Genomic DNA, 57,671 nt, shown 5'->3' with positions numbered 1-57,671 from the left:
GCGAGCGCGGCGGCGATGGTGGTGAAAGCGGCGACGTCGAGCGCTTCACCGTCGATGAAGATGCGGACGGTTTCAGCCATCTGGACGATCTTGTAAGAGCGCGAGCGGACCCGGCGCTTCGCCGTCGATTGCGCCACGCCCGGCAGCAATCGTCGAGGCATTCCTGCTTGCAAGCTTGGAAAGCCAAAGCGGCCACGCAAGCGGCAGGCGCGCAATCTCAACCATCGACCGGCTCCCGCGCAAACCGCTGCGGCGAAAACGCAGCCGCGTAAGGCGCTTGCATCGCGCCGAGAATCTGATCCGCCAGCAACGCGGCAGTGCCGAGCGAAGTCGTGACGCCCAACCCTTCATGCCCGGCCGCAAGCCACAACCGATCGCCCGCATACCGCGCCGGGCCGATCAGCGGCATGCCGTCCGGCGTCGCCGCGCGCAAACCGGTCCACGCGCGAATCGCGTTGAGCGCGCCGATGCCCGGCAAAAACCGCGACGCGCGTCTGAGCATGAGCGCGAGCACGCGGGCATCGATGGCCGGATCGACATTGCCGAACTGCCGCGAAGAGCCGATCAAAATCTGTCCCGTCGGCCGCGGCTGCGCGTTGAACGCCACCGACACGCCGCGCGCGTGATGCGCGCTCTTGATATACCCGAGTTCCGCCACCTGATGCCTGATCGTGCCCGGATAACGATCCGTGATCAGCAGATGCCCCTTCTTGGCTTCGAGTGACACGCCATCGACCAACTCCGCCGCCGCGATCCCGTTGGCGACGACCACATGCGCCGCGTGACACCGCTCGCCGCCGCGAAGCGTGATGCTCGCAGCGCTGTCGGTCGCGGCGACGCCAGCGACCGCGCAGCCGGTGACGACGCGAATGCGCGCGGCGCCTTCGGAGCGCGTCAGCAGCCATTGCGCGGCTGCAGGCGCATAGACGATGGCGTCGTCATCGACGAGAACGCCGCCTCGCAGCGCGTGACTCAGCGATGGCTCCGCCTCGCGCAAGCCGGTCGCATCGAGCAAATGCGCGCGCACGCCGCCTGCCGCGAAGGCGTCGCGCATGGTTTGCGCCGCGTCGAGTTCCTCGTCGTCTTCGGCGGCCCAGACGGTGCCGCATCGCACGAAGGCGTCGCGTTCGCGCAAATGCGGCGCGAGCGCCAGCCACAAGTCGCGCGACGCGCGGGTCAGCGCGAATTCGGCGGCGGAATCGTTCATCACGACGATATGCCCCATGCCCGCCGCCGTCGCGCCGCCGCCGATACCCCGCGCATCCACGACATCGACCACAAGCCCGCGCGCAGCCAGTTCCGCCGCGCACGCCGCGCCGACGATGCCCGCGCCGACGACGATCACATCCGCCGACATGTGCGTCACGCGGCAACGCTCGCCGGAATGCCGCGCGCGAACGGATCGCGCTCGTCGAACACGAGCCGCCCTTCGCCCATGACGTGCGCAAAGCCGGTGATCGTCGGCACGATCTCGCCTTGCGCGTGCTCGTAACTCGCCTCGAACACGCTGCCGATGATGCTTTCCTGCCGCCAGATTTCGCCCGGCGCGAGCAATCCGTCCGCCGCGAGACACGCGAGCTTCGCGCTCGTGCCGGTGCCGCACGGCGACCGGTCGTACGCGCTGCCTGGGCACAGCACGAAGCTGCGGCTGTCGATGCCCGTCGAAGGCGAATCCGCGAACAGTTCGATATGGTCGATGTACGCTCCCGCCGCGCCCGTTATGCCCTGCGCCTGCAGCGCTTCGCGAATCGCATCGGAAAATGCCGTCAACTCCGCGATACGCGCGCCGTCGAGCGTGCGTCCGTGGTCCGCGACGAGGAAAAACCAGTTGCCGCCCCACGCGACATCGCCCGTGAGCGGACCGTAGCCGGGCACATCCACCGTCACCGCGCGCCGATGCCGGTATGCCGGCACATTGCGCACGCTGACGCTGCCGTTCGGATTGAGCGTGGCATCGACGGGACCGACGGGCGTATCGATACGATGCCGCCCCGCCGCTATCCGTCCCGCATGCGCCAGCGACGCCACGAGCCCGATGGTCCCGTGCCCGCACATGCCGAGATAGCCGACGTTGTTGAAGAAGACGACGCCCGCAGTCGCGGTGGGGTCGTCGGGCGCGCAAAGAAGCGCGCCGACCATGACGTCGGAGCCGCGCGGCTCGGTGACGATGGCGCGGCGCCAGTCGTCGAAACGCGTGCGAAACGTCTCCAGCCGTTGCGCGAGTGTGCCGTCGCCCAAGTCCGGACCGCCCGCGGTGACGAGGCGGGTCGGCTCGCCGCCCGTATGCGAATCGATGATGTCGATGGTTTTCATGCCGCCTATCCTAAAAATGCGCGCGGCAGGCGTCTTGGAGCGGCTACGCGATTTCGATGACGATATCGGCATAACCCGCCCTCGCCCGATGACGCTCGCCGGAGCCCGCGCGCGCTGTGCCGAAATCGGCACGCGCCGCGCGCGAAACGCGCAAGACGCCTTGTTTTGCCGTGCTTAAACTGCACAGCGTTCAAACATTTTCGGAGAGCCGCCGTGTCGCATATCTGGGAAGGCGTGATGCCCGCCGTCACCACCAAGTTCAACGCCGATTTCAGCATAGACCGCGCGTGGACGAAGAAGAACATCGAAGCGCAGATCGAGGCTGGCGTGGACGGCATCATCGTGTGCGGCTCGCTCGGCGAAGCTTCGACGCTTTCGCTCGACGAAAAGCTCGACGTGCTCGATATCGCCGTGGACGCGGCGCGCGAACGCGTGCCGGTACTGCTGACCATCGCGGAAAACAGCACGCTCGACGGCTGCCGCCAGGCGGCGCGCGCGGCGAGCCGGGGCGCGAAAGGCTACATGGTGCTGCCGGGTCTGCGTTACATGTCGGATCGGCGCGAGACGCTCAACCATTTCCGCATGGTCGCGGATGCAAGTCCGCTGCCGATCATGGTCTACAACAATCCGCTCGCGTATGGCGTCGATGTCACACCGCGCATGTTCGCGGAACTGGCCGAAGACAGCAAATTCGCGGCGATCAAGGAATCCAGCGGCGACGTACGGCGCATTACCGACCTGATCAACGAAGTCGGCGACCGCTATGCGCTCTTTTGCGGCGTCGACAATCTGGCGATGGAAGCCATGCTGATGGGCGCACACGGTTGGGTGGCTGGCCTCGTGTGCGCGTTTCCGCGCGAGACCGTGGCGATCTACAAGCTTTTGCAGGCGGGACGCATGGAGGAAGCGCGCGCAATTTACCGCTGGTTCGCGCCACTGCTCGCGCTTGACGTGTCGCACAAGCTCGTGCAGAACATCAAGCTCGCGGAAACGATCGTCGGCCTTGGCACGGAGCCGGTACGCCCGCCGCGACTTCCGCTTGCCGGCGACGAACGCAAGGAGATCGAAGCGCTGATCCGGCGAAGTATCGAAACGCGGCCTGAATTGCCGCGGTTCTGATTTCGCCGATCACAGCGATGCCGTCTCGCGACGGAATCCATATGTGAAAGCGTGAGTCTTTCAAGGCAAACGCAAAAATGCCGTCTCGCGACGGCATTTTTACTTGGTGCTTTTAGGCAGCAATACGGGCATGCTCGGGTTCGACGCGCTCGTCGCCGGTTTCCTCGCCATCGCCATACAGATGCAACAGGCGATAACCACTCTTGTACACCGGCTGCAGTCGGAAGTGATTGACCGGCTCGATTTCCAGCGCCAGACGCAGACGCGACACGTGACTGTCGATAGTGCGCGTGGTTTCGCGGAACTCGCGACCCCAGACCATCGCGAAAATATGATCGCGCGACAGCACGCGACCGATATTCGAGAAGAACAACTGGGCGAGGCGGAATTGCGTGCCGCTCAACTGCACCGGACGGCCGCGCACCGTGACGGCTTGCTGACGCGAGTCGAAGCGATACGGCCCGACTTCGAGGCAAGCGCTCGACGTGGTTGGATACGCCCGGCGGATCAGCGCTTCGATGCGCGCGCCGAATTCGCCCGGGCGCACCGGATAAACGACGTAATCGTCCGCGCCTGCCGTCAACGCGCAAACGACGTTGTGTTCGGCGCCGTCGGGCGTGGCGAACATGACCGGCACGCGCTCGCCGAAACTGGAGCGCACGGATTTGAGCAGGTCGAGACCGCACAGACCGGATGAATTCCAGTCGAGAATGAGCAAATCGACCGTGGAACGCGAGAGCGCCTTGGACAACTGGAGGCCGTCGCCAAAGGTCACGCACGCGTGACCAAGCCGCTTGACGACGTCGCTGATGAGATTTCTATAACTTGGGTCGGTTTGCAAAACGGCGACGCGCATAGGGTCTGGCCTGATGAGTCTGAGGGGCAATAAGCAGATGCCTTGTCGAACGGGCACCGCAGGACGTCTCGTTACAGGCTGAGACGGTTAAATACAGGCGGCATTCTGGGCAGACCTGTTTCCCTTTCCCATCGGACTCATCCGAATTTGTCAACGCATGTGACGATTTCGACACCGTGTCGCACGCACAACCATCTCGAAAATAGATCGGCCGTTCTGCCGGAGGTGGCCTTTCATCCTGTAACATCGCGCGTCTGGCTTGAACGTCCCCGTTTGCGAGCTCTTACCGATGCCTCGCAAAGGAACGCTGCCGCGCGACTCCGAGTCGTTCGCGCAGCGCGGCCGCCGGGCGCGATACGACAATGCGTCCGTCGGGCTCATCATCCGGTCCTTGATTCGCGCTCACCCGGCGCGTCTTGAAAAGCCGCAGGACAACGCCTCTTCTTGCGCGGCACGTCCCGACACGTGCGCGGCTCTTTTCATTTACGGGTTCTTTTTTCGATGCACGCAACACCTCTGCCCGGCGCCTCGGACACCACGAGCGCCGCGGGCCGCCGTCTCACGCGCGGCGACTATAAAACGCTCACCCTCGCCGCACTTGGCGGCGCTCTCGAGTTCTACGACTTCATCATTTTCGTGTTCTTCGCGCCGGTGATCGGCCAGCTGTTCTTTCCCGCCACGATTCCTGACTGGCTGCGGCAACTGCAGACTTTCGGCATCTTCGCGGCGGGTTATCTTGCCCGGCCGCTGGGCGGTATCGTCATGGCGCATTTCGGCGATCTGCTCGGCCGCAAACGTATGTTCACGCTCTCCGTGCTGCTGATGTCGGTGCCGACGCTCCTGATGGGCCTGCTGCCCACTTACGCTTCGATTGGCATGATGGCGCCCGTTCTGCTGCTCCTCTTTCGCGTGATGCAAGGCGCGGCCGTCGGCGGCGAAGTGCCTGGCGCGTGGGTTTTCGTGTCGGAGCACGTGCCGAGTCGTCATGTCGGCTACGCGTGCGGCACGCTCACAGCGGGACTGACGGCCGGCATTCTGCTCGGTTCGCTGGTCGCGACCGCGATCAACAAGAGCTTCGTGCCGGCGCAAGTCGCGGACTTCGCGTGGCGTCTGCCGTTCCTGCTCGGCGGATTATTCGGGCTGTGCTCGGTGTATCTGCGACGCTGGCTGCATGAAACGCCCGTGTTCGCCGAACTGCAAAAGCGCAAGTCGCTTGCCGCCGAGATTCCGCTCAAAGCCGTGCTGCGCGATCATGGCCGCGCCGTGATCGTGTCGATGCTGCTCACGTGGATGCTTTCCGCGGCTATCGTCGTGGTCATTCTGATGACGCCGACGCTTCTGCAGAAGCAATTCCACATCGCGCCGGCGACCGTGCTCGCGGCCAATTGCGTGGCGACGCTGTTCTTGACCATCGGTTGCGTGCTGGCGGGCGCGATTGCGGGGCGCATCGGCGCGGGCAGGACGATTTTCATCGGCGCGATTGCGCTCGGCGTGTCGTATTACCTGCTGTTCCGGCAAGTCTCGCTCGATACGTCCGTGCTCTTGCCGTGGTACGCGTGCGCGGGCTTCACGGTTGGCGTGATCGGCGCGATTCCGTTCGTCATGGTGAAAGCGTTTCCGCCCGCCATTCGCTTTTCGGGCATCTCGTTTTCGTACAACGTCGCATATGCCGTTTTCGGCGGACTCACGCCGATCGTCGTTTCGCTGATGATGAAATCCAGTCCGATGGCGCCCGTGATCTACGTCTGCGCGCTGTGCGCGGTGGGCGCGGTGACTACGCTGTTTATCCGGGAAGCGGCGGTCGAGGCCTGAACGGCGGGCCTGATCCGATCACGCAACGCGCACTCCCCGTGAGTGCGCTTTTTTCGCCTTGAACGCCACGTTTCACCCGTGCCTGAAACATCGAGCGTGCGCCGCGTCTAGCATTGAGGGCATGAACTCGAACCTCGATCTCGATCCCAAAACGGCGCGCCTGAGCGCGCGTCACGTGCTCATCGTTGCCGCCACCAGCGTCGGCTTCGTCGTCTCGCAACTCGATGTATCCATCGTCAATGTGGCGCTGGCGAGCATCGGTCACGACCTGCGCGCGAACGTCGCGAGTCTGCAATGGACCATCGACAGCTACGCGCTCGCCTTTTCCGCGCTGATGCTTTCCGCCGGCTCGCTCGGCGATCGCATCGGCGCGCGGCGGCTTTTCGCGGGCGGGCTCGCCTTGTTCGCGCTGGCGTCGCTCGCCTGCGCGTTCTCGCGCGATGCCCCGCAGTTGATCACGGCCCGCGCGCTGCAAGGAATCGGCGCGGCGGCGATGCTGCCCAATTCGCTCGCGCTGCTCAACGCAGCCTGCGGTCACGATCCGCGTTTGCGGGCGCGCGCGGTGGGTCTGTGGACGGCTGCAGGCTCGATTTCGATCGCGGCCGGGCCGATCGTTGGCGGTGTGCTGATCGCGGCGTTCGGCTGGCGCAGCATCTTCTGGGTCAACGTGCCGATCTGTGCGGCGGGCATAGCGGCGACGCTCGCGTGGGTCCGCGAAACACCCGCGCAACCTGGAAGCGGTCGCGGCGCGCGCGGTATCGACCTGCCCGGTCAGGCGCTTGCCGTGATCGCGCTCACGGCGCTCGTCGGCGCGGTCATCGAGATGCGGCCGCTCGGACTCACGCATCCGCTAGTGCTCGGCGGGGTTGCGCTGGCGTTGCTGGCGGGCGCGTCGTTCGTCGTGATCGAAGGCCGCACACGCTCGCCGATGCTTCCGCTCGCGCTCTTCAAGGAGCGCACCTTCAGCGCGGCGGTGGTGTTCGGTATCGGCGTGAATCTTACCTACTATGGGATGGTGTTCGTGCTGAGTCTGTACTTGCAGCGCGTGCTCGGACATACGCCGTTGCAGACCGGTCTCGCTTTTCTGCCGCTGACGGGCGGCTTTCTGCTGTCGAATCTGGCGAGCGGACCGGTCGTCGCGCGTTTCGGCTCGCGTGCGCCGATGATCGCCGGCGCGCTCATCGACGCCGCCGGTTTCGCGGCGCTCGTTTTCGTCGATGCCCACACGCCCACGCTCGCGCTCATCGTGCCGTTCCTCCTGATTCCAACCGGCATGGGCGTCGCGGTTCCGGCAATGACCACCGCGCTTCTCGGCACGGTCGGTCAGGAGCGCGCGGGCACGGCGTCCGCAGTACTGAATACGGCGCGGCAGGCGGCGGGAGCAATCGGCGTGGCGGCATTCGGCGCGCTCGCGGGACATGGCGAAGGCGGCGCGGCAACGGCGCAGATCGTCGATGCGGTGCGCTGGTCGGCGGGCATATCCGTCGCGCTCCTAGTCTGCGCTTGCTTCAGCGGGTTTCTCGTGCGCGATGCGCGTGGCAATCGCCCGATGAGCGCGGCACGGCAGGCGACGGAATAATGCGACGAGACTCGGGAACGCGCGTTGCAGACGCATGAAGGACGCCCGGCATCGACGAAACCGTGCCGGTCACACACGAACTGCATACTCTGGAGAACACCTGATCATGTCGACGATGCCCCGCTCACCCGAAGAGCCGATGGAACCGGACCCGGACAAGCTGCTCGACCCCGACGCGGCGCCGAACCCCGACGATCCGGACATGCCCGATGGCCCGGATTCAGCGACGCCACTCGTTCCCGCCGATCCGAGGAATGGGCAGCCGCGCCTTTGAAGGCGCGCGTTGTTCGATCCGCGCTGCTTTCGTGAAATGGATCGCGCGACTCCGCTGAATGCCGGCGCCGGTCGAGGTCACGCCTAACTGACCGCAGAGACGGCAGGCCGAGAGCCTAAGCAGCGCGTTATGTGGCTCGCACTATCATCCAAACACAGAAAGCACAACGCCCGCGCGACCGAAGATCGCCGCGCGGGCGTTGTTGCCGTCTAAACCAGAATTACAAATTCGTAGTTTGCACGGCACCCGTCTGCAGGGCGCGCTCGATCAAGCCTTCCTCCTGCGCCCGCTTCACGGCATCCGCGACGAACGTATCCGGCGCCTCGACTTCCGCTTTGATGGCACCGATAATGCCGCCCGCCTCCACGATCACGAGCGATTCCGCCGAATCCGCCCGGCTGATGATGACGCGCCGGGGACCGCCGCCGTCCGCGATACTCGCGCAGAACTGCATGCTTTGCCCGCCGATTACTTGTTCGAATGTTTGAATCATCGCTGTCTTCCGCGTTGGTTGGACAAAAGCCATGGTTAGCCGCTTCGCTAAAACGCCGCGTGCTCATTCATTGATTCGCGCCGCGTCGTCAGGTTCAATTTTGTAAGCTGATGGCCGTGAGCGCAACGACATCTCCGCGAGCGCGGTAGCCGTAAATTCGTCGGCGGGAAAAAAGGCCTCGATCGCCAACTCGGATAGCGTGATGTCCACCGGCGTGCCGAATACCGTCGTCGTGCTCAGAAACGACAGTGTGCCGTGCGGCGTCAAAAGGCGCAGCGGCACGACCACGGGATCGAGTTCGGCACTCCTCGCCTTGCCGGCATGCGGCGGCGTTGGATACGCCTCGAGTTCCACGAGCAGCGCGGCGAGCGCGGCGTCTCCGGAAACCTCGATCTGCCGACGCACACGCGCCAGTAGATGCGAGCGCCATTCGTGCCAGTTCTCGATTGCGTGAGCCAAGCCTTGCGGATGCAGCGACAAGCGCAGCACGTTCACGGGCGGCGCGAGTAGCGACGCATCCGCCGCGAGCGCAACCAGCGCCGACACGGCGGCGTTGCCAGCGATCATCGTCCAGTGACGATCGACGGCCAACGCCGGATACGGCTCGTGTCCCTTGAGCACGAGTTCGACGGCACGGCGCGCGGCATCGAGTTGCGGATCGGCGAACGGGCGTTCGCGATATAGCGGCGCATAACCCGCCGCCATCAGGAGCGTATTGCGCTCGCGCAGCGGCACGTCGAGTTGCTCGGCCAGGCGCATGAGCATCTCGCGGCTCGGCAACGATCGCCCTGATTCGATGAAGCTCAGATGACGCGTCGATACCTCAGCGTCGCCGGCCAGGTCGAGCTGGCTCATGCGCCGTTTCTGGCGCCATTCACGCAAGAGCGCGCCGACCGTCGCGGGCGGCGCGACACTCGATGCAACGAACGCAAAAGTCGAATTCATGCCGCCGATGTTAGTCGATTCGTCCATCCGCGATCCATTACCTGACGCGTAATGACCGGTCAAAGTTGCGTCGATTGCCGTCGTAACATTTACCTCGCAAACCATTGCGCAGAAATCTTTGCGCGCGTAACCCTAAATCTCGGGTGGTCCGCGCCGTTAAAAGCCATCAACAAGCCAATAAAGTTTCGCGTGCCGTGCGTGTCTCATGTCGAGCTCGCAGTGCTCGCGACGCCCTGACTTCTTGCGGAGAGATCATGTTTGTCATTATCGGTTGGGTAGTGGTCATCGGTTCGGTGATCGGGAGTTTTATCGGCGTCGGCGGGCATCTGGCGGCGCTGGTTCAGCCGTTCGAGTTGCTGTGTATTTTCGGGGCGGCAATCGGCGCGTTCGTCGTGTCCAATCCGACCGCAACGCTCAAGAAGACCTTGCAAGGTCTGCCGAAGGCCTTTAAGGGCGGCGCCTACACGAAAGAGAAATACCTTGCGCTGATCGCGCTGCTCTATGAGCTGCTGCAAAAGGCCCGCAAGGAAGGGATGATGGCGCTCGAAGCCGACGTCGATGCTCCCGAAGCCAGCCCCGTGTTCCAGAAGTACGAACACGTGATGAACGATCATCATCTGCTCGAATTCATCGTCGACTATCTGCGCATGATGTCCGCAGGCAACGTCAACGCGATGGAAATGCAGGACCTGATGGACGAAGAACTCGAAACGCATCACACCGAAAGCGCGATTGCCGGTAACGCAATTCAGAAGATGGCGGACGGCTTGCCGGCGTTCGGTATCGTCGCGGCGGTTATGGGCGTGGTGCACACCATGGGCTCGGTCGGCGCCGCGCCCGCCGTGCTCGGCGAGATGATCGCGGGTGCGCTCGTCGGAACCTTCCTCGGCATTCTGCTCGCATACGGTTTCTTCGGACCGCTCGCTGACTTGCTCAACGCAAAGGGCGCGGCCGAAGCCAAGCCGTTCCAGTGCGTGAAGTCCGTGTTGCTCGCGTCGATGAACGGCTACGCGCCGACCATCGCCGTCGAGTTCGGCCGCAAGGTGCTCTTCACGGCGGACCGTCCGAGTTTCAAGGAACTGGACGACGCCGTGCGCGCCACCAAGATGCCAAAGTCCGCTTAAAGCCGCTCGCGCTCATTACCGGAAAACACGTTCATGGCTGAGAAACCTTCACGCGATCCGCTGCAATCCGTGCTCGCGCCGACCATCATCGTGCGCCGCAAGAAGAAGGCGCACGGACACGGTCATCATGGCGGCGCATGGAAGATTGCTTACGCCGACTTCGTCACCGCGATGATGGCCTTCTTTCTCTTGATGTGGCTGCTCGGCTCCACGTCGAAGTACGACAAGGAAGGCATCGAGGACTACTTCAACACACCGCTCTCCGCGCTCTTCGGCAACGACGGCGGCGCATCCGCGCACACGAGCGTGATTCCAGGCGGCGGACGCGATTTGTCGAGCACGCGTCCCGGCGAAGGCAAGAAGAGCCAGACGCAGCCAGTGCCGCCGCAAATCGCGCGTGCCGCTGTCGCCGCGGACGACATGCAGCGCCTGCAGCAACTGAAGCAGAAGCTGCAAGCGCTGATCGAACAGACGCCTGCATTGAAAGCGTTCAAGGATCAGATTCGGATCGCGATCACGAGCGAAGGCTTGCGTATCGAGATTGTCGATTCGCTCAAGCGGCCCATGTTCGCGTCGGGCAGCTTCAAGCTCGAAAGCTACGTGACGACGATTCTCACGAATATCGGCGCGTCGTTGAATGACGTCGATAACCGCGTGTCTATCGCCGGTCACACGGACGCCGTGCCCTACTCCGGCAATCAGACGGGCTACTCGAACTGGGAGCTGTCGAGCGAGCGTGCCAACTCCGCGCGCCGGGCGCTGGTCAGCGGCGGCATGAAGGAAAGCAAGATTCTTCAGGTGCGCGGTCTCGCCGATGCACTGCCGCTCAATAAGGACGTTGCCGACGAACCGACCAACCGCCGTATCAGTATTCTCGTGCTGAACAAGGCTGCGGAACAGGCATTCTTCCGCGATGGCGGCCGCACGACGGTGGATCAGACCTTGCCTCCCGAAACCGCGATTCCGGCGGCCGTGGCGGCGAAATCGACCGCGCCGGCAGCGGTGGTCAAGTAACCTCCAGGCTACATCGACAGATGCGCCATGCACGAATCACGCGTGCATGGCGCTTTCTTTCATGCGCTCAGGAAAGCCAGTCGCTCACGGTCTGCACGACGAGCCACACATTCGCCACGCTGATCACGACGAACAAGAGCCACGCCAGCAGCTTCGTGGTCATGGCATTGGCGAACTCGCCCATCAGCGTCCGATCGCTCGTCATGCGAATGAGCGGCCACAATGCAAACGGCAATTGCAGGCTCAGCACGACCTGACTCGCGACCAGCAGCTTGCCGACCGCGCCGTTGCCCATCGCATACACGCCGATCAGCGCGGGCACGAGCGCGAGCGCACGCGTGATGAAACGCCGCTGATAGCACGGAATCTTCAAGTGCAGGAAGCCTTCCATGATGACTTGGCCTGCGATGGTGCCGGTAAACGTCGAGCTTTGTCCCGAAGCGAATAGCGTCACCGCGAAGAGAACCGCGGCCAGCCCGGTGCCGACGATAGGCGCCAGCAGCTTGTAGGCATCTTCGATCTCGGTGACTTGCGTATGCCCTGTCGCATGAAACGCCGATGCCGCGAGAATCAGAATTGCCGCATTGATGAGCAACGCAAGCACGAGCGCGACGATAGTGTCGATGCGCGACAAGCCGATGGCCGACGCCAGGCTCTTCTTATCGCGCTGAACCACGCGCGTTTGCACGATCGACGAATGCAGATAGAGGTTATGCGGCATCACGGTTGCGCCGAGAATGCCGATGGCGAGATACAGCGGCTCGCGCTGCGAGAAGAGGCTGATCGAAGGCACGAGACCTGCGGCGACCGAAGCCCAATGCGGCTTCACGAGCACGAGTTCGACAATATAACCAAGCCCGATGGTCGCAATCAAACCCAGCATGATGGCTTCGAGATCGCGAAAGTTCTTGCCCTTGAGACCGAGCACGATGAGCGTATCGAACGCGGTGAAGATCACGCCCCACATCAGCGAGCAGCCGAATAGCAAGTGAAACGCGAGCGCACCGCCGAGCACTTCGGCGAGATCGCACGCGATGATCGAGAGTTCGGCGAGCGCCCATTGCGCATGAGCGACGGGCTTTGCGTAGCGTTCGCGTGATAGCTGCGCGAGATCGCGTCCGGTGACAATGCCGAGGCGCATCGACAGACATTGCAGCACCATCGCCGCAAGGCTCGAAAGCACGACCACGAAAAGCAGGTCGTAGCCATAGCGCGATCCGGCTTCGATATCGGTGGCCCAATTCCCCGGGTCCATATAACCGATGGAGATGAGCAGCCCCGGCCCCGCGAACTGCAGCAGCTTTTTCCAGAACGACGCGCTTGGCGCGACGGCGACGGAGCCTTTGACTTCAGATGGACAGAATGGCGCGGTGGCCGTGGTCGGCAGCTTGAACGGCAATTGACGGTCCCGGTGTCGATGTTTGAACGAAAGATGTTTGAACGAAAGCGAGCGTCACTGAAACGAACCATGCCTTTGTCTTACAGGACGCTCGAAGCTCGCGAGTCTATCATCGGGCGCTTGCCGCCACAGGCGAAAACGTTTGCGACAGCGCCCGCTTCAATCTGACCAAAGCGCCATTTGACCGCCAGCATCTCGTCACGGTGCGAGACATAGAATCGGTGCCGTGGCGGTGGTGGGTGTAACGAGCTTCATGACGCTCGAAACCACGAAACCGCACGCCGCGAATCGTCCTTAACTTTTCAGGGAGTTCGCCATGAAACTACTCGCTCGCATCGCTATCGTTACGTTGGCCGCAGCGCCACTTGCCGCCTTTGCTCAAAGCGAAGGACTCACCCGTGCACAGGTCAGACAGGATCTCGTCAAGGTCGAACAAGCCGGCTACAACCCGTCGGAGCGCGATGCGTTTTACCCGAACGATATCCAGGCCGCCGAACAGAAGGTCTCGAACCCGTCGTATGGCGCATCGTCGGAAGGCTCGTCCGCGTCGGGACAACCGACCATGACGACCACGCCGCTCGGCCAGACTCCGCAATAACGTCATTCAACAGTCACGCCATTCCGAACGAGGCCAGCGCGGCTTCCGCTGAATTGAAGCGATCCCGCGCCGTCTCACTGCGGTACTCGCATTGCCTTTCGCGCGATGCATCGACGTACTTTCCGATTACGTTCACCTTCCATTGCGCGCTGCCGGCTTTCCTTTCGAGCGCTTAGGATTACACACGCCTTTCATTTCACGCAAGATGACGAAATCGCCATTTTCGCGTCATTATCTCGTTGGTACGTTGCCACTACCATAGGGCACCGAAGGCGACTCACCGACTCGCCTTCGAGACTCGTCCCGCGCGTGAAAGCACCTGCGTCCCTCCCTCGCTCTTCCGAACGCCTCAATGTGGATTGTCAACGTAGCGCTGAAGCGGCCTTATACGTTCATCGTAATGGCCATCATGATCCTGCTGGCCACGCCATTCGTCATTCTAACGACGCCGGTGGACGTACTTCCGGAGATCAACATTCCGGTTGTCAGCATCATCTGGACGTACACGGGCCTCTCGTCCGAGGACATGGCCAACCGCATCACGTCCGTGAACGAACGCAGTCTCACGACCACCGTCAACAACATCGAGCATATCGAGTCGCAGTCGTTGCCGGGTATCGCCATCATCAAGCTGTTTTTGCAGCCGACCGCGAACATTCAGACGGCGATCGCGCAGACGGTGGCCGTCGAACAGGCGCAGCTCAAGCAGATGCCGCCCGGCGCAACGCCGCCGCTCGTCATCAGTTATTCGGCGTCGAGCATTCCGGTGATCCAGCTTGGATTGTCGAGTCCCAAGGAGTCGGAGCAATCGCTCAACGATACGGCGCTCAACTTCCTGCGCCCGCAGCTCGTGACCATTCCGGGCGCATCGGTGCCGTATCCGTATGGCGGGAAGTCGCGTCTCATCTCCATCGACCTCGACACACGCGCACTGCTCGCCAAAGGCCTGACGCCAACCGATGTGGTCAGCGCCGTCAACGCGCAGAACCTGATTCTGCCGACCGGCACGGCGAAGATCGGGCCGAAAGAATTCACCATCAACATGAACGGTTCACCGACCACCGTGGAAGGCCTCAACGACCTGCCCGTGCGAACCGTGAACGGCGCGACGACTTATCTGCGTGAAGTGGCGCACGTGCGCGATGGCTTCTCGCCGCAGACCAACGTCGTGCGTCAGGATGGCCGGCGCGGCGTGCTGATCTCGGTGCTGAAGAACGGCGATTCATCGACGCTCTCTATCGTCAACACGTTGAAGGGTCTCCTGCCGCAAGCGCGTTCGTCGTTGTCGGAAGACATCAAGATCACCGCGCTCTTCGATCAATCGGTGTTCGTGAAAGCCGCCGTGCAGGGCGTGGTGCGCGAAGCGCTGATCGCCGCCGCGCTCACGGCCGCCATGATCCTGCTCTTCCTCGGCAACTGGCGCAGCACCTGCATCATCGCGATCTCGATTCCGTTGTCCATTCTCTCGTCGTTGATCGTGCTGCATGCGCTCGGGCAAACCATCAACATCATGACGTTGGGCGGGCTCGCGCTCGCGGTGGGCATTCTCGTCGACGACGCCACCGTCACCATCGAGAACATCGAACGCCATCTGCACATGGGCACCGATCTGCACGAAGCGATTCTCGAAGGCGCGGGCGAAATTGCCGTGCCCGCGCTCGTCTCGACGCTGTGTATTTGTATTGTGTTCGTGCCGATGTTCTTCCTGACCGGCGTGGCGAAGTTCCTGTTCGTGCCGCTCGCGGAAGCCGTGGTGTTCGCCATGATCGCGTCGTACATTCTTTCTCGGACGCTCGTGCCGACGCTCGCCATGCTGCTGATGGGCCACGCGCATGCACCCGATGCCAAGAAGAAGCCGAATCTCTTCATGCGGCTGCATCGCCGGTTCGATCACGGCTTCGAGCGCATGCGCGCCGCATACATCGTGATTTTGAGCAGCCTGCTCGTGAAGCGGCGGCTCTACGGTTCGCTCTTTCTCGGCTTCTGTCTCATCTCCACCGCGCTGGTGTTCGTGCTCGGCCAGGACTTCTTTCCCACGGTCGATGCCGGCGACATCCGCATGCACATGCGTGCTCCAACGGGCACGCGTATCGAGGAAACCGCGCGCCTCGCCGATGAAGTCGAGAAGGTCGTGCGTCAGGTCGTGCCCGCCGATGAGCTCGATACCATCCTCGACAATCTCGGCCTGCCCTATAGCGGTATCAATCTCTCGTACAGCAACTCGGGCACCATCGGTACGCTCGACGGCGAGATACAGGTGGCGTTGAAGGAAGATCACGCGCCGACCGAAAAATATATCGACGAACTGCGCGCGCTCTTGCCGCAGAAATTCCCCGGCGTGGAGTTCTTCTTTCAGCCCGCGGATATCGTCACGCAGATTCTGAACTTCGGCTTGCCCGCCGCCGTAGACGTGCAGATTCAAGGCCAGAATCAGCAAGCTAACTTTCAGGTCGCGGCCAAGCTGATGAAGCAGATCCGCATGATTCCCGGCAACGTGGATACGCACATTCAGCAGAAGCTCGACGAACCCGTCATCAACCTGACGATGGACCGCACGCGTCTGCAGCAGCTCAATCTCTCGGCAAGCAATGTCGCGCAGAACGTGCTCGTTTCACTATCGGGCAGCTCGCAAACGTCGCCGGGATTCTGGTTCAACCCGAAGAATGGCGTGGAATACAACCTCGCGGTACAGACGCCGCAATATCAGGTTTCATCGGTCGACGAACTCTTGCGCACGCCTGTGTCTGCCTCGCTCACGGGACCGACGCAATTGCTCGGCAACCTCGTGCGTGTCTCGCCGCAGAATCAGTTCGCGGAAGTCTCGCACTACAACATCCGTCCCGTGATCGATCTCTTCGTAAGCGTGGAAGGAAACGATCTCGGCAGCGTGGCGCGTCAGGTGAATCATCTCGTCGATGAAGCGCGCCGCACGCTTCCGCGCGGCACGCAGATCAACGTGCGTGGTCAGGTCGAGACCATGCGTACATCGTTCTTCGGGCTGGGCGTTGGCGTGGCCATGGCGATCGTGCTGGTGTATTTGCTTATCGTCGTCAACTTCCAGTCGTGGGTCGATCCGCTCATCATCGTGAGCGCGTTGCCGGCGGCGCTCGCGGGTATCGTCTGGATGCTATTTCTCACCGGCACGCATCTGTCCGTGCCCGCACTCACGGGCGCGATCATGACGATGGGCGTCGCCACCGCCAACAGTATCTTGATGGTGTCGTTCGCGCGGCAACGTCTGACAGCGGGCGTGCCGCCGCTCGCCTCCGCGCTCGAAGCAGGCGCAAGCCGTATTCGCCCGGTGCTGATGACGGCCTTCGCGATGATCATCGGCATGATTCCGATGGCGCTCGGTCTCGGCGAAGGCGCCGAACAGAACGCGCCGCTCGGCCGCGCGGTGATCGGCGGCTTGCTGTTTGCCACGGTTTCCACGTTGTTCTTCGTGCCGCTCGTCTTCGCGGGTATTCACGCGCGCCTTGCTAAACGCGCGGAACGCAAAGGCCATAAACCGCACGGCGAAGCGCAGTCCGACGACACGAACACGCAGCACTGAATTCAATCCAGGCACTCCGACGAACATGACTGAAAAGAACCACGCCTCGCTCGCGATTCCCGCGCGTGATCCGAATGAAGGACCCGCGCTGCCACCGCGCCATGTCGAATGGAAACGCGCGAAGATCGCGCTCGTGATCGTGCTTGCGCTGCTCGCGCTCGGCGCGGCGCGCACCGTGATCAGCGACATGATCCACAACCGCTCGGTCGTCACGCGCACGCAACAGAACGCCCAGCAATACGTCAACGTGGTCGCGCCGACGCAGACCGATGGCGGCGGCAACACGACCTTGCCGGGTACGCTGCGCGGCTTCGTCGAATCGCCGATTTATGCGCGCGCGACGGGTTATCTGCTGCACTGGTACGCGGATATCGGCACACGCGTGAAGCAAGGCCAGTTGCTCGCCGATCTCGATACCCCTGAAATCGATCAGGAGCTCGCGCAGGCGGTCGCGCAACGCGATCAGACAGCATCGAGCCTGGGCCTTGCGAAAAGCTCGCTGCAACGCTGGCAACAACTGCGTCAGCGCGATGCCGTCTCGCAGCAGGAACTCGACGAACGTCAGAGCACGTATAACCAGGACGTGGCCAATCTCGCCGCCGCGGACGCCAACGTGAAGCGTCTGCGTCAGCTCGAATCGTTCAAGCGCATCGTCGCGCCGTTTGCAGGCGTGGTCACGCAGCGCAACGTCGATGTCGGCGATCTCATCGACGCGGGCAGTGGCGCGAGCCGCGCGCTCTTTGCGCTCGCGCAGTCGGACCCGCTGCGCGTGTTCGTGCAGTTGCCGCAGGCGTATGCGCAGAACGTGTCGGTCGGTCAGTCGGTGGTCGTGATGCAGGCCGAGCTTCCCGGTCAGCAGTTCCACGGCAAGATCACGCATATCTCCGGCGCGATCGACGTGCCCACGCGTTCGCTGCAAGTCGAAGTCACGCTGCCCAACGCCGATCAGCGCCTGCGTCCCGGCGCCTATGTGCAGGTCGCCGTGCCAGCCGTCGTCCATGCACGCCTGCTCGTGCCGGGCAATGCGTTGCTCTTCCGTGCGGAAGGACCGCGTGTCGCGGTGGTCGACTCGAACGGCCATGTGCATCTGAACAAGATCGTGATCGCGCAGGATCTCGGGCAGTCGCTCGAAATCGAGAGCGGTATCGAGCCGACCGACAAGATCATCATCAATCCGAGCGATTCCATTGCGGACGGCGATCATGTCGTGATCCAGCCGCAGAAGCAGCAGAATCAGCACGATCCGCAGACTCCGAATCAAAAGGCCGCGTCATGAGAGGCATCGTTGCCATCGGCATGTTGACGATGCTCGCGGCGTGCACCGTCGGCCCCGATTACAAGCGCCCCGTCGCCGAGACGCCGCCCGACTGGCAAACCGACTCGTACTGGCGAGTCGGCGAACCTTCGCACGCGCCGCTCGCGCTCGACTGGTGGACGAGCTATGACGACGCCACGCTGAACACGCTGGAGACGCAAGCACTCGCGCAGAATCAGACGCTCGCGGCCGCCGTCGCGCATTACGAACAGGCCCGCGCAACGCTCGCGCAAACCTCATCGCTCGCGCTGCCCGAGGTGGATCTCGGCGCACAGGCCGACCGTCTGCGCGTATCGAAGAATCGTCCGGTCACGAGCTACAACACGCCGGTCATGAGCACGGTTCAGAACGACATCAAGCTCGCGCCTTCCGTGAGCTATGACCTCGATCTGTTCGGACGCATTCGCCGCGAAGTGGAAGGCGCACAGGCAACGGCGGAACAATCGCGCGACGACCTCGCCAACGCGCGGCTCGTTCTCACCACGGAACTCGCGAGCAGCTATTTCTCGATGCGCGAACTCGATGCCGAGATCGACGTGCTGAATCGCTCCGTGGGGCTGCAGAAGAAAGCGCTCGATTACGTGACCTCGCAGCACGATCTGGGCGCGGTATCCGGTCTCGACGTGCTGCAACAGCAGTCGCAACTCGACTCGACACGCGTGCAGGCGCAACTGCTGCTGAACCAGCGCGCGCAATACGAACACGCCATTGCGGCGCTCGTCGGCACGCCCGCGCCGCAGTTCTCCATCGCGGCGGACATCAAGGATCGTCCGGTGCCGTCGATACCGCTCGGCCTGCCAAGTGACGTGCTGCAACGCCGGCCGGATGTGGCATCGGCGGAGCGTTCGATGGCGTCGGCGAATGCGCAGATCGGCGTCGCCAAGGCTGCATTCTTTCCGAGCCTGACCTTGAACGGTAACGTCGGCTGGGAGAGCACGGCGTTCTCGAGTCTCATCTCCGCGCCAAGCCTCTTGTGGACCATCGGCACCATGGCGAGCCAAGTCGTGTTCGATGGCGGCCGGCGTTCCGCTGCCGTCGACTTCGCGAGCGAAGGCTACGTGGCGGCTGAGGCGAATTATCGTCAGACCGTTCTCGGCGCGTTCCAGCAGGTGCAGGACGGTATCGTCGGGTTATCGGTGCTGGATGGCGCGGCGAAGCAATCGCATGCAGCCGTCGTCGACTCGCAGCGTCTGCTTTCGCTTGCCAATGATCGATATTCGGGCGGCCTCGTCGCTTATCTCGACGTGATCACCGCACAGCAGCAATTGCTCACGAGCGAGCGCCAGGACGTGCAAATACGTGGCCAGCAACACACCACATCTGTCGCGCTCGTCAAGGCGCTGGGCGGCGGATGGGACGTGCATGACGCGGCGCAGGAACAGGGTGCATCGAATCAGAGCGTCGAGGAATCATCGCGTTGAATGGCGGTTCGATGCAAGCATGTTAGACGTGAGGATCGTATAGTAATCACCTATAACAATAAGCAAGCGAGCGGTAAGCAAACCCCTTGAAGAGGCAGGCATGAAAGTCCTGATAGTGGAAGACGAACACAAGGTAGTCGATTACCTGCGCTCCGGACTGACCGAGCAAGGCTGGGTCGTCGATGTGGCGATGGACGGCGAGGAAGGCACGCATCTGGCCATCGAATACGATTACGACGTGGTCGTGCTCGATGTCATGCTGCCGCGCCGCGATGGCTTCGCGGTGCTGAAGGCGCTGCGTCTGCAGAAGTCGACGCCGGTCATCATGCTCACGGCGCGCGATCATATCAATGACCGTGTGCGCGGTCTGCGCGAGGGCGCGGACGACTATCTCACCAAGCCTTTTTCGTTTCTCGAACTGGTCGAGCGACTGCACGCGCTCGCACGGCGCACGCGCGCGCAGGAATCCACGCTCATTTCCGTGGGCGATCTTTACGTCGATCTGATCGGCAGACGCGCCACGCGTGACGGCGTGCGCCTCGATCTCACCGCGAAGGAATTTCAGCTGCTGAGCGTCCTCGCGCGCCGTCATGGGGATATCCTGTCGAAGACGGCCATCACCGAACTCGTTTGGGAAGTAGATTTCGAAAGTCATACCAACGTGGTGGAAACCGCCATCAAGCGGCTGCGTGCCAAGCTCGACGGGCCGTTTCGCACCAAGCTCCTGCATACCGTGCGCGGCATGGGCTACGTGCTCGAAGTGCGCGAAGCACGCGACACGCGGGAAACCAGGGAAGACGCGAGAACATCATGAACGTGCAGTGGGCCAAATCCGGCGACGGCGAACCGCGCTCGCAGCGATCCATTGCGCGGCGGCTTGCGGTCATGTTCGCGGTCGTCGCGTTGTTCGTGTTCGCGCTCGTGGGCACCGGGCTTTTTCTCGTGCTGCGTGTGCAGCTCGAACAGCATCTGCGCGACTCGCTCGACAATCGCGCGGAGATCGCACGGCTGATCGTCTCGCACGTATCGAACCCCGACAAGTGGAAGATGGCCAAGGAGAAGCTCGCGGACATCACGCCGCGTGACGGCTCCACGATGTTCGCCGTGGCCAGCAACGACGGGCTTTATAACTACGGCGCGCCGCCCTTGCGCGATCAGATCAAGCGCGTGCAGGACCATTACGGGCACTTCCAGCCCGAAGGCCGCGCGTATGAAATGCTCATGACCACGCTGACCATTCCGCCGTATATGGACCGTCCGCCGTTGCAGCTTTTCGTGGCCGTGGACTGTTCGCCGAACGTGCGGACCATGCGCGCCTTCGGGCTTGCGCTTGCCGCATTGACGGCGCTCGCCACGGTCGCCGTGTTGTTCCTAAGCTATTCGGTGGCGCGACTGGGCCTTGCGCCCTTGACGCGTCTGACACGCGACGCGCAGAACGTAAGCCCGAACAATCGCTCGCAGCGGCTCAACACGCGCTCGTTGCCCTTTGAACTCGAAGACCTCGCGAAGTCATTCAACGGCGCGCTAGAACGGCTCGATCACGCGTATGGACGGCTCGAATCGTTCAATGCGGATGTCGCGCACGAGTTGCGCACGCCCGTCACCATTCTCATCGGCCAGACGGAAGTGGCACTCACGCGCGACCGGCCGATCGAAGAATTGCGTCATACGTTGCAGTCGAATCTCGAAGAGTTCGAGCGCGTGCGCGCGATCATCAACGACATGCTGTTCCTCGCGCGTGCCGATCAGGGCGAACGCGCAACGGGACTCGTCGAAGTGTCGCTCGCGGCGGAAGTGAGCCGCACGCTGGAGTTTCTGGAGATACCGCTCGAAGAAGCGCAAGTGCGCGCGACGGCAAGCGGCGATGCACGCGCCTTCGTCAACACGTCGCTATTCGGCCGCGCGCTTTCCAATCTCGTGATGAACGCCATTCAGCACTGCGCGCCGGGCGCGACTATCTCGGTCAACATCGCGCGCGAGCATGGGCGCGTGCGGATCGCGGTGGCTAATCCCGGCGAGCAGATCGCGCCGCCTGTCATGGAGCATCTGTTCGATCGTTTCTATCGCGCCGAAAGCTCGCGCACCAACAGCCGGGAGAATCACGGGCTGGGACTGGCTATCGTGAAGGCCGTGGCGGAAATGCATCGCGGCACGGTATCGGCGACGAGTGCCAAGGGCATCAACACGTTCGCGTTCTCGGTGGCGCGATTCGGCAATGAGCATCGGCCCATGAGCGAAGGCGGGGCATCGGCCGGGGCGCCGTTATCCGCCGAGCATGCGCAGCAGGCGCGCATTGCGATGGGCCTTTCGGAACGGCATTCCACAGGCTGATTGTTCTCGCGGTGCTTTCCCGCAATGTCAAAAAAAAAGGGTTGGCCCTTCCGATGTATCCACATCCGAGCCAACCCAAAAAGAAGAGACGGCTGTGAAGCACATCTCCATGCTCCAGAAACGCCACCTTGCCTGGTTGCCTCCGGAGTTCCAACGGTGTTACCGAGCGGTTTGCGACGTCGGTTTCGTCGCGGCAATGGCAATGGCTATTGCAATGGCTATTGCAATGGCGGCAAGCTTCGCTTCGTGTGCCCTATAGCGTGGAAGCGTCACCAAGAAACTCATTCGCCATCCGAAATAACCGTGCCTTCGTTTCAATCCCTATAGCCATTCGACGATGCCCGCTGACGCTCATTTTTGTCGATGCGCCTGTGGGAAAGGACTGTAAGGAGAATCGCGAAAGGAATTGGCGGGGGAACCAACATATGCGCTGAAATCGAGCTGATTCATCAGATGTTTGGTTCGACAACGCTCACAGGGCGCTTATTGGAAGACGGCATGAAGTAAAAACGGGCGCCGAGGCGCCCGCTTCTTGCCGCAGCCGTCAAATGACAAATCAAACCGTGCTCAACCGAGCCATCTCCGTTTCGACGATCAGCTTCTTCAACTCCGGCACGCACGATCCGCAGTTGCCGCCGGCCTTCACGCAAGCGGTAACCTCCGCGGCCGTCTTCAGACCCTTGTCCTGAATCGCCTTGCAGATCGTATTGCGCCCGACGCCGAAGCACGAGCAGACTGTCGGTCCTGTGTCCTCGCCCTTGCCTATCGGCTGGCCGAGCAAAAGGCTCGCGCGGTCTTCATCGTCGAGACGCTCTTTCTCGAAGAGACTCGCAAGCCAAGCGCGTGCAGGCAAGTCGGGGCGCTCGGAAACGAACACGCAACTCTCGATGCGATCGTTCACCACATGCGCCGCGCGATACACGCCCGCACTTTTGTCCTCGTATTCGATCCAGTCCGCATGCGGATCGTCAATGCGAAAGAGCGCGCGCGCCCAGTCGTGATGATCGTCATGCGCGGCATCGAAACGATTGCGTCCTGCCAGTTCATGGCGCACGAAACGCGCGCCGTGCACGCGCGTCCAGTGCGTAACGGAATCGAGCGCGGGCGCGCGTCGCGAAAGCGCGAAGCCGTGCCATGTCACGTGGAATTGCTCGATCGACACAGGCGTGTGCTTGAACTCGGGCTCGCCCGATACCGGATCGACGACCGGATTCACCACCGCGCCGACGCGCGCATCCGAGGCAACCTGATCGTTCCAGTGGATCGGCACGAACACGCTGCCGCGCGACATGCCGCCGCCGAATTGAACACGCGCGATCATCGAACCCCAGCGGCTCGTCACGCGCGCGAGCTCTCCTTCGCGCACGCCGCATGCAAGCGCGTCTTGCGGATGCATGTCGATGAACGATTCGCTGATATGCCCGGCGAGCTTCGCCGAACGCCCGGTGCGCGTCATCGTGTGCCATTGATCGCGCACGCGGCCCGTGTTGAGAATGAGAGGATAGTCGGCATCGGGCGCGTTGACCGGATCGCGCGGCGGCGTTGCGATGAAACGCGCGCGCCCATCGGCATGACTGAAGCGTCGTTGCTCGAAAAGGCGCGCGCTGCCGGTGTCGTCTTTCGAGCGCAGCGGCCATTGCACGGGTTCGAGCAGGTCGTAATCTTGCTCCCCGAGTTGCGTCAGTCCGCCGATATCGAATGCGCGATAAACGCCCGTCTCCGTGTCGTTGCGATACGCGCTCAAACGCGCGTGTTCATCGAAAATTTCATGCGGCGCCTGGAAGTCGAAGCCCGCAAAGCCCATGCGACGCGCGACATCGCACATGATCCGCCAGTCGGCGCGCGCTTCGCCCGGTGCCGGCAGAAACGCGCGCTGCCGCGAGATACGGCGCTCCGAGTTGGTCACGGTGCCGTCCTTCTCGCCCCAGCCGAGCGCGGGCAGCAACACATCGGCGCAAGCGTTGGTATCCGTATGCTCGATGATGTCCGAGCTCACCACCAGTTCACACTTTGCAAGCGCGCGCTTCACGCGGTCGCCGTCCGGCAGACTCACGACCGGATTCGTGCCCATGATCCACAGTGCTTTCACGCGGCCGGCTTCGATGGCGTCGAACAGATCGACAGCCTTCAATCCGGCGCGTTCGGGAATCGCAGGCGACGCCCAGAACGTCTGCACGATCTCGCGATGCAACGGGCTATCCAGTTCGAGATGCGCCGCCAGCGTGTTGGCAAGGCCGCCCACTTCGCGCCCGCCCATCGCGTTCGGTTGTCCCGTGAAGGAAAACGGTCCCATGCCTGGCTTGCCAATGCGTCCGGTCAACAGATGACAGTTGATGATGCTGTTGACTTTGTCCGTCCCCGCGCTCGATTGATTCACGCCTTGCGAATAAACCGTCACCACGCGTTCGGTGCGCGCAAAGAGCCGATAGAAGGTCATCAGATCGTGCGCATCGAGCTTGCAGTCCTTCGCGGTCTGCGCGAGATCGGACGGTCCTGCTGCCGCGAGCGCGGCATCGAAGCCGTTGGTGTGTGCATCGACGAAAGCGGAATCGGATGCGCCATGCTCCGCCAGAAACGCGAACAGGCCGTTGAACAGCCGCACATCGCTGCCGGGCTTGAGCGGCAGATGCAGATCGGCCATCTCGCACGTTGCCGTGTGGCGCGGATCGATCACGACGATCTTCACGTCTGGCCGCGCTTCCTTCATCTTCACGATGCGCTGAAACAGGATTGGATGACACCATGCCGTATTCGATCCGACGAGCACGATGGTATCGGCGAGTTCGAGGTCTTCGTAATTCAGCGGCACGAGGTCTTCGCCGAACGCGCGCTTGTGTCCCGCCACCGACGACGACATGCAAAGCCGCGAGTTCGTATCGATGTTCGCGCTGCCGATATAGCCCTTCATCAGCTTGTTGGCGACGTAATAGTCCTCCGTGAGCAATTGCCCCGATACGTAGAAGGCGACCGCATCCGGACCGTGACGTTCGACGATGCGAGCGAATCCGCTCGCCACGGTGCCGATGGCATCGCTCCAGGAGACATCGGCGAGCGCGCCGGTTTGACCGTCGCGCAGCTTCGGTTTGAGCAGACGTCCTTCGAGGCTCACCGTGTCGCCGAGTGCCGAGCCTTTCACGCACAAGCGGCCGAAGTTGGCCGGATGTGTTTCGTCGCCAGCAATCGCCACGTCGATAGCCGTGCGCGGTGTCGCCACTACGCCGCAACCCACGCCGCAATAAGGACATGTCGTGCGAACGGCAGCCGCCTGAACCGGAATGATGGGGATTCTCGCGTTCATATCTATGCTTGCGCTTCGCAAAGCGTCTTGCCGAACAACAAACGTCCGCGCAGATGCGAGACATCCGTGCGGTTCTGAATCAGCTCGAAATACCATGCGCCGTCTTTCACGTCGCCATACAGCACCGCGCCGATCACACAGCCCGCCTGCAACACGAGACGCTTGTAGACGCCGCGACGCGGATCGCGCAGCACGAGGTCTTCGGACGAATCGTCGCCGATGAAATCGCCCGCCGAGTAAAGATCGACGCCCGTGACTTTCAGCTTGGTCGCGGTCGCGCGCTGCACATAGCGGCGATGTCCCGCGCCGGCGAGATGGGCGCCGGCCACACGCGCCTGATCCCAGATCGGCGCCACGAGACCGAACGTAGCCGAGCGATGCTGCACGCATTCGCCCACTGCATAGACGCGCGGATCGTAAGTCTGCAAGGTGTCGTCGACGACGATCGCGCGCTCGCAGTGCAGTCCCGCTTCCTTCGCGAGCGCGATGTTGGGACGCACGCCCGCGGTCATCACGACGAGATCGGCTTCGATCTCGCGGCCATCGGCAAAACGCACCGCCGTCACGCGTTCATCGCCTACGATCTCCGTCGTCTTAGCGGCCATCGCGAAACGCAGACCCTTGGCTTCCAGCGAACGCTTGAGCAACGTGGACGCGCTCGCATCGAGTTGACGGTCCATCAGGCTTTCGCTCGAATGCACGACCGTCACCGACATGCCCTGACGTTGCAAACCGTTGGCCGCTTCGAGACCGAGCAAGCCGCCGCCGATCACCACCGCGTGACGATGATCGCGCGACGCCGCCAGCATCTTTTCCACGTCTTGAATGTCGCGAAACGCGATCACGCCCGGAAGATCGCAACCCGGCACGGGAATGATGAAAGGCTTCGAACCCGTCGCTATCAGAAGTCGGTCGTAGCGCGCCTCGATACCGCTTGCCGAGCGCACGATGCGCCGCACCCGATCGATTCCGACCACGGCGTCGCCTGCATGCAGCGTGATGTCATTGGCTCGATACCATTCGCGCGTATTGAGGATGATGTCGTCCACGCTTTTCTCGCCTGCAAGCACGGGCGAAAGCAGAATGCGGTTGTAGTTGCCGTAAGGCTCGGCGCCGAACACGGTGATGTCGTACAGCTCGGGCGCGATCTTCAGCAATTCCTCGACCGTGCGCATGCCCGCCATGCCGTTGCCGATCACGACGAGACGCTGACGCGCCTGCACCATCGGTACATCGGCCGCGCCAGCCGCAACCGCATATTCCGTCTTCATGCGGCAATCCACACTTTGCCGCCGGCCACGCGTGCGCGATACGCGGTCACGGAGCGCTCGGGCGCTTCGAGGCATTCGCCGGTACGCAGATCGAAGTGCTGCTTGTAGATCGGCGATGCCACGACAATGCGCTCGCCCAAGCTGCCGACGATACCGCGCGAGAGCACCGCCGCCTGCGAATGCGGATCGAAGTTGTCGATGGCGAAGACGCTCTGCTCGTCGCCCGCCACATGAAACACGGCCACCTGCGCGCCCTTGAAAAGCGCACAGACGCCGGTGTCGGGCACGATGTCATCGAGTGCGCAGATCTCGGTCCAGTCCTGTTCAATGCGGTCATTCATGGTGGTCTCCAGCGCTCAAACGGTTTCGACGACGACAGGAATGTCGATCAGCTTCAGCTTGCGTTCCTCGGGCGTCGCGGGACGAATCTGGCCGCGCTCTTCCACGAAGGTCACGTTCTCGTCGCTCTTGTCGCTGTTGACGAAGTGACGGAAGCGCTTGCGCGTTTCGGGGTCGGTGACGGCCTTCTTCCATTCGTCTTCGTACGTATCGACGACGAGTTGCATCTCCGCTTCGAGTTCGGCGGCGAGTTCGAGCTTGTCGTTCACGACGATATCGACGAGATAATCGAGGCCGCCTTCGAGGTTGTCGCGCCACACGCTCGTGCGTTGCAGGCGGTCCGCCGTACGCACATAGAACATCAGGAAGCGGTCGACGTAGCGAATGAGCGTGACTTCGTCGAGATCGGATGCGAGCAGTTCGGCGTGACGCGGCTTCATGCCGCCGTTGCCGCAGACGTAAAGGTTCCAGCCCTTCTCCGTCGCGATGACGCCGATATCCTTGCCCTGCGCTTCCGCGCATTCCCGTGTGCAACCCGAGACGCCGAACTTGATCTTGTGCGGCGTGCGCAGCCCCTTGTAGCGGTTTTCCAGCGCGATGGCGAGACCGACCGAATCGCCGACACCATAGCGGCACCATGTCGAACCGACGCACGACTTCACCGTGCGCAGCGACTTGCCATAAGCATGTCCAGATTCGAAGCCCGCGGCGATCAGCTCTTCCCAGATGAAGGGCAACTGCTCCACGCGCGCCCCGAACATGTCGACGCGCTGGCCGCCCGTGATCTTCGTATAGAGCCCGTACTTCTTCGCCACTTGTCCGACCGCGATCAAACCATCGGGCGTGACTTCGCCGCCCGGCATGCGCGGAACGACGGAATACGTGCCATCGCGTTGAATGTTGGCGAGGTAGTAGTCGTTCGAATCCTGCAGGCCCGCATGCTCCTTCTTCAGCACGAACTCGTTCCAGCACGAAGCGAGAATGCTGGCCACGGCAGGCTTGCAGATATCGCAGCCCAGACCCTTGCCATGCTTCGCGAGCATCGAGCCGAACGTGCGATGTCCTTCCACGCGCGCCATGTGATAAAGCTCCTGGCGCGAATACGGGAAGTGTTCGCAGATATGGTTGTTGACCGCGAGCCCCTGGCGCTTCATCTCGCTCTTCAGCACCTGCGTAACAAGCGGCACGCAGCCGCCGCACGATGCGCCCGCCTTGCATGCGCTCTTCAACGCGCCGATGCTGGTCGCGCCCGCGCACACCGCCGCGCAAATTTCCGCCTTGCTCACGTTGTTGCACGAACAGATTTGCGCGGCATCGGGCAAGGCTTCGACGCCGAGGCCGGGCTTCGCCTTGCCGTCGCTTTGCGGCAGGATCAGGAATTCGGGTGCTTCCGGCAGCTCGATCTTGTTGAGCATCATCTGCAAAAGCGTGCCGTATTCAGTGGCGTCGCCAACCATCACGCCGCCCAGCAGGAACTTGCCGCAATCCGACACGACCAGCTTCTTGTAGATCTGCTTGCGCTCGTCGCTGAACTGATACGAGCGGCTGCCCGGCGTCTTGCCATGTGCGTCGCCGATACTCGCCACGTCCACGCCCATCAGCTTGAGCTTGGTGCTCATGTCCGCGCCCGCGAACATGGCGTCGTCCGCGCCAATGACCTGCTTCGCGACGATGCGCGCCATGTCGTAACCCGGCGCGACGAGGCCGAACAACTGCCCTTGCCACAGCGCGCATTCGCCGATGGCGTAGATATCCGCATCGCTCGTGCGGCATGCGTCGTCGATCACGATGCCACCGCGCGGCCCGATCTCGAGACCGGCCGCACGCGCGATATCGTCACGCGGACGAATGCCCGCGGAGAACACGATCATGTCGGTATCAAGATGCGCGCCATCGGCAAAATTCATGCGATTCGCAGCACCCTCGCCATCGACGATGGCAAGCGTGTTGCGGCCCGTGTGCACCGTCACGCCCAGTTCCTCGATCTTGCTGCGCAACACGCGTCCGCCGCCGTCGTCCACTTGCACGGCCATCAGACGCGGCGCGAATTCGACGACGTGCGTGATGAGCCCGAGATCGCGCAACGCCTTCGCCGCTTCGAGACCAAGCAAACCGCCGCCGACGACCGTACCGACTTTCGATTTCGCACCGAAGGCACGCATCGCTTCGAGATCTTCTATCGTGCGATACACGAAGCATCCCGCGCGCTCCTTGCCTTCGACGGGCGGCACGAACGGATACGAACCCGTTGCGAGCACCAGCTTGTCGTAGGGCAGCACTTCGCCCGTGGATGCCGTCACGGTACGCGCCGCGCGATCGATCGCGACGGCTTTCGCATTGAGTTGAAGCGCATAGCCCGAGCGATCGAAGAAGCCTTCCTGCACGAGCGAAAGCTCATCGGCCGACTTGCCCGAAAAGAATTCGGTCAGATGAACGCGATCATAGGCCGCGCGCGGTTCTTCGCAGAGCACGGTGACTTGCAGCGTGTCATGCCCGCTTTCGGCGAGACATTCGAGGAACTTGTGGCCGACCATGCCGTGGCCGATGACGACGATTTTCATGGGGACTCTGCCTGAGTGATGACTTAACCAGCTACACGGTTGTTGCCCGCGAGCGCGCTTTCACGCAACGCGGCTTCGCGTGCCTTGTGTTCCGGGGTAAAGCGCACGGCCAGCGCGCACAGTGCAGCGCCTCCGACCATCACGCCGAGCATCGAGAGCGTGGCTTGCGCATTGCCCACGCCTTTCATGAGGAAGCCCGCCGCGACCGCGCCGACGTTGCCGCCCGCGCCGATCACGCCAGCCACGCCGCCCAGCGCCTTGCGGTCTATGAACGGCACGAGCGCGTAGGTCGCGCCGCAAGCCATATGCGTGAAGAGACCGAAGATGAGCATCGATACGATGGCGAGCGCCACGCCTTCGGCATGCGCGAACGCATAGAGACCGATGCCTTCGCCCGCGATCAATACGAACAGCAAGGTCGCGCGAATATCGAGGCTGCGGCGCGCGGCCGCTTTATCGGAAAGCCAGCCGCCGAGCGCGCGGGCAAAGAGCGCGAGCAGACCGAAGCTGCCTGCCGCCAGTCCTGCCGCGCCGAGCGAGAGCTTGAAGTGATCGACGTAGTACACGGCCGCCATGTTGTGGATGAACACTTCCACGCCGAAGCACGCGCCGTAGGTCACGAACAACATCCACACGCGATAGTTCGAGCATGCGGTCACGAAACTCTGCCAGCCGCCCTTCTTGCCGCCGTCGATGGCAACGCCCAGTTCGCGCAGTTGCGTGAAGTTGCCTTGCGGACAGTCTTGCGTATAGCGCCAGTAAAAGTACGCCATCACAGGCATGGCGATACCCGGCACGATCAGCGCGATGCGCCACGACGATGCCGCGCCTGCGCCCAACGCGATCGCGGCGGCAACCAGCATCGGCACGAGAGCTTGCGCCGCGCCTGCGCCTGCGTTGCCCCAGCCCGCAGTCGTGGCGTTCGCGGTGCCGACGACGTTCGGCGCGAACATCACCGAGGTGTGGTATTGCGTGATGACGAAGCTCGCACCGATTGCACCGATGGCAAGACGACACCACAGGAAGCTGTCGTAGCCCGTGGAAAGCGCCGCGCCGAACACCGGCACCGCGCCTGCGAGCAACAGCGCGCTATAGACCTTGCGCGGGCCGAAGCGGTCGCACATCGGGCCCACGATCAGACGTACGAGAATGGTCACGGCCACGGCCGCGATATTGAGGTTGGCGACCTGGTCGTTGGAGAGGCCGTATTCGCGCTTGATGAGCGGCATCAGCGGCGCGCAAGCGAACCATGCGAAGAAGCATACGAAGAACGCCATCCATGTGAGATGGAAGGCGCGCATCGGCGCCGTGCGCATGCTGAAGAGATCGATCCGGGTGGCTTTGTCCATCGTCTTTCCGCCAAAAAAGAAAGGCGTCCCGCGCATCAGCCGGAAAGCCGATGCGGGGGACGCCGTTGTCCGATGCCCGCATGGCTTTTACCTGCCGGGCGCTGTAATCAGGACGGATCGCCGTTGATCCGATGGCGGGACATAAGGCAAGGGATATGCCATGTTGAAGGCGTGCAGCTCAAAACCACGCGGCATAAGCGTTCGAGCGATCCTGCACCGGCAACGCGCATTGGCTCCGCGTCGCGTTTTGATGCGCGCGGGCACATCGCTGGTGCGGCGCAGCACTGATGGCGTGCGAACGTCGCTTATATGTGAACCGTCTGGTTAATCGTGCGAATGAACGCGGGACGCCATGCGTTTGGCAACGCATCGAGGCATGCGCGCGCTGTTCGGGTGCCGGCTGCACATCGACAGTGCCTCCTTGCGGTGCGACGTGATGCGCGCGTCGACGCGCAAGCCCTTGCGACATGTACGCAAGCGCGTTCCCGGCGCAAATGGCCCGCTTATTGCATTGCTCGAAGCGCTGCCGGCAACGGCGCTGGCAGCAGCGCAAAGCATGCATACATCGACCGATGCGTGCATCGACCAAGGCCCAAGGACAACGGCGTCCCCTCGTGCAACGACACGGGCGGACGCTTTTTGCATTTCGTCCCGCCGCGCCGATGCGCCCCACCGATACAGGCGAGTCATCTCGCCCGAGCCGAAAGAGAACACGATGAATCACGTTGAAGGCAAAGTCACCCTCCTGAGCGCGGGTCCCGGCGATCTCGACTTGCTGACCTTGCGCGCGGCCAAGGCGCTCGCCGCCGCCGACATCCTCATGCTCGACGACCTCGCCAATCCAGAGATCGTCACGCTTGCGCCCAACGCGCGCGTGATTCGCGTCGGCAAGCGCGGCGGTTGCCGGTCGACACCGCAAGCGTTCATCGAACGTCTGATGCAGCGTTATGCGAGAAAGGGCATGCACGTGGTGCGCGTAAAGGGCGGCGATGCGCTGCTGTTCGGCCGCGCGGGCGAGGAAATTTCGGCGCTACGCCATGCAGGCATTGCCGTGGATATCGTGAACGGCGTGTCGTCGGGATTCGCGGCGGCAGCGGGGCTCGGCATTTCGCTGACGCATCGGGATCATTGTCAGGGCGTGACCTTCGTCACGGCACACATGCAGGATCACAGCCAACCGGACTGGGCCGCGCTCGCCGCCACCGGCACGACGCTCGCCATCTACATGGGCATGAGCCGCATTGCGAGCATCGCTCAGGCGTTGCTCCTGGCGCTGCGTGCAGATACGCCGGCCGCGGTCGTGCAGCACGCGGGATCGCCCGATGAGAAGCGCCTCGTCACCACGCTCGATCGTCTCGCCGCCGACGCCACCGCCGCCGGACTCGGCAGCCCCGCCGTCATTCTGATTGGCGGCGCGATAGGCGAAGCCGTCGAATTCGCGTGCCATTCCAGGCAAGGTCTCGCGCATGCCGCTTGAGCGAATAGTTCGCGATGCAACGTTGAATCCGCGCGTTCGTCGCAACGAAAGACGCTGGTCGCGCACATTCGCACGCCGTATTGCCTATGCCATTCGGCCAGGTTCTCAAGCGGCCTGGCGCACGTTAGAGTCGAAGGTATCGCGTATGCCTTCGTTCCGACCGTTTCCCGCATGACTCCTGCTCCATCCATGTTGCGCGTCTTGCTCGTCACCGACACCGCCAAGCCCATCGGCGACTTGCGCGAGCAGCTGGCGCGTCTCGGTTACGACATGCTCGCCGAGGTCGCCGCGCCTTCCGCGCTGCATGCGGCCGTGGAGAGCCAGAAGCCGGATGTCGTCATCATCGATACCGATTCGCCTTCGCGCGACACACTCGAACAGCTCGCGGTGATGAACAAGGCCGCGCCGCGTCCCGTGCTCATGTTCAGCAACGACGCCGATCAGCAGTTCATTCGCGCCGCCGTCGGCGCGGGCGTGACAGCGTATTCCGTGGAAGGGCTCGCGCCCGCGCGGCTTGCACCGATCATCGAAGTCGCGCTTGCTCGCTTCGCACACGAGGCGCAGTTGCGGCAGCGGCTCGCGCAAGTGGAGAACGAGCTTGCGGAGCGCAAGATCATCGACCGCGCGAAGCGGCTGCTGATGGATCGCCGCGGCCTGTCCGAGAACGACGCCTACGCCATGCTGCGCAAACGCGCGATGGACCAGGGCGTGAAAGTCGCGGAGATCGCGCGCCAGCTTCTCTCGGTCGCGGATTTGCTGCCCTGACCAAGCACATTGCACAGACCATGAACTTGCCCGAAACGAATACATCCCCGTCCGCGTTGCCCGAACGCACGCATTTGCGGCTCGGCTTCGTCGCGTTGAGCGACGCCGCGCCGCTTGCCGTCGCGGCCATCCACGAGATGGGGCGGCGCCACGGCATCCGTATCGAACTGTGCCGTCAGCCTTCGTGGGCCGCCGTGCGCGACAAGCTGCTTTCCGGCGAGATCGACGCCGCGCACGCGCTATATGGGCTCGTGTATGGCGTGCAACTGGGCATCGGCGGGCCGCAGGCGGACATGGGCGTCCTGATGGTCCTCAACCGCAACGGTCAGGCGATCACCTTTTCAAACCCGCTCGCCGATGCCATTCGGAATGGCGCGAGCGTGAAAGATGCGCTGGCGTCGCTCGACCGCCCGCCCGTGCTTGCGCAGACTTTCCCGACCGGCACGCATGCGATGTGGCTGTATTACTGGCTGGCGGCGAATGGCGTGCATCCGCTGCGCGACGTGCAAAGCGTCGTGATTCCGCCGCCGCGCATGGCCGATGCGATGGCCGAAGGCATGCTCGACGGCTTTTGCGCGGGCGAGCCGTGGCATGCGGTGGCCGAAGCGCGCGGCGTGGGACGCACGGTTGCGTACACGAGCGAAGTCTGGCCGGATCATCCGGAGAAGGTCCTTGCGTGCCGGCGCGATTTCGTCGCGCTGTATCCGAATAGCGCGCGGGCGCTGGTGCGTACGCTGCTCGACGCATGCGCGTGGCTCGACGCGCGCGAGCATCGCGTGGAGATTTCGCAGGCGCTGGCTTCGGCGGAGTTGCTTGGCGTCCCGGCGGCGCTCATCGAAAGACGGCTGGCTGCTGCCGATGGCGGCGACGCGCGCGCGCTTCCCGTGCGCTTCTTCGACAATGGCGCGGTGAACTTTCCGCGCGTGTCGGATGGCTCGTGGTTCGTCACGCAGTATCGGCGCTGGGGCATGCTTTCCGGTGAACACGACGATGCCGCCATTGCAGCGGCAGTGAACCAGACGGCGTTGTATCGCGAGGCGGCGCTGGCGGCAGGCGTGAGTGTGCCGGACGAGTATCGGAAAGCGACCTTGTGCGATGGACGCGTTTGGGATGGCGGCGATACGGCCGGTTATCTCGCGGGCTTCGATGTGAAGGCTTGAGCGCGGGCTGTTGTCTCGTCTCGCGAAACTGCATCGGCCGGCGCGAGGGCCAGGCGCAAACGTCGCAAGCGACCAGGACACGCCGTACGCCAGCTTGCATGCACGTCGGTTCGACCCGGTCGTGAGCACGCCAGCCAACGCAAGGTTTAGCGGCGACTCGGCCTTCGCGCCACGATCAAGCCGTCTCGATCCCGCCAAGCCTTGACTTAAGCGCCTAAATCAAGAGAATGGGCGCCGCCGCACGACCCTCGCGGGCGGGTTTTAGCGCCCCGGCGCCAACATCATGGACAATATCGGGATACGGACCGAAACGCGCTGATGTTCTCGTCGCGTGCTTCGGCTCACGCAACCGCGCTCAAACGGCCTGCCGTGCCGCCGCTCGCGGCATCGGCTGCCGTTTTCCGCACACCAGAACCGCGCCGCCACCGGCCACCAGCGCCGCCGAGGATAGGTCGTCCTCGCAAGCAGCCACAAGGAGCATCAAACACATGACCGACATGAATCCGTCCTTCTTCGGCAGGATAGGCATTGCCTTCGGAGCGTTCTTCGGCGTGCTCGGCAACGGCGCGTTCGCCGGCCGCGTGCAGCGCCTGCGCGAAGCCCCGCATGCGCCGGAAGCGCCCGTGCCCGCCGCCGCGCCGGTGGCAACCGCGCCGGTCGCGCCCAAGCCCGCGCCGTCGCCGCTGAAGGAATCGAGCCCCGTCGCCGCCTTGCAATTGCTCGGCCTTTTGCAGCGCGACGCCCGCTTCATCGATTTCGTCGAGGAAGACATCGCCAATTACAGCGACGCCGATATCGGCGCGGCCGCGCGTCTCGTGCACGACGGCTGCCGCTCGGTGCTGCGCGAACATTTCACGGTCCAGCCTGTGCGCAACGAAGCCGAAGGCAGCCGCATCACGCTGCCCGAAGGTTTCGACGCCAGCGCCGTGCGGGTGACCGGCAACGTCGTCGGCAAGCCGCCGTTCTCGGGCAATCTCAGCCATCGCGGCTGGAAGGTCGCTGAAACACGTCTGCCGAAGCTCGCGGACCAACACGACGCGAGCATCGTCGCACCGGCCGAGGTGGAGCTATGAGCGATCATCACGAAGAGAACGCGCCGCGCTATTCCATCGGCGTCGATCTCGGCACCACGCACTGCGCGCTGTCCTACGTCGACTTGTCCGCAAGCGACGGCGAGAAGACCGCGCAAGGCGTGCTGTCCATCGCGCAACTGACGGCGCCTGGCGCGGCCGAGGAGCGCGAGTTGCTGCCTTCGTTTCTGTATCTGCCGCATCCGAGCGAACTCGCGCCCGGCGATCTGACCTTGCCGTGGACGCAGGAACGCCCGTTTATCGTCGGTGAGCTGGCGCGCAGCCGGGGCGCTGGCACGCCCATCCGCCTCGTCTCCAGCGCGAAAAGCTGGCTCTGCCATCCGGGCGTGGATCGTCGCGCGGCCATCCTTCCCGCCGATGCTCCCGAGGAAGTCGAACGCGTCTCGCCGCTCGAAAGCTCGGTGCGCTATCTCACGCACTTGCGCGAGGCATGGAATCACGCGCATCCGGACGCGCCTTTCGATCAGCAGGACGTCACCGTGACGATTCCCGCCTCCTTCGACCCCGCCGCCCGCGAACTCACCGCCGAAGCCGCGGCGGCGGCCGGCTATGCGCGCATGACACTGCTCGAAGAACCGCAAGCCGCGCTCTACAGCTGGATTCAGAAGTCGACGGGCGGCTGGCGCAAGCAAGTGAAAGTGGGCGATGTGATTCTCGTCGTCGATGTCGGCGGCGGCACCACCGATCTCTCGCTGATCGCCGTGGTTGAGCGTGAAGGCAATCTCGAACTGCATCGCGTCGCGGTCGGCGAACACATCCTGCTGGGCGGCGACAACATGGACCTGGCGCTCGCGCATATCGTCGCGCGCAAGCTCGCGGCCGCCGGCACGCAACCCGATCCGTGGCAACTGCGCGCGCTCACTTATGCGTGCCGTTCGGCCAAGGAAACGCTGCTCACCCATCCGGACACGGAAACCGTGCCGCTCGTCGTGCCGAGCCGTGGCTCGAAGCTGATCGGCGGCTCGCTGCGCACCGAGCTCACGCGCGCCGAACTCACGCAGATCTTGCTCGAAGGCTTCTTCCCGCAAGTCGATGGCAGCGCGCGCCCGGTCAGCCGCGCACGCGCCGGTCTCACGCAACTCGGTCTGCCCTATGCGCAGGATGCCGCCGTGACGCGTCACCTCGCCGCGTTCCTCGGCCGTCAGGTGAACGCGCTCGCGCAAATCGAAGGCTTGCCGCACGAAGCCCCGCAAGGCGCGACGCTGCTGCATCCGACCGCGGTGCTCTTCAACGGCGGCGTGTTCAAGTCGCCGCTCCTGGTCGAGCGCGTCATGTCCACGCTCAATTCATGGCTCGCCGCCGAGAACGCGCCCGCCGCGCGTCTGCTCGAAGGCGCGGACCTCGATCTGGCGGTGGCGCGCGGCGCGGCCTATTACGGCTATGTTCGGCGCGGCAAGGGCGTGCGCATTCGTGGCGGCACGGCACGCGCATACTACGTCGCGGTCGAGTCGGCAATGCCTGCCGTGCCCGGACTCGAACCGCCCGTGCAGGCACTGTGCGTGGCGCCTTTCGGCATGGAGGAAGGCACGGAGGCCGCGCTGCCCGCGCAGGAGTTCGGGCTCGTGGTCGGAGAGCCGGTGCATTTCCGCTTCTTCGGCTCGTCGGTGCGCCGTCAGGACGAGGTGGGCACGCTGCTCGAATACTGGCAGCCGGACGAACTGCAGGAACTCGAGGAGATCGAGGCATCGCTGCCATCGGAAGGGCGCACGCCCGGCGAAGTCGTGCCGGTCAAGCTGCACGCGCGCATCACCGAGGCCGGCACGCTCGAACTCGAAGCCGTGCCGCGCGGATCGTCCGAGCGCTGGAAGGTCGAGTTCGACATGCGCGGCGGCGTGAGCGCCGACTCGGGCATGGGCCTGTAAGTGCCGGCGCGTAAGAAGGCGGCGGGCGCGCGCTATCGCGTCGGTATCGATCTGGGCACGAGCAATACCGTCGTCGCCTATGCCGAAGCGGGCTCGGACGAGATTCGCGTCTTCGAGATGGAACAGCTCGTGAGTCCGGGCGAAGTGGCGGCGCGCCCGCTCCTGCCATCGTTGCGGTATCACGCGGCAGCGGGAGAACTGAACGCGAGCGACTTGCAGTTGCCGTGGCCCCGTGACGCAAACGCCGGGGCACAGCCCGAAGTGGTCGGCCAGCTCGCGCGCGTGCTGGGCGCGCAGGTTCCGGGGCGGCTCGTTTCGAGCGCGAAAAGCTGGCTCTCGCATGCTTCGGTGGATCGTGTCGCGCAAATTCTGCCGTGGGGCGCGGGCGACGACATCGAAAAGATCTCGCCCGTCGCCGCGAGCGCGAGTTATCTCGCGCATGTGCGCGCGGCGTGGAACCATCGCTTTCCGGGCTCGCCGCTCGAAGCGCAGGACCTCGTGCTCACCGTGCCCGCATCGTTCGATGAAGGCGCGCGCGCCCTCACGCTCGAAGCGGCGCGCATGGCCGGGCTTACGGCGCTGCGCCTGCTGGAGGAACCGCAGGCGGCGTTCTACGACTGGCTGTTTCACCATCGCGAAAAGCTCGCCGATGAACTCGCGGCCACGCGGCTCGTGCTCATCTGCGATGTCGGCGGCGGCACGACCGACCTCACGCTGATCCAGGTCGCGATGGACGGCTCGGAGCCGCGCCTGACGCGCATCGGCGTGGGCAACCACCTGATGCTCGGCGGCGACAACATGGACCTGGCGCTTGCGCATCTGGTGGAGCGGCGCCTTGCCGGCAACGATCAGGAGCGCCTCTCCGCCGCGCGTCTTTCGCAACTCGTCGAACGTTGCCGCGCGGCCAAGGAGCAATTGCTCGGCGCCAACGCGCCGGACAAGGCCACGATCACGCTGCTCGGCGCGGGCTCGAAGCTGATCGGCGGCGCGCGCTCCACGGAAGTGACGCGCGAGGAGATCGTGCGGATCATCGTCGATGGCTTCTTTCCGATGGTCGCGCCCGACGAGCGTCCGCGTCGCGCGCGCGGGGGTATCGTCGAATTCGGGCTGCCTTATGCAAGCGATGCCGGCGTCACGCGGCACGTCGCGGCGTTTCTCGCGCAACATGCCACGCAGGCGCGCGAGGCGTTGGGCGAAGCGGCATCTGACCAAGCCAGCTTGCCCGTTCCCGACACGCTGCTCCTGAACGGCGGCGTGTTTCGCGCCGAACCGCTTGCGAGCCGTATCGCCGAGGCGCTCGGTTCATGGCGCGGCGGGCCGGTCCACGTGCTCGCCAATCACGATCCGGACGTTGCCGTGGCGCGCGGCGCGGTCGCCTATGCGCTCGCGCGCGCGGGCCGCGCACCGAAGATCGGCGGCGGCTCTGCGCGCAGCTACTTCCTGCTGCTCGACGAAGACAAGAGCGACGCTGGCGAGCGCGGCGTCTGCGTGCTGCCGCGCGGCACCGAGGAAGGTCAGGCCATCCATCTGGCGGACCGCACCTTCGCGTTGCGGCTCGGCGCGCCGGTGCGCTTTCACCTGGTGTCTTCGGTGGCGGATGCGACGTTCAAGGCAGGCGAGATCGCTGATGTCAGCGCCTCGGCCGGCGACTTCGTGCGTTTGCCGCCCATCGCCACGGTCGTCGATCCGCGCGGCCAGGAGGCGAATCACGCGCACAAGCCCAACGAGACGCCCGTGCAATTGACGACTTCGCTCACTGAAGTCGGCACGCTGGAGATGCACTGCATCGCCACCGACGATCCCGCCAAACGCTGGCTGCTCGAATTTCAATTGCGCCGGGAAAATGCGTCGAACGACGCGGCGGCAAGCGAAACGCATCCTGCGTTGCCGAAAGCCATCGATCTGATCGACCGCACTTTCGGCGCGCGTTCGCAGGACGTCGGCCCGAAGGAGATCAAGCGCCTGCGCGCGCTGCTCGAACAGGCGCTCGGCCCGCGCGATAGCTGGGATCTCGCGCTCTTGCGCGAGCTTTACGGCGCGCTGTGGGACCGCGCGAAACGCCGCCGCCGTTCCGCCGATCACGAACGGCTGTGGCTCAACCTGACGGGCTATTGCTTGCGGCCGGGCTTCGGTCATCCGCTGGATGGCTGGCGCGTCGAGCAATTGTGGACGCTCTTCGACCAGGGCATCCAGTACGGCAACGAAAGCCAGATCTGGTCCGAATGGTGGACGCTATGGCGGCGCGCGGCAGGCGGTCTGCCCGAAGCCGCGCAACTGCGCCTGCTCGACGACATGGCCTTCGTGCTTCAACCGCCCGGCACGAGCCGCTATCGGCGCGCGGCGGGCGCTGCGCGCGCGGGCTATGAAGACATGGTGCGGCTCGCGGCATCGCTCGAACGCGTGCCGGTCGCGCGCAAGATCGAAACCGGCGAATGGCTGCTCACGCGGCTGAAGAAGCCTTCGGAGAACGTGCAGAGCTGGTGGGCGGTCGGGCGGATCGGCGCGCGGCAGCCGTTCTACGGCAGCGCGCATGGCGTCGTGCCGCCCGAGACGGCGACCGCCTGGCTCGGCGCGATCCTCGCGCTCGACTGGAAGAAGGTCGATCCGGCGGCGTTCGCGGCCGTGCAGATCGCGCGCATGACGGGCGACCGTTCGCGCGACCTTCCCGACGACATCCGCGCCGCCGTCGTGCAGCGCCTGGAGACGATGGGCGCGGCGGAAGCGTGGATCGCCATGGTCCGCGAAGTCGTCACGCTCGATCGCGCCGACGAAGGCCGCGTGTTCGGCGAGGCGTTGCCGGCAGGGCTCAAGCTCATCGGCTGAACTGGCGTCGATGCGGCGCGTCGAGACCGCGAATTGCTTCGCTCTCAGAAGCTTTTTGCGAAAGACGGCGCGAAAGCCTTGCGCTGTCTTGATTCCCGGCTATGCGCGTCCTATGGTTATCAGTGTGTTCGTCCTGGACACACACTGAAGGAGGTCATCATGCCATCCCCACGCAAGGCTCAAGCGAGCAATCCCGCCGAAACCGAAATGTCGAGCCGCAAGAAAACGGCCGGTCCCAAGGCATCGCCGCCCAAGGCAGCGGGCGCCAAGGAAACGCAGGTCGCCAAACGCAGCACCAAGGCCAAACCGAAATCGTGAATGCGCGAGGCGCGGTATCGCGCACTCTCGCGCGGTACGGTTAGCCCTCGTCATCGCGCGGGGGGCATCTGTCGTGGCCGTCCTTCGATACGGCGAGCAGGCATGCCCGGCTCGCCGTTCGACTGATCCGGTTCCGAGATGCACCGGTTGCTTTGCGCGTCGACTCTCTCCTCCTTCCCCGCCGCTGCCGTCCAAAGCCATCTTTTTTCAGCGTCCGCCCGCCAAAAGCTCGCATTAATTTCCGTTTTTAACGGTTGATGCCTAAAAAAAGGCGTATTGGTAAGACCAAGTTGTCCTACAGTAGATATCCCCGAAACCGCGACTCAAACAAGCGATGGCCGTCCCTCAACGCGCCGAACGTGTGCGCACTCCCGAGATTTTCTCCGCCGCGCGAGAAGCGGGGCTCAGTCTCGTTCGCAATCTTTCCATTCCGGCCGCTTTCGCCGACCGCGCGCTGGAAGCGCAATTCCTCGAAGATCACGCGCAGCGCTTCTGCGCGTTCAGGCGCGCATCCGCGCTGCTCGCGCTCGTCATCTGGACCTGCTTCCTCTGGTGGGACTTCAGTTTCTCGCAAGGCAACAGCGCGCTGAACGGGCGCCTGTCCGACATTCTGGCAATCCGCTTTGCGGGCATCGTGTTGCTGATTCTCGAATGCTGTCTCGTCCTGCGGCCCTCGTTCCGCTCGCACGCGATGTCCGAGAAGGTCATCCTCACGGGCATCTACGGGCTCTTGTGTCTGATCCTCGCGCTCTTCGCGATCACGCCCTCGCCCTATAACTACACGCAGCATTTCACGGGGCTGTGCCTCGCGCTCTTCGTGCAGTTCAGCTTCTTCTATCTGCGCTCGCGGGTCGTGCTGACGGCGGGCATCGTCACCATGGCGTCAATCGTGGTGCTGCAGCTCACCGCGCATCTGCTCAATCCGGAGAATTTCTTTGCCGGACTGTTCTATATGTTCAACGTGATCGTGGTCGGCCACGGCGTCTGCGTGCACGCCGAACGCGTCTCGCGCGAACGCTTTTCCGCCGAGCGCGCGCTCGCCTCGCTCAACGACGAACTGCGCGCCGCGAACGGCTCGCTCGCGCGCAAGAACGACGAGTTGGAGATCTCCAGGAAGGACCAGGAGAACAAGACCACGGCATTGCTCGCGTTGCGCGAACAGCAGATGATCGCCGCGCAAACCGCGAGCCGCGAGAAGTCCAATTTCCTCGCCGCCGCGACCCACGATCTGCGCCAGCCAATGCACGCGCTCAACCTGTTCCTGCAAGCCGCCGCCGAGGCCATCCGCAACGGCGAGTTCGAGCAGGCGGAACGGCTCATCGACGAATGCGGGCGCTCGTCGATCATTCTGGCGCGGCTCTTAAATGCCGTGCTCGATCTCTCGCGGCTCGAATCGGGCCGCGTGGTGCCGCGCTATCACGTGTTCGACGTGCGGCGAACCATCGAGGAAGCCGTCGAACAATTGCGTCCGTTCGCCATGAGCCGTGGCGTCGACTTGCGGCTGCGGCTGCCGAAGTCGGAAGTCGTCTGCGTGCGAAGCGACGCGCACTGGCTCGGACGCGCCATCGCCAATCTGATCTCGAACGGCATCAAGTACGCCGATCAAAGCAAGAGCGCCAGCAAGACCGCCAAGCCCACCGTGATCGTCGGCGTGGTGCGCTCGCCGACGCGGGCGCGCATCGACGTGCTGGATAACGGCATCGGCATTCCGGCCGATTATTTCGACGCCATCTTCCAGCCCTTCTTCCAGGTCGACAACCCGGAGCAAGATCGCGACAAGGGGCTGGGACTCGGCCTGTCTATCGTCAATGCGGTCATTTCGATGCTGGACGAACACCGCATCGAGCTCAAGTCCACCGAAGGGCGCGGTTCGCGTTTCTCACTGGAAATGCCGCAGTGCGGACCGACGCTCGACAAGCCGTCCACGCGCGCGCCTGCATTGTCCGAGGCGAACGAAGCGGCGGCGCTGAGCGGGCGCTACGTGCTGCTCGTGGAAGACGACGGCCTCGTGCGCGCATCCACCGAGGCGCTGCTTTCGCAATGGGGCGTGCTTTACGACTCCGCCGCGACCTTCGACGAGTTCGAAACCATTCTCGCGGACATCGAGCGCTTCCCGGATCTCATCATCACCGACTACCGCCTGCGCGACTCCAAGACCGCGCGCGAAGTGGCCATGCTGGGCACCGCAAGGCTCGGCCGTCCGTGTCCGTGTCTGGTCGTGACGGGCGAACCGTCGGCCACCATCGTGCCGCTCGCGTGCGAGCAGGATGTGCTGAGCAAGCCCGTGAGCCCGGCGGAATTGCGCCGCGGCATGGTCGCGTTGATGCCGAACGCAGCCGCCGGCCAGAGCGCTTGCGAGGCAGCCATCGCATGAGTGTGCACAAGGTCATCTACGACACCGACCCCGGTATCGACGACGCTATCGCGCTCGTGTTTCAGACGTTGCATCCGCGGATCGAACTCGTCGGCATCACGAGCGTGTTCGGCAATGCCGATATCCATACGACGACCGCCAACGCGCTCTATCTTGCATCGCGTTTCGCGCCGAATGTGCCGGTCGCACGCGGTGCGGCGGCGCCTTTGCAACGCGCCGCGCCCGAACCTATTCCGCAAATCCACGGCGACGATGCGCTCGGCAACGTCGAGCGCACGGAAGCCGTCACGGTGAAGGAGGACGGGCGCGCGGCACATCGGTTCATTATCGAAAAGGTGCGCGCGGAGCCGGGCGAAATCACGCTGCTCGCGGTCGGGCCGCTCACGAATCTCGCGCTCGCGTTGCGAGACGATCCGGAGATTGCATCGCTCGTGCGCGAGGTCGTCGTCATGGGCGGCGCGTTCGGTAACAACGGCGCGCTCGGCAACGTGACGCCCGCCGCCGAGGCAAACATCCATGGCGACCCGGAAGCGGCCGATATCGTCTTCGGCGCGCCGTGGAAGGTGTCGATCGTCGGGCTCGATGTAACGCATGAAACCGTGATGACGAACGCGTTTCTCGCCGATGTGCGGGACAGCGCAGGCAATGCCGGCCGGTTCGTATGGAACGTCTCGCGCTTTTACGAGCGCTTTCACGCGAACGATGGCGAGACGCGCGGCATCTACGCGCACGATTATTCGGCGGCCGCTTTCGTCGTCTCGCGCGAACTGTTCACGACGAGAAGCGGGCCGGTGCGCGTGCTGACCGAAGGTATCGCGGCGGGTTTGACTGTGCAAAAGCCCACGTCGATGCGTGCCAGCGCGCCGGATTGGGACACGCGGCCATCGTGCGACGCGTGTATCGGCGTCAATGCGGACGCGGTGCTCGAACTCTTTGCTCGGACATTGCGCGGCTGACGTGCTTGTCTAGTGCACCGCTTCTTTCATGCAACCGGCGCGCGCCGCGGCAATGCCGACACGCTGCGGCTTCCACCTTGCCGAAGCGGATCGGCGGGCATACCAACGCGGCGCTTCAACCCTCGCGCAAGCGCGCACCCAGCCACTCGCGCAGTGCTTCCACTTCCTCCATGCAGACCGAATGCGGCATCGGATACGTATTCCATTCCACCGTGCAGCCCTGCTCGCGCGCGAAGTCCACGGCTTCCTCGCCTAGCCGCACGTTGAGTACGTCGTCGAAGCTGCCGTGCGCGGCGAAGATCGGCGTGTCGCGGTTCGCATCGCTGAACGAGGCATCGATCAAGCCTTTCGACGGGATATAACCCGACAGCACGATCAGCCCCGCGAGCTTTTCCGGATGCGTGAGCCCCGCCTGATAGGTCATTGCGCCGCCCTGCGAAAAGCCGGCAAGAAAGATGCGCTCGGAGGCGATGCCGCGCGCGTTCTGCTGCGCAACGAGTTCGCGCACGAAGGCCACAGACGTCTCGATGCCCGCCTCGTCCACGCGCCGGTTGATACCTTCGAACGACAGGATGTCGTACCACGCGCGCATCACGTAGCCGTTGTTCGCGGTTACGGGAATCTCCGGCGCGTTCGGAAACACGAAGCGCATGGCGGGGGCATCGGCCAGACGCAGTTCGGGCACGAGCGGCACGAAGTCGTTGGCATCCGCGCCGAGTCCGTGCATGAGGATCACCGCGAACTCGGGGTCCGGCGCGGTTTCGACTTCCACTACCGATGGATCGTACGGTTGTGCGGACATGCAATCACTCCCTTGAGGTCGATCACGTTCAATCACGCGTCAGATGATGGGCACGAGCAATAACACGATACCCACGATGGAAATGAGCCACACCAGCGAGCGCACGAACGGCACACCGCCCGCATAAAGCGGCACGTAGCACAGGCGCGCGACGAAATACATGAGCGCGCCATAGTGCGTAAGCGCATTTTCGCGCCCGGCGACATGCACGATCAGCACCGCGACAGCGAAGATCGGCAAGGTCTCGAAAAGGTTCGATTGCGCTCGCATCAGGCGCCCGGTGAGCTTGCGCGGCGGCGGCGCCGGGCCGTCGCGCGGACCGGCGTTGTATCTGAGGCCCGTCTCCTTGTTGCGCAAGAACGCGGGCAGCAGCACTTGCACGAGAGCGAGGATGAGCGTCCAGGCCAGCATCGTCAGTTCGAAACTCATGGCGTCTCCAATCGGTTTGTTGGCGATGCAAGCGACGGTCCATCATGCCATCGGGCCGTGCGAACGTGTACGCTTGTTGGCATTCCTTCGACTTACGCTCGTTCTCACGCTCAAGCTCGCGGTGAATCTTCCATGCACACGCTTACCCTGCGTCTTTCTCCCGGCGATGACCTGCGCCTCGCGCTCGATCTCGCAGTTCGCTCGCAAAAAAGCGCGCAAGAAGCGGGCGCAGCGTTCGTCCTGCAAGGCATTGGCAGCTTGAGCGTGGCTGCCTTGCGCTATGCCGGGCGCGACGAGGCAACCGTTCTGCGCGGCGACCTCGAAATTTTGACGCTGGCGGGATCGCTATCGGCGGATGGGCCGCATCTGCACATGAGCATCTCCGATGCCGATGGCCGCGTCTTCGGCGGCCACGTCACGGCGGGATGCATCGTGCGCACGACGGCGGAAGTGCTGATCGCAAAGTTGCCGGACGAACGCTACACGCGTGAGCACGATCCCGCGACAGGTTTCGCGGAACTCGTCATCCGGCGTACATAGCTTCCTGAGTTGCAGCAGCACGAAGCGCTCCAAGAGCGTCGATCAGGCGGATGCGACTGTTGCCGGTTCGGCGGCGGCGCTATCCAGCGCGAGATCGTGACGCGCGATCAGCTCGAAGCGCTCGCTCGTTTCCACATAGTCCCAGCGCTCGACGGTCGTGCTGCGCGTACCCGAAGACCCGTCGTAGCGAATCACGTTCACCGAATTGTCGATGGTCCCGCGCGTGCGCCGGGACAGCGCCGTGCCCGCCTGCACCGCCCACAGCTTGCGCGGCAGGCCGGCGAAGGTATCGTGCAGCGGCAACACGTAGGGCAGATGAATGTGCCCGCCAAGAATGAGATCGGCGCCCGCGCGCGCCCAGCGCTGCACGGCGCGCTCGTGTCCATGCAGAAGGTTGGCCTCGTCTTTCGCGCGCGTGACCGCGACCGGCTGATGCGTGACCACCACGCGCAATTGCTTCGCGCTTGCCGCTTCGAGCCGCGCGGAAACGCGTTTGACCTGTTGCATCGAAATTTCGCCGTCCTTGTGACGGAACGGACGCGTGGTGTTCACGCCGAGCACGAGCAGCGTGTCCGATTCGAACGACGGCTCGAGCTCCGCGCCGAACACGCGCTGATGATTCGCATACGGACGAAAAAGCCGCGCGAGCGGATTGAAGAGCGGAATGTCGTGATTGCCGGGAATGACGAGCCGGGGCCGCGTGCCGAGGGCATCGAAGAACGCGCCCGCCAGCGCGAACTGATACCGCCGCGCGCGCTGCGTGATGTCGCCCGAGACGACGACTAGATCGGGCGAGATGGCATCGGAAAGCCGCAAGAGCGCCGCCACCACCGTCGGGCGTTCGGTGCCGAAATGCGGATCGGATATTTGCAGCAAAACGTTCATGAGCGATTGGCTTCGGCCACGGCCGGCTCGGGTTTGAGCAGCAGCAATGGCTTGTCGGAAACGCGGAATTCCAGCGGCATCTGCAGCCACGCCACTTCGCCATCGGTTGCGATCTTCACGCGACGGCGTCGTCCGGACGGATGCGTCACCGTAATGCGCTCGAATGTGAAACTCGTCACGTGATCGGAGTCGGATAGCCGCCCTGCCGCGCCGCGCAAGGACAGGAACAGATGCGCGAGCCGCCCGACCGGACGCGGCGCAATGGCCACAAGCAAGCCATGTTCCAGTGCGCCGGCTTCGGCCATGCCGATCTGTTCGAGTTGCAGCCGGTTGTTGCCGACGAAGAGCGTCGATGAACGGATGTCGCGCACTTGCCCTTCATGCTCGATATGCAGCCGCAAATGCCGATGCCGCCGCAATAGCGTGTTGAGCGCGGACCACAGCGCGACCAGACGGCTGCGGCCGAATTGCTGCTTGTAGGTTTCGCGATCTTCCAGCAGCTTGGGATAAAGCCCGAGACTCGCATTGACGATGAACATCTGGCCGTTCACGTAGCCCACCTGCGCGGGAAATACGCGCGCTTCGAGCAACAGGCGGGTGGAAAGCTCGAGATCGGCGGGAATACCGTGATCGCGACTGAAGTAATTGAACGTGCCGCGCGGCAGCACCGCGAATGGCACGCCGCGCGTAAGCGCCGCTTCGGCCACGGCGCATAGCGTGCCGTCGCCACCGGCGCCGACCAGCACGCCGCCCTGATCGAGCGCCAGTTGTGCCGCCTCGCGCGCGGCGGCGGGCAGACGGCCGGGGTCATCGACGACGCACATTTCGAAGCGCCGACCCGCCGCGCCAAGTTCGCGGTCCAGCACGGCGCGGGTTTCATCGGCCTGCTTGCGGCCCGATCCCGCGTTCATCACGATAAAAAACGGCGCGTGCGGCGCAAGTGTCTGCCCTTGTTCCGCGCCTCGAGCAGGTTCGGCGGGTATGACGGGTGTGGCGGTCGGGGTCATCGGCAGCGCTCCTGGCATCGTGCGATTCGTCCCGCCTGGCCGCCGACGTGCCGTGGAAGCGCGCTCAAGACGCCACGTCCCGCCGACACGCACGCAACGAAGCCCGGCGAGTATCTGCCGAATCATAACAAAATGCTTACAGCCGCATGACGAGACGCACGCGCAAGGCGTGCGCCATCGCTCAAGGCAGATCAGGTATGTTCGCCGCCGCGAATGTAGTACTCGAGCTGCTGAATGGTGAACTGCTGCTCGGAGATGATGTTCTTCACCAAGTCCCCGATGGAAATCATGCCGGTCAGCTTGCCGTCTTCGATCACCGGCAAATGGCGCATGCGCTTTTCCGTCATGAGCGCCATGCAGTCGTCCGTGGTCTGGTCGGGGCGGACGTAACGCACGTGCGAGGTCATGATGTCGCGCACCGGCGTCTGCTTGGACGAACGGTCCATCAGCACGACCTTGCGCGCATAGTCGCGCTCGGTCACGATCCCGACGATCTCCTCGTTCTCCGTGACGATCACCGCGCCGATATGGCGGTCGGCCATCAATCTGATTGCATCGTAGACCGATGCAGTTGCCGCGATCGTGATGACTGTCTGATCGGGTTTGGAACTGAGTACCTGTGCGACTGTTGCCATCGAGCGCCTCCGTCTGGCTTCGCGCGGCTCACCGGCCGATGAACACGCGCTTTTGTTGTGCGGAACCGATGTTGCGCGTAACGGGCGAGGCAGTTCGTCGTGCGACATGTAGCGCGGGCTTAAAAGTGACCGGCTGCATCGGCGAAAGTCCGACCGTGGAAAAAGTATAGATCAACCCCGGCTCGCGGATATGCGCCCGTCCGCTCGCATGTTTTTGCAGGCCCGCTGGACTTGCGTTTGCGCACGCAAGGCGCGTCGCCTTCAGTTTTGTCGATTCGTGCCGCTAATCAGACACGCGCGCCGCGATGCGCGCATCAAGCGGCGCAATGAGGCGCCGCTCATGGAGATGACAAAGGTGAGCAGTTCACAACAGGATATCGAGCAGCGCGTGCGGCTCGCGGGCAGCAACATGTTCGAGCTGCTTCTGTTCAGGCTCGGCGAGGCGCCGGGTTCGGAACAGCGCGAGCTCTACGGCATCAACGTGTTCAAGGTGCGCGAGATTCTCGCGATGCCGACGATCACCGCTGTCGCGGGATCGAGCGCGGAAATTCTCGGCGTCGCCGACATTCGCGGGCAGATCATTCCCGTGATCGATCTGGCGCGCATCACCGGATGCCGGCCGAAAAACGGTCCGAAGATCCTGCTCGTCACCGAGTTCGCGCGTACCACGCAGGGCTTCGCGGTCGAGGAAGTCGATGACATCGTGCGGCTGGAGTGGAATCAGGTGCTGTCGGCGGAATCGCATTCGGGCGGCAGCACGGTAACGAGCTTCGCGCGGCTGGACGGCAACGTCGACGGATCGCGTCTTGCGCAAGTGCTGGATGTCGAGCGCATCGTGCGAGAAGTGCTGCCGGGGCAGGAATCCGATATCACCGAGGAAAGCACCGGCCGCCTGCGGCTCAAGCCCGGCGCGCGCGTGCTCGCCGCGGACGACTCGGGCGTGGCGCGCTCGCTCATCGGACAGAGCCTCACCGCGATGGGCGTGCCCTTCGTCATGACCAAGACCGGTCAGGAAGCGTGGGACGTGCTGGAATCGGCGCTCAGAAAGGCGCAGAAGGACGGCACGGAAGTGTCGGATCAGATCGCGCTCGTGCTGACGGACCTGGAAATGCCGGAAATGGACGGCTTCACGCTCACGCGACGGATCAAGGCGGAATCCGGTTTGCAGCATATTCCGGTGGTGATCCACTCGTCGCTTTCGGGTTCCGCGAACGAGCAGCACGTTCGCAAAGTCGGAGCGAATGCGTATGTGTCGAAGTTCGAGGCTTCCGAACTCGCAACCGTCATGCGCGGCGCATTGGCCAACGCGGCCTGAAAACCGAGCGATCAAACGAAATCGGCGCCCGAGATAACAGACCTTGTGAGTCTGTTTCTCCGGGCGCCGTTTTCTTTGCTTATTGCGTACTGGTCAGTCCGTTTAGCCGAATGATAATCCGGCCGGACTGTTTCGATCAGTGACCGAAGAAAACCGAGTTTGCGTTGTTGTCGCCGTTGGCTTGCGCACGATTGCCCGATTGAGCCAGCGAGTCACGCGAACCGCCGAAAGCGCGGTTGTCGCCATGAGCCGCTTCTTCAGCAGCAATGGTTTGTGCGCTCGGGCCTTGTTGCGAGCTCGGCGCGCCGACTGCCGGACGGTAGAACGGAGCCGGGCCGTAGCCGCTTGCAAATGCGGGTGCTGCGAGCGTGGCGGAAGCGGCGATCAAGAGAGTAGCGATAAGATTGCGTTTCATGGTGAGCTCCAAAGACGGTTGACGTTCAATCAGAAAGCGCCGCAGCGGTCTTGCGAGAAACTGTCTGCTACGTCGATGAAATGCAGTGTATACCCCTACTATCGTTTTTTTATCTCGATATCTTTCAATACACTTTTCACGCTGAACCAACAATCGCTGGCAGCACGATTGTGCTTAAGTTCTGAGCAGCCTTTTCGGATAAGGGTTTGCGGACGATGCAGTCCAGCAGCGGCGCGAGCTTTGTTTAGCGGGGGCAAAACGATTATTTATCGCACGAGCGTGCAATAGACGGGTAACTCGGGCTGATTTCCGGCGTTATCTCTCAATGCACCTGCACGAGCTTTTCGATGAGCCGCACGAGCGCGGCCGGCGAACTGCCCTTCTGGCAATAACCGTCGAAACCGGCGTGAAGCCCTTGCGTCCTGACGAGTTCTTCACCGAGCGCGGTAAACGCAATGATCCCGGCGTCGCGCGTCTGAGCCACGCGGCGCAAGACGCGGGCGGTGGCGAAACCGTCGTGCTCGGGCATGGTGATATCGAGAATGACGATGTGCGGGATCCAACGATCCACCGCGTGCAGCGCCTCCAGGCCGCCGAGCGCGACGCGCGTCTCGAAGCCATCGGCGAGAAAGGCGGCGGAGAGTGCCTCGGCGCTCGTGGCGTTGTCATCCACGATAAGAATGCGCCATTGCTTACGGTCGACGTCGACGCTGCGGTTGGTCCACAGCGAACACGGTTGAGAAGACGAGGTCAGCGAAGTCAGCGAAGTCAGAGGCATGGCAATCCGGCAAATTCATTTTGCCGAACAGCCAGCAGGTTTCGGACCAGAGACGCGCGCCGCCGCTTCTCGGCGTGCGCGGTCAGTCTTTTTTGCTTTTGCGACGCTTGCCCGCGACCACTTCTTCGCGGTCACGCAGGCGCGCGTTTGCTTCCACGAGCGATGCGGCGTCGTGCTGACGCAAGGCCAGATCGAGTTCGCCGAGCGCCGCGAAAACCGCGTCCCGCTCCGCTTCTTCGTTTTCCGCCACGCGCCGGGCTTCCTTGTCGATCCGCTTGAAAAGCTTGCCGCCAAAGCGCGTATCCACCGCGCCTTCGCGCACGAGAACAGCGATCACCGAAGCCAGCCGGACCACGCCTGCTGCCGTGGTTTGCGTATCGCCATCCAGTTCATCACGGTCGTCCACTCTTGCCTCTCCCCGGTTTGGGCAAATGATTCGCGTCGATATCGTCCGATGCGAGGGCGCGCCGCGCCCTTCTTGCGTTGCGCCATGATACGCCCGCTTTGTGACAGCCAAATTTGCACGGGTATGAAGAACCTGGCCCGCGCGCCCCATTCGACAGACGCGCGAGCAATGGCACACTAACGCCTGCCGCCCTGTCACGCCAGTCGATATCGATGACGCCGTTTAGCCACTGCCACCGACCGCCCGCATGAATCCCGCTACCCTGCATAGACCGTCCTACGGCTCCGACTTCTCCGGCCTCGTCTGCGGCTTCCTGTTTCATCTCGACCAGCCGGGCGTTGCCATCGACGCCGACACCGCGAGCGCCTGGCTCGCCCGCGACGATACGTCGAAGGAATTCATCTGGCTGCACTTCGATCTCGCCAATAGCGCGTGCGAACGCTGGATGCGCACGCGGCTCGGCCTTCCCGACGCATTCTTCGAGACGCTCAGCGAAGGCTCGCACTCGACGCGCATCGAGCATAAGGAAGGCGCGTTGTTCGCCGTCATCAACGATGTGATCTTCAACTTCGAACTGACGCCGTCCGAGATCGCCACCTTGTGGGCGTATACGCATCACAAGATTCTCGTCACCGCGCGCATGAAGCCGCTGCGTTCCGTGGACTCCCTGCGCGAATCGGTGCGACGTGGCGAGCTGTTTCGTTCGCCCGCGGAATTACTCGCGCATCTGCTGCGCGATCAGGCGGAATTGCTCGTGCAGATCGTGCGGCGCACGAGCGTGGAAGTGGACGGCATAGAAGACCGCTTTCTGTCGCTGCATTCGCCCACGAGCCGTTCGGATCTCGGCGCGTTGCGACGCGTGCTCGTCAGGCTGCAACGCCTGCTCGCGCCGGAACCGGGCTCGGTATTCCGGCTGCTTGCGCGTCCGCCGCGCTGGCTGCACGCGCAGGACATTCAGGAATTGCGCGACGCCACCGAGGAATTTTCGCTCGTGCTCAACGATCTCGCGGGACTCGTCGAGCGCATCAAGCTCTTGCAGGAAGAGATCGCGACGCGCATGGACGAGCAGAGCAATCGCACGCTGTTCACGCTGACGCTCGTGACCGTGCTCGCGTTGCCGATCAATATCGTCGCGGGTTTCTTCGGCATGAACGTGGGCGGCATTCCGCTCGCGGAAAATCATCACGGCTTCTGGCTGCTCGTGTTGATCGTCGCGAGCTTTACCGTGCTCGCGGGATGGTGGGCGTTTCGCCGCCGTCGCAACATGTGAGCGTACGCGCGTGTTAAAAGCCGAGATCGCTCAGGCCGGGATGGTCGTCCGGCCGGCGTCCGAGCGGCCAATGATATTTGCGATCCGCTTCCCGAATCGGCAAGTCGTTGATCGACGCATGGCGGTGCGTCATGAGACCCGCCTCGTTGAATTCCCAGTTCTCGTTGCCATAACTGCGATGCCAGTGGCCCGAATCGTCGTGCCATTCATAAGCGAAACGCACGGCAATGCGATTCCCCGTATACGCCCACAGTTCCTTGATGAGTCGATAGTCCAGCTCGCGATCCCACTTGCGCTGCAGGAACGCTTCCACGGCAGCGCGGCCGTCGACGAATTCCGCGCGATTGCGCCAGCGGGTGTCCTGGCTATAAGCCAGTGCGACTTTCTTCGGGTCGCGCGTGTTCCAGCCATCTTCGGCGGCACGGACTTTCTGCACGGCGGTTTCGGCGGTGAACGGCGGGAACGGCGGTTTGCTTTCCATGGCGAACTCTCCTTTGCCTCTGACATGTAGTCGATATGGGGAGACAGGTCTGTCTACCTGCGGCCTACTCTAGCGCAGGTAGACGAACCTGTCTACAATCGATTGCATGAATACGCATACCGAAGTCACGGAACTCACGCCCGACGCGCGCATCCTGCAAACGGCTCACGATCTCTTCTATCGCGACGGCATTCGCGCGACCGGCATCGACCGGGTGATTGCGGAATCGGGCGTCGCGAAGAAAACGTTCTACCGTTATTTTCCGAGCAAGGACGATCTGATCGTCGCGTTCCTGGCGTTCCGTCACGAGAACTGGATGACGTGGTTTCGCGACGCGCTCGCGCGTCACGGCGGCTCGCTCTCAGCGCTCGTGCCCGCGCTTGCCGAGTGGTTCGGCGGCGACACGTATCGCGGCTGCGCGTTCATCAATTCGGTGGTGGAAGTGGGCGGCACGTTGCCGCCGGCCGTGGATATCGCGCGGCGGCACAAGCGGGATATGACCGCGGCAATTCGCGCACTCATGCCTGCATCGCGCACAGCCAAGGCCGATGCACAAGCGCTGGCGCTCGCCGTGGATGGCGCCATAGTCGCCGCGCAATTCGCCGACTCCCCCGCCGATGCATTGAAGGCGCTCGCACGCGTGGTGCGAGCGGTGAAACGCGGAGCGAGCGCGGACTAGAACGACCCGCCGCTCGCTTTCGCCGATTCCGTGAGCGCCGTCTGCGCGCTGCAACACAACTTCGCGTTCATGACCTCGATATCGTTCGTGCTTAAGGTCGCGACATCGGCCTTCAGTTTCAGGAACGCGACGATGGCATCGTAGCGAGAGCGCAGCAGATCGCGGCGCGCGGTGTAAAGCGCGTCGATGGATCGAAGCACATCCGTGCCCGAACGGCTGCCAACCTTGTAGCCGATCTGCGTGGCATCCAGCGTGTCTCGCGAGGATTGCACGAGATGCGTGAGCGAATCCACCCGAATCCGTTGACGCGTATAGCGTGCGAAGTTGTCGCGCGCGGACGCTTCTGCTTGCCTAGATGCCAGCAGATACGCCTGCTCCTCCTTGTCCGCGAGCGCGAGCGTCTGCTTCACGCGCGCCTGAACCTCGCCGCCCGAGAACAGCGGTATCTGCACCTGAAACATGGCCGTGGTGGTAGTCGTAGGCCGTGAGTAGCCAGATGCAGCGCCAGCAGGCTGATAAGTGCCCGTAATGCTTGCGACGGGATAATGCGCGGCGCGCGCCTTCGCGGTATCGAACTTCGCGATCTCCCAGCCGAGTTGCTTCGACTGTACCGAATAGTTCGACGCCTTCGCCTGCTCGGTCCACGACTCTTCGCCGTCGGAAAGGGCGGGCAAGGTCATGCCTGGGGGCAACGCAAGTAACGCCGAGAACGGCTGGCCGGTGACTTGCTCGACCACGCGACGTTTCGTCGATACATCTTCCTGCGCATCCGCCTGCTGCAATTGGGCTTGTTCGCGCGCGGTGTCGGCTTCTCGCTGGTCGATGAGCGTGGCCTCACCCGCCGCCCGCTTGCGACGCACCTGATCGAGCTGCAAGTCGATGGCCGCGAGATAGTCCGCCGTGCGCTTCTGCTCGTCTTCCGCGGCGAGTTCATCGAAATAAGCCTGCACCGCGCGAAGGATCGACGCCTGTTGCGCCCCCGCGAAGTCCACCGCGCCTTGCGCCACCGTGAAATCCGCCTGACGATACGCGGTCCACTTGCTCCAGTCGAAGAGCGGTTGCGAGACGGTCACCATCCAGCCGTTCTGCCAATAGTCCTGACGCGGAAAGCCGTCCATGACGATGCGGTTATACGCGCGTCCCCAGCCGCCTCCGACTTGCGGCAGCAATGCGGCGCGCGCGATCGGCACCGCTTGCTTCGCGGCCTCGTAGCTTGCGCGCGCCTGCGCGAATTCGGCGTCGTGACCGAGCGATTGTTGAACGACCGCCATGAGATCGTCGGCATGGGCGAGCGACGCGTGTATCAACATACCGAGCAGCAAGCTGCGCTTCAACGATTTATGCATGAGCTTCTTCTTCCGGCGTCGCAACCACAGGCGCTTGGCCTTCGCGCACGAGTCCACCATCCTCGAAGCGATAGCGCGTATCGAAAGCCGAAGCCAGCGACATATCGTGCGTAATCACGACGACGGTGCGATCGAGATTGCGCAACAACCCGGCGATATGCTTCACCGATGCAGGATCGAGATTCGAGGTCGGTTCGTCGAGTAGCAATAGCTCGCGATTTTGATAGAGCGCGCGCGCCAGCAACAGACGCTGCCGCTGCCCCGCTGAAATATTCGCGATGGTGTCGCTAATGACAGTGCGCGTTCGCATTGGCAAACGCATGATGTCGGGTAACAAGCCGACGTCGTCGAGCAGCTTGTGGATGCGCTCCTCGTCCGCCTGGCCCGTGAAGAGCGTGATGTTGTCCGCGATCGATCCGTGCAGGATGATGTCGCCCTGACGCATATGCGCCTGATGCCGGCGGATTTCATCGACGGCGAGATTCGGCCAGGCGATGTCGTTGAGCGCGATATGCCCTTCCTGCAACGGCTCGGCCGCCGACAGTAACTTGAAGAGCGTGGACTTGCCGCTACCCGACGGCCCCGTGATGACGATCTTGTCACCCTTGCGCACTTCGAAGCTCGCGTTCTTCAGAACCGGTTGGTCCGAAATGCCATAGCTGAACGTCACATCGCGCACGTCGATACGCTCGAAATGACGCACTTCGGTGGCACGCTGCGCATCCGCGAGCGGCGTATAGCGTTCGTTCTCGTTCTCGGCGATATCGTCCACGCGCGCGGTCGGCACGCTCAGCATGAAGTACTGGAACATCGCGTTGATGGCGCTCGCAAAGCGCTCCGACATAAGCGACTTGTAGATCAGAAACGAATAGAACACGCCGACCGACACCTTGCCGCCCAGCATAAGACGCGCCGCCAGATACGTGATGATGATGGTATCGGCATAATTGACGAGCTTGAGCATGCCGTCGCGCGTGCAGGTCAGCCGGCTGCTCTTGAGAAGCGCCGCTGCGTAAGCCTTGTAGACGGTCATATAGATGGCCGTGCGGCGGGTCTCGCCTTGCGCGAGCTTGAGCAGCGAAGCCGCGCGGATGGTCTCGATCAGCGAGTCGTCGCAACGGGCCGAGGTTTCGAGCACGAGCGCGTGATTGTCGCGCATGGCCGCGAACATGCTGAGCGCAACCGCCACATACACGGCGAAAACGACGAGCGCGACCACGGCAAGCTGGCGGCTCTGAATGAACATGAGCACGAGCGCGAGTGCGCCGACTGCCAGATCGATATGCAAGGAAATGGCGGAGCGCGTGGCGAACACGCTGATCTCGTCCTGCGCCTTCACGCGCGCGAAGACGTCGCCGACGTGACGCTTCTCGAACCATGACATGGGATTGCGCAGCAAATGGCCGATCAGCCCCTCGGTCATGTTGATCTGCGTGACGTTATAGAGCAGTTCAGTCAGATACTTCTGCACGAATTCGCTCAGCGCGCCAAGCACGAAGATGCTTGCGAACGTCATGATCAGCACGTTCAGCAAGTTGCGATTGTCCGCGGCGACCACGTAGTCGAGCACCAGATTGCCGAAGTACGGCGCGGCGAGAATGGCGAACTGACTGCCGAGCGCGACGAACAGCACCTTGGCGATGAGCGCCGTGAGGTCCGGATTAAGTGCGCGCACGCGCTTCAACGCTGCGGGCACGCGCGATTTCGCGCGGATGCGCGGCATTTGCGGCGTAGGCGCGAACTCCAGCAGAAAGCCGGAGACGGCGGAGCGGAACGTGTCCATCGAGATACGCCGGCGGCCGCTTGCCGGATCGAGCACGCGCACGTAGCCGTGACTCGCCTTTTCGAACACCACGAAGTGCGAGCCGCCGAAATGCATGAGCGAGCCCTTCTTGACCTGCGAGAGATCGTTGGGATCGAAGCGGTATGCCTGCACCGCAAGGCCGAAATCGGTGGCGACATCGTACAGGTCCATCAAGCTCAGCCCGTTCGCCGAAATGGGCTTGTAGCTCGACAACTCGCGTACTTCGGTCGCCCGGCCGAGATGCGACAGCACCATGGCCAGACACGCATAGCCGCATTCGGCCACTTCATTCTGATAAATTACCCGCACCATCAACCTCTCAGCATTCGGAACAAGGGCGCCAGCACCCATTCGGCAATCGTCCTTCGCTCGACGACGATGCTCGCCGTCGCCCGCATCCCCGGCAAAATCTTGAAATGCTGTCCCTCGAAGTCGAAGGTGTTGCCGCGCAGCGTGGCCCATGCGAGGTAATCGCCTTCGCCTTCTTTCGAGCTATCCGTCTGTTCGGTCGGATCGGGCGCGCCTGGTGTGCCGGGTGGACTGGGCGGGCTCGCCGGCAGCACGGTGGTGCCGGAGATGGAGTCGATGCGCGCCTCGTACGTGCCAAATTTGGCGTACGGGAATGCATCGAACTTGAGCCGCACGATCTGACCTTCGCGCACGAAACCGCGACGCCGAGAAGGAATGCTCAACGCGGCGCGCAAGGGCCCGCTCTCGTCTGTCGCGATGACCATCGCCACGTCGGCCGTCGTCAACATGCGGCCCGCGACGAGGCCCGAAAACGTGACCGTGCCGCCCTTCGGCGCGGACACGGTCGCGTCCTGACGTTCGCGTTCGAAGCGCGTGCGCACGTCTTGCACGTCGCGCTCATGTTGCGCGTCGAGGCCGCGCAATTGCGCTTCGAGATCGGCTTGCGTGCTGCTCGACGCGCTGACTTCGCCCGCCAGTTGCTGCTGACGCGCGACGCTTTGCGCGGCCGTCGCCTTGCCCTGATGAACATCCGCGCGAGCCTGTTCGACCTTGTCGGCGGCAACGTAATCCGCCACCGAATCCAGACGCGCCAGCCGCTGCTGGAACTCGCCGACCAGT

49 protein-coding genes (2 of these 49 running past the window's edge) are annotated in these 57,671 nt (G+C 63.4%); 25 read left to right on the top strand and 24 right to left on the bottom strand.

Annotated elements, in window-relative coordinates:
• From ACYQ47_RS02140 to ACYQ47_RS02130, 3 genes are all read right to left on the bottom strand, one after another.
• Positions 1-80 carry the 5' end (the start) of a (2Fe-2S)-binding protein gene (locus ACYQ47_RS02140; RefSeq protein ID WP_459904819.1) on the bottom strand. The gene continues 178 nt to the left of window position 1, outside the view, so only the first 80 of its 258 coding nucleotides appear in the window; the start codon lies at positions 78-80; its stop codon lies beyond the left edge, outside the window.
• Positions 81-217: 137 nt separating this feature from the next.
• The gene (locus ACYQ47_RS02135) at positions 218-1,357 is read right to left on the bottom strand and encodes an NAD(P)/FAD-dependent oxidoreductase (protein ID WP_459904818.1); all 1,140 of its coding nucleotides are present in this window, start codon (positions 1,355-1,357) and stop codon (positions 218-220) included.
• 5 nt (positions 1,358-1,362) lie between these two features.
• Positions 1,363-2,313 carry a 4-hydroxyproline epimerase gene (locus ACYQ47_RS02130; RefSeq protein WP_284507785.1) on the bottom strand — a complete coding sequence of 317 codons (951 nt, stop codon included), beginning with the start codon at positions 2,311-2,313 and terminating at the stop codon, positions 1,363-1,365.
• A 213-nt stretch (positions 2,314-2,526) separates the two neighbouring features.
• Between ACYQ47_RS02130 and ACYQ47_RS02125 the strand changes: the two genes are divergently transcribed.
• Positions 2,527-3,432: a dihydrodipicolinate synthase family protein gene (locus ACYQ47_RS02125; protein ID WP_459904328.1), complete on the top strand. Its 906-nt coding sequence runs from the start codon at positions 2,527-2,529 to the stop codon at positions 3,430-3,432.
• A 112-nt stretch (positions 3,433-3,544) separates the two neighbouring features.
• Here ACYQ47_RS02125 and ACYQ47_RS02120 read toward each other — a convergent pair whose 3' ends face one another.
• Complete coding sequence (locus tag ACYQ47_RS02120) at positions 3,545-4,288, bottom strand: response regulator transcription factor (RefSeq protein WP_250466750.1); 744 nt, start codon at positions 4,286-4,288, stop codon at positions 3,545-3,547.
• Between the two features lie 501 nt (positions 4,289-4,789).
• Here ACYQ47_RS02120 and ACYQ47_RS02115 point away from each other — a divergent pair.
• The 3 genes from ACYQ47_RS02115 to ACYQ47_RS02105 all read left to right on the top strand — a co-directional run bounded on the left by ACYQ47_RS02115 (position 4,790) and on the right by ACYQ47_RS02105 (position 7,953).
• Positions 4,790-6,100 (top strand): MFS transporter, encoded by a 1,311-nt coding sequence (locus ACYQ47_RS02115; protein ID WP_309960807.1) that lies wholly within the window; start codon positions 4,790-4,792, stop codon positions 6,098-6,100.
• A 121-nt stretch (positions 6,101-6,221) separates the two neighbouring features.
• The gene (locus ACYQ47_RS02110; RefSeq protein ID WP_459904326.1) at positions 6,222-7,679 is read left to right on the top strand and encodes an MFS transporter; all 1,458 of its coding nucleotides are present in this window, start codon (positions 6,222-6,224) and stop codon (positions 7,677-7,679) included.
• A gap of 106 nt (positions 7,680-7,785) precedes the next feature.
• Entirely contained in the window at positions 7,786-7,953 is a 168-nt protein-coding gene (locus ACYQ47_RS02105; RefSeq protein WP_244828474.1) for a hypothetical protein, read from the top strand.
• 220 nt (positions 7,954-8,173) lie between these two features.
• Here ACYQ47_RS02105 and ACYQ47_RS02100 read toward each other — a convergent pair whose 3' ends face one another.
• Together ACYQ47_RS02100 and ACYQ47_RS02095 are read right to left on the bottom strand one after the other, a co-directional pair.
• Complete coding sequence (locus tag ACYQ47_RS02100) at positions 8,174-8,446, bottom strand: hypothetical protein (protein WP_244828475.1); 273 nt, start codon at positions 8,444-8,446, stop codon at positions 8,174-8,176.
• A gap of 63 nt (positions 8,447-8,509) precedes the next feature.
• Positions 8,510-9,391 carry a helix-turn-helix domain-containing protein gene (locus ACYQ47_RS02095; RefSeq protein WP_459904816.1) on the bottom strand — a complete coding sequence of 294 codons (882 nt, stop codon included), beginning with the start codon at positions 9,389-9,391 and terminating at the stop codon, positions 8,510-8,512.
• A gap of 254 nt (positions 9,392-9,645) precedes the next feature.
• On the opposite strand from ACYQ47_RS02095, the gene motA reads away from it, so the two are divergent.
• Both motA and motB read left to right on the top strand, forming a co-directional pair.
• A complete protein-coding gene (gene motA, locus ACYQ47_RS02090; RefSeq protein ID WP_244828477.1) occupies positions 9,646-10,515 on the top strand; it encodes a flagellar motor stator protein MotA in 870 nt (289 codons plus the stop codon).
• Positions 10,516-10,548: 33 nt separating this feature from the next.
• Positions 10,549-11,529, top strand: a complete 981-nt coding sequence (gene motB / locus ACYQ47_RS02085) for a flagellar motor protein MotB (RefSeq protein WP_244828478.1) — start codon at positions 10,549-10,551, stop codon at positions 11,527-11,529.
• 67 nt (positions 11,530-11,596) lie between these two features.
• On the opposite strand, the gene ACYQ47_RS02080 is transcribed toward motB, so the two are convergent.
• A complete protein-coding gene (locus ACYQ47_RS02080) occupies positions 11,597-12,928 on the bottom strand; it encodes an Nramp family divalent metal transporter (RefSeq protein WP_459904324.1) in 1,332 nt (443 codons plus the stop codon).
• Positions 12,929-13,244: 316 nt separating this feature from the next.
• Between ACYQ47_RS02080 and ACYQ47_RS02075 the strand changes: the two genes are divergently transcribed.
• The 6 genes from ACYQ47_RS02075 to ACYQ47_RS02050 all read left to right on the top strand — a co-directional run bounded on the left by ACYQ47_RS02075 (position 13,245) and on the right by ACYQ47_RS02050 (position 22,146).
• Positions 13,245-13,526, top strand: coding sequence for a DUF4148 domain-containing protein (locus ACYQ47_RS02075; RefSeq protein ID WP_244828483.1), 282 nt, complete (start codon positions 13,245-13,247; stop codon positions 13,524-13,526).
• Between the two features lie 352 nt (positions 13,527-13,878).
• The gene (locus tag ACYQ47_RS02070) at positions 13,879-17,079 is read left to right on the top strand and encodes an efflux RND transporter permease subunit (RefSeq protein ID WP_244828484.1); all 3,201 of its coding nucleotides are present in this window, start codon (positions 13,879-13,881) and stop codon (positions 17,077-17,079) included.
• 25 nt (positions 17,080-17,104) lie between these two features.
• Positions 17,105-18,355: an efflux RND transporter periplasmic adaptor subunit gene (locus tag ACYQ47_RS02065; protein WP_459904322.1), complete on the top strand. Its 1,251-nt coding sequence runs from the start codon at positions 17,105-17,107 to the stop codon at positions 18,353-18,355.
• A complete protein-coding gene (locus tag ACYQ47_RS02060) occupies positions 18,352-19,815 on the top strand; it encodes an efflux transporter outer membrane subunit (RefSeq protein ID WP_309960811.1) in 1,464 nt (487 codons plus the stop codon). Before ACYQ47_RS02065 ends, ACYQ47_RS02060 begins: the two co-directional genes overlap by 4 nt.
• A 100-nt stretch (positions 19,816-19,915) precedes the next feature.
• Entirely contained in the window at positions 19,916-20,629 is a 714-nt protein-coding gene (locus ACYQ47_RS02055) for a heavy metal response regulator transcription factor (RefSeq protein WP_244828488.1), read from the top strand.
• Positions 20,626-22,146, top strand: coding sequence for a heavy metal sensor histidine kinase (locus ACYQ47_RS02050; protein ID WP_244828493.1), 1,521 nt, complete (start codon positions 20,626-20,628; stop codon positions 22,144-22,146). The genes ACYQ47_RS02055 and ACYQ47_RS02050 overlap by 4 nt, the downstream gene beginning before the upstream one ends.
• A 556-nt stretch (positions 22,147-22,702) precedes the next feature.
• Here the strand turns inward: ACYQ47_RS02050 and ACYQ47_RS02045 are convergent.
• Genes ACYQ47_RS02045 through ACYQ47_RS02025 form a run of 5 tightly spaced genes read right to left on the bottom strand, consistent with a single transcriptional unit; the run spans position 22,703 to position 30,964 of the window.
• Complete coding sequence (locus ACYQ47_RS02045; RefSeq protein ID WP_459904321.1) at positions 22,703-25,444, bottom strand: molybdopterin-dependent oxidoreductase; 2,742 nt, start codon at positions 25,442-25,444, stop codon at positions 22,703-22,705.
• A 2-nt stretch (positions 25,445-25,446) separates the two neighbouring features.
• On the bottom strand, positions 25,447-26,715 hold the full coding sequence (locus ACYQ47_RS02040) for an NAD(P)/FAD-dependent oxidoreductase (RefSeq protein WP_244828496.1): 1,269 nt from the start codon (positions 26,713-26,715) through the stop codon (positions 25,447-25,449).
• Entirely contained in the window at positions 26,712-27,056 is a 345-nt protein-coding gene (nirD, locus tag ACYQ47_RS02035) for a nitrite reductase small subunit NirD (RefSeq protein WP_244828499.1), read from the bottom strand. Before nirD ends, ACYQ47_RS02040 begins: the two co-directional genes overlap by 4 nt.
• Before the next feature lie 15 nt (positions 27,057-27,071).
• Positions 27,072-29,615 (bottom strand): nitrite reductase large subunit NirB, encoded by a 2,544-nt coding sequence (gene nirB / locus ACYQ47_RS02030; RefSeq protein WP_244828500.1) that lies wholly within the window; start codon positions 29,613-29,615, stop codon positions 27,072-27,074.
• Between the two features lie 23 nt (positions 29,616-29,638).
• Positions 29,639-30,964 (bottom strand): MFS transporter, encoded by a 1,326-nt coding sequence (locus ACYQ47_RS02025; RefSeq protein WP_244828502.1) that lies wholly within the window; start codon positions 30,962-30,964, stop codon positions 29,639-29,641.
• Positions 30,965-31,679: 715 nt separating this feature from the next.
• Here ACYQ47_RS02025 and cobA point away from each other — a divergent pair.
• The 9 genes from cobA (at position 31,680) to ACYQ47_RS01980 (ending at position 43,790) form a co-directional block, all read left to right on the top strand.
• Positions 31,680-32,441 carry a uroporphyrinogen-III C-methyltransferase gene (cobA, locus tag ACYQ47_RS02020; protein ID WP_250526605.1) on the top strand — a complete coding sequence of 254 codons (762 nt, stop codon included), beginning with the start codon at positions 31,680-31,682 and terminating at the stop codon, positions 32,439-32,441.
• Positions 32,442-32,630: 189 nt separating this feature from the next.
• Complete coding sequence (locus ACYQ47_RS02015) at positions 32,631-33,206, top strand: ANTAR domain-containing response regulator (protein ID WP_244829714.1); 576 nt, start codon at positions 32,631-32,633, stop codon at positions 33,204-33,206.
• Positions 33,207-33,226: 20 nt separating this feature from the next.
• Complete coding sequence (locus tag ACYQ47_RS02010; protein WP_459904320.1) at positions 33,227-34,366, top strand: CmpA/NrtA family ABC transporter substrate-binding protein; 1,140 nt, start codon at positions 33,227-33,229, stop codon at positions 34,364-34,366.
• Between the two features lie 488 nt (positions 34,367-34,854).
• On the top strand, positions 34,855-35,439 hold the full coding sequence (locus ACYQ47_RS02005) for a DUF2760 domain-containing protein (RefSeq protein WP_250526603.1): 585 nt from the start codon (positions 34,855-34,857) through the stop codon (positions 35,437-35,439).
• The gene (locus ACYQ47_RS02000) at positions 35,436-37,319 is read left to right on the top strand and encodes an Hsp70 family protein (RefSeq protein ID WP_244828511.1); all 1,884 of its coding nucleotides are present in this window, start codon (positions 35,436-35,438) and stop codon (positions 37,317-37,319) included. Before ACYQ47_RS02005 ends, ACYQ47_RS02000 begins: the two co-directional genes overlap by 4 nt.
• Positions 37,320-40,142 (top strand): Hsp70 family protein, encoded by a 2,823-nt coding sequence (locus tag ACYQ47_RS01995; RefSeq protein WP_459904319.1) that lies wholly within the window; start codon positions 37,320-37,322, stop codon positions 40,140-40,142.
• A 159-nt stretch (positions 40,143-40,301) separates the two neighbouring features.
• A complete protein-coding gene (locus ACYQ47_RS01990) occupies positions 40,302-40,460 on the top strand; it encodes a hypothetical protein (RefSeq protein ID WP_244828514.1) in 159 nt (52 codons plus the stop codon).
• Positions 40,461-40,794: 334 nt separating this feature from the next.
• Complete coding sequence (locus ACYQ47_RS01985; protein WP_250493237.1) at positions 40,795-42,834, top strand: ATP-binding response regulator; 2,040 nt, start codon at positions 40,795-40,797, stop codon at positions 42,832-42,834.
• Positions 42,831-43,790 (top strand): nucleoside hydrolase, encoded by a 960-nt coding sequence (locus tag ACYQ47_RS01980; protein WP_459904318.1) that lies wholly within the window; start codon positions 42,831-42,833, stop codon positions 43,788-43,790. Before ACYQ47_RS01985 ends, ACYQ47_RS01980 begins: the two co-directional genes overlap by 4 nt.
• Positions 43,791-43,905: 115 nt before the next feature.
• Here the strand turns inward: ACYQ47_RS01980 and ACYQ47_RS01975 are convergent, their stop codons facing one another.
• Together ACYQ47_RS01975 and ACYQ47_RS01970 are read right to left on the bottom strand one after the other, a co-directional pair.
• Entirely contained in the window at positions 43,906-44,592 is a 687-nt protein-coding gene (locus tag ACYQ47_RS01975; protein WP_244828518.1) for an alpha/beta hydrolase, read from the bottom strand.
• A 39-nt stretch (positions 44,593-44,631) separates the two neighbouring features.
• Positions 44,632-45,021: an MAPEG family protein gene (locus tag ACYQ47_RS01970; RefSeq protein WP_244828519.1), complete on the bottom strand. Its 390-nt coding sequence runs from the start codon at positions 45,019-45,021 to the stop codon at positions 44,632-44,634.
• Between the two features lie 132 nt (positions 45,022-45,153).
• On the opposite strand from ACYQ47_RS01970, the gene ACYQ47_RS01965 reads away from it, so the two are divergent.
• Positions 45,154-45,561 (top strand): PPC domain-containing DNA-binding protein, encoded by a 408-nt coding sequence (locus ACYQ47_RS01965; protein ID WP_244828521.1) that lies wholly within the window; start codon positions 45,154-45,156, stop codon positions 45,559-45,561.
• Positions 45,562-45,603: 42 nt separating this feature from the next.
• Here ACYQ47_RS01965 and ACYQ47_RS01960 read toward each other — a convergent pair whose 3' ends face one another.
• The 3 genes from ACYQ47_RS01960 to ACYQ47_RS01950 all read right to left on the bottom strand — a co-directional run bounded on the left by ACYQ47_RS01960 (position 45,604) and on the right by ACYQ47_RS01950 (position 48,088).
• Entirely contained in the window at positions 45,604-46,446 is an 843-nt protein-coding gene (locus ACYQ47_RS01960; protein ID WP_250466715.1) for a metallophosphoesterase family protein, read from the bottom strand.
• Positions 46,443-47,453 carry a diacylglycerol/lipid kinase family protein gene (locus ACYQ47_RS01955; protein WP_459904317.1) on the bottom strand — a complete coding sequence of 337 codons (1,011 nt, stop codon included), beginning with the start codon at positions 47,451-47,453 and terminating at the stop codon, positions 46,443-46,445. Before ACYQ47_RS01955 ends, ACYQ47_RS01960 begins: the two co-directional genes overlap by 4 nt.
• Positions 47,454-47,644: 191 nt before the next feature.
• A complete protein-coding gene (locus ACYQ47_RS01950; RefSeq protein ID WP_244828530.1) occupies positions 47,645-48,088 on the bottom strand; it encodes a CBS domain-containing protein in 444 nt (147 codons plus the stop codon).
• A 355-nt stretch (positions 48,089-48,443) separates the two neighbouring features.
• Between ACYQ47_RS01950 and ACYQ47_RS01945 the strand changes: the two genes are divergently transcribed.
• Positions 48,444-49,403 (top strand): chemotaxis protein, encoded by a 960-nt coding sequence (locus tag ACYQ47_RS01945; protein WP_244828531.1) that lies wholly within the window; start codon positions 48,444-48,446, stop codon positions 49,401-49,403.
• 136 nt (positions 49,404-49,539) lie between these two features.
• Here the strand turns inward: ACYQ47_RS01945 and ACYQ47_RS01940 are convergent, their stop codons facing one another.
• The 3 genes from ACYQ47_RS01940 to ACYQ47_RS01930 all read right to left on the bottom strand — a co-directional run bounded on the left by ACYQ47_RS01940 (position 49,540) and on the right by ACYQ47_RS01930 (position 51,002).
• Positions 49,540-49,818 carry a hypothetical protein gene (locus ACYQ47_RS01940; protein WP_244828532.1) on the bottom strand — a complete coding sequence of 93 codons (279 nt, stop codon included), beginning with the start codon at positions 49,816-49,818 and terminating at the stop codon, positions 49,540-49,542.
• Between the two features lie 322 nt (positions 49,819-50,140).
• Positions 50,141-50,596, bottom strand: a complete 456-nt coding sequence (locus tag ACYQ47_RS01935; protein WP_310392998.1) for a response regulator — start codon at positions 50,594-50,596, stop codon at positions 50,141-50,143.
• 82 nt (positions 50,597-50,678) lie between these two features.
• A complete protein-coding gene (locus tag ACYQ47_RS01930; protein WP_244828535.1) occupies positions 50,679-51,002 on the bottom strand; it encodes a hypothetical protein in 324 nt (107 codons plus the stop codon).
• Positions 51,003-51,249: 247 nt separating this feature from the next.
• Between ACYQ47_RS01930 and ACYQ47_RS01925 the strand changes: the two genes are divergently transcribed.
• Positions 51,250-52,272 (top strand): transporter, encoded by a 1,023-nt coding sequence (locus ACYQ47_RS01925; RefSeq protein WP_459904315.1) that lies wholly within the window; start codon positions 51,250-51,252, stop codon positions 52,270-52,272.
• 13 nt (positions 52,273-52,285) lie between these two features.
• Here ACYQ47_RS01925 and ACYQ47_RS01920 read toward each other — a convergent pair whose 3' ends face one another.
• Positions 52,286-52,753: a nuclear transport factor 2 family protein gene (locus ACYQ47_RS01920; protein WP_459904314.1), complete on the bottom strand. Its 468-nt coding sequence runs from the start codon at positions 52,751-52,753 to the stop codon at positions 52,286-52,288.
• Positions 52,754-52,859: 106 nt separating this feature from the next.
• Between ACYQ47_RS01920 and ACYQ47_RS01915 the strand changes: the two genes are divergently transcribed.
• The gene (locus ACYQ47_RS01915; RefSeq protein WP_244828540.1) at positions 52,860-53,432 is read left to right on the top strand and encodes a TetR/AcrR family transcriptional regulator; all 573 of its coding nucleotides are present in this window, start codon (positions 52,860-52,862) and stop codon (positions 53,430-53,432) included.
• On the opposite strand, the gene ACYQ47_RS01910 is transcribed toward ACYQ47_RS01915, so the two are convergent.
• The 3 genes in view from ACYQ47_RS01910 to ACYQ47_RS01900 are tightly spaced (at most 2 nt apart) and all read right to left on the bottom strand, a layout consistent with a single transcriptional unit that may run on beyond the window.
• Positions 53,429-54,778 (bottom strand): TolC family outer membrane protein, encoded by a 1,350-nt coding sequence (locus tag ACYQ47_RS01910; protein ID WP_459904313.1) that lies wholly within the window; start codon positions 54,776-54,778, stop codon positions 53,429-53,431. The genes ACYQ47_RS01915 and ACYQ47_RS01910 overlap by 4 nt on opposite strands.
• Positions 54,771-56,891 carry a peptidase domain-containing ABC transporter gene (locus ACYQ47_RS01905; protein ID WP_459904815.1) on the bottom strand — a complete coding sequence of 707 codons (2,121 nt, stop codon included), beginning with the start codon at positions 56,889-56,891 and terminating at the stop codon, positions 54,771-54,773. The genes ACYQ47_RS01910 and ACYQ47_RS01905 overlap by 8 nt, the downstream gene beginning before the upstream one ends.
• Before the next feature lie 2 nt (positions 56,892-56,893).
• Positions 56,894-57,671, bottom strand: the 3' portion of a protein-coding gene (locus tag ACYQ47_RS01900; protein ID WP_244828543.1) for an HlyD family efflux transporter periplasmic adaptor subunit. It continues 452 nt past the right edge of the window; the window shows 778 of its 1,230 coding nt (coding positions 453-1,230); the start codon falls outside the window, past its right edge; its stop codon occupies positions 56,894-56,896.

The organism is Caballeronia sp. HLA56 (assembly GCF_054655155.1).
The sequence above is the reverse complement of the archived record's forward strand: the minus strand, read 5'-3'. Positions and strand labels throughout refer to the sequence as shown.

Coding starts and splice junctions, on each gene's coding strand:
- ACYQ47_RS02135 (WP_459904818.1), bottom strand. CDS start 1,357: ATGTCGGCGGATGTGATCGTCGTCGGCGCGGGCATCGTCGGCGCGGCG.
- ACYQ47_RS02130 (WP_284507785.1), bottom strand. CDS start 2,313: ATGAAAACCATCGACATCATCGATTCGCATACGGGCGGCGAGCCGACC.
- ACYQ47_RS02120 (WP_250466750.1), bottom strand. CDS start 4,288: ATGCGCGTCGCCGTTTTGCAAACCGACCCAAGTTATAGAAATCTCATC.
- ACYQ47_RS02115 (WP_309960807.1), top strand. CDS start 4,790: ATGCACGCAACACCTCTGCCCGGCGCCTCGGACACCACGAGCGCCGCG.
- ACYQ47_RS02110 (WP_459904326.1), top strand. CDS start 6,222: ATGAACTCGAACCTCGATCTCGATCCCAAAACGGCGCGCCTGAGCGCG.
- ACYQ47_RS02105 (WP_244828474.1), top strand. CDS start 7,786: ATGTCGACGATGCCCCGCTCACCCGAAGAGCCGATGGAACCGGACCCG.
- ACYQ47_RS02100 (WP_244828475.1), bottom strand. CDS start 8,446: ATGATTCAAACATTCGAACAAGTAATCGGCGGGCAAAGCATGCAGTTC.
- ACYQ47_RS02095 (WP_459904816.1), bottom strand. CDS start 9,391: ATGAATTCGACTTTTGCGTTCGTTGCATCGAGTGTCGCGCCGCCCGCG.
- motA (WP_244828477.1), top strand. CDS start 9,646: ATGTTTGTCATTATCGGTTGGGTAGTGGTCATCGGTTCGGTGATCGGG.
- motB (WP_244828478.1), top strand. CDS start 10,549: ATGGCTGAGAAACCTTCACGCGATCCGCTGCAATCCGTGCTCGCGCCG.
- ACYQ47_RS02075 (WP_244828483.1), top strand. CDS start 13,245: ATGAAACTACTCGCTCGCATCGCTATCGTTACGTTGGCCGCAGCGCCA.
- ACYQ47_RS02070 (WP_244828484.1), top strand. CDS start 13,879: ATGTGGATTGTCAACGTAGCGCTGAAGCGGCCTTATACGTTCATCGTA.
- ACYQ47_RS02065 (WP_459904322.1), top strand. CDS start 17,105: ATGACTGAAAAGAACCACGCCTCGCTCGCGATTCCCGCGCGTGATCCG.
- ACYQ47_RS02060 (WP_309960811.1), top strand. CDS start 18,352: ATGAGAGGCATCGTTGCCATCGGCATGTTGACGATGCTCGCGGCGTGC.
- ACYQ47_RS02055 (WP_244828488.1), top strand. CDS start 19,916: ATGAAAGTCCTGATAGTGGAAGACGAACACAAGGTAGTCGATTACCTG.
- ACYQ47_RS02050 (WP_244828493.1), top strand. CDS start 20,626: ATGAACGTGCAGTGGGCCAAATCCGGCGACGGCGAACCGCGCTCGCAG.
- ACYQ47_RS02045 (WP_459904321.1), bottom strand. CDS start 25,444: ATGAACGCGAGAATCCCCATCATTCCGGTTCAGGCGGCTGCCGTTCGC.
- ACYQ47_RS02040 (WP_244828496.1), bottom strand. CDS start 26,715: ATGAAGACGGAATATGCGGTTGCGGCTGGCGCGGCCGATGTACCGATG.
- nirD (WP_244828499.1), bottom strand. CDS start 27,056: ATGAATGACCGCATTGAACAGGACTGGACCGAGATCTGCGCACTCGAT.
- nirB (WP_244828500.1), bottom strand. CDS start 29,615: ATGAAAATCGTCGTCATCGGCCACGGCATGGTCGGCCACAAGTTCCTC.
- ACYQ47_RS02025 (WP_244828502.1), bottom strand. CDS start 30,964: ATGGACAAAGCCACCCGGATCGATCTCTTCAGCATGCGCACGGCGCCG.
- cobA (WP_250526605.1), top strand. CDS start 31,680: ATGAATCACGTTGAAGGCAAAGTCACCCTCCTGAGCGCGGGTCCCGGC.
- ACYQ47_RS02015 (WP_244829714.1), top strand. CDS start 32,631: ATGTTGCGCGTCTTGCTCGTCACCGACACCGCCAAGCCCATCGGCGAC.
- ACYQ47_RS02010 (WP_459904320.1), top strand. CDS start 33,227: ATGAACTTGCCCGAAACGAATACATCCCCGTCCGCGTTGCCCGAACGC.
- ACYQ47_RS02005 (WP_250526603.1), top strand. CDS start 34,855: ATGACCGACATGAATCCGTCCTTCTTCGGCAGGATAGGCATTGCCTTC.
- ACYQ47_RS02000 (WP_244828511.1), top strand. CDS start 35,436: ATGAGCGATCATCACGAAGAGAACGCGCCGCGCTATTCCATCGGCGTC.
- ACYQ47_RS01990 (WP_244828514.1), top strand. CDS start 40,302: ATGCCATCCCCACGCAAGGCTCAAGCGAGCAATCCCGCCGAAACCGAA.
- ACYQ47_RS01985 (WP_250493237.1), top strand. CDS start 40,795: ATGGCCGTCCCTCAACGCGCCGAACGTGTGCGCACTCCCGAGATTTTC.
- ACYQ47_RS01980 (WP_459904318.1), top strand. CDS start 42,831: ATGAGTGTGCACAAGGTCATCTACGACACCGACCCCGGTATCGACGAC.
- ACYQ47_RS01975 (WP_244828518.1), bottom strand. CDS start 44,592: ATGTCCGCACAACCGTACGATCCATCGGTAGTGGAAGTCGAAACCGCG.
- ACYQ47_RS01970 (WP_244828519.1), bottom strand. CDS start 45,021: ATGAGTTTCGAACTGACGATGCTGGCCTGGACGCTCATCCTCGCTCTC.
- ACYQ47_RS01965 (WP_244828521.1), top strand. CDS start 45,154: ATGCACACGCTTACCCTGCGTCTTTCTCCCGGCGATGACCTGCGCCTC.
- ACYQ47_RS01960 (WP_250466715.1), bottom strand. CDS start 46,446: ATGAACGTTTTGCTGCAAATATCCGATCCGCATTTCGGCACCGAACGC.
- ACYQ47_RS01955 (WP_459904317.1), bottom strand. CDS start 47,453: ATGACCCCGACCGCCACACCCGTCATACCCGCCGAACCTGCTCGAGGC.
- ACYQ47_RS01950 (WP_244828530.1), bottom strand. CDS start 48,088: ATGGCAACAGTCGCACAGGTACTCAGTTCCAAACCCGATCAGACAGTC.
- ACYQ47_RS01940 (WP_244828532.1), bottom strand. CDS start 49,818: ATGAAACGCAATCTTATCGCTACTCTCTTGATCGCCGCTTCCGCCACG.
- ACYQ47_RS01935 (WP_310392998.1), bottom strand. CDS start 50,596: ATGCCTCTGACTTCGCTGACTTCGCTGACCTCGTCTTCTCAACCGTGT.
- ACYQ47_RS01925 (WP_459904315.1), top strand. CDS start 51,250: ATGAATCCCGCTACCCTGCATAGACCGTCCTACGGCTCCGACTTCTCC.
- ACYQ47_RS01920 (WP_459904314.1), bottom strand. CDS start 52,753: ATGGAAAGCAAACCGCCGTTCCCGCCGTTCACCGCCGAAACCGCCGTG.
- ACYQ47_RS01915 (WP_244828540.1), top strand. CDS start 52,860: ATGAATACGCATACCGAAGTCACGGAACTCACGCCCGACGCGCGCATC.
- ACYQ47_RS01910 (WP_459904313.1), bottom strand. CDS start 54,778: ATGCATAAATCGTTGAAGCGCAGCTTGCTGCTCGGTATGTTGATACAC.